The sequence below is a fragment of the Mucilaginibacter gracilis genome, assembly GCF_003633615.1.
Lineage (GTDB): Bacteria > Bacteroidota > Bacteroidia > Sphingobacteriales > Sphingobacteriaceae > Mucilaginibacter > Mucilaginibacter gracilis.
This window is the reverse complement of record NZ_RBKU01000001.1, coordinates 1,038,086-1,095,756: the sequence shown is the minus strand read 5'-3', so window position 1 is coordinate 1,095,756 and position 57,671 is coordinate 1,038,086. Positions and strand designations below refer to the sequence as shown.

At 42.9% G+C, this 57,671-nt stretch carries 39 protein-coding genes (2 of these 39 running past the window's edge); 25 read left to right on the top strand and 14 right to left on the bottom strand.

All coding sequences use genetic code 11. The annotated features are described in order from the left end of the window. Positions 1-146, top strand: partial view of an anti-sigma factor gene (locus BDD43_RS04625; RefSeq protein WP_121196640.1) — the final stretch only. Its footprint begins 352 nt before the window's first position; 146 of the gene's 498 nt are visible here — the last part of the coding sequence; the start codon falls outside the window, past its left edge; its stop codon occupies positions 144-146. A 492-nt stretch (positions 147-638) separates the two neighbouring features. After that, a complete protein-coding gene (locus BDD43_RS04620) occupies positions 639-2,414 on the top strand; it encodes an aminopeptidase P family protein (protein ID WP_121196639.1) in 1,776 nt (591 codons plus the stop codon). Between the two features lie 55 nt (positions 2,415-2,469). On the opposite strand, the gene BDD43_RS04615 is transcribed toward BDD43_RS04620, so the two are convergent. From BDD43_RS04615 to BDD43_RS04595, 5 genes are all read right to left on the bottom strand, one after another. Then, positions 2,470-3,363, bottom strand: coding sequence for an AraC family transcriptional regulator (locus BDD43_RS04615; RefSeq protein WP_121196638.1), 894 nt, complete (start codon positions 3,361-3,363; stop codon positions 2,470-2,472). Positions 3,364-3,650: 287 nt separating this feature from the next. Further along, a complete protein-coding gene (locus BDD43_RS04610; protein WP_121196637.1) occupies positions 3,651-4,898 on the bottom strand; it encodes an NAD(P)/FAD-dependent oxidoreductase in 1,248 nt (415 codons plus the stop codon). A 54-nt stretch (positions 4,899-4,952) separates the two neighbouring features. After that, positions 4,953-5,954 (bottom strand): 4-hydroxyproline epimerase, encoded by a 1,002-nt coding sequence (locus BDD43_RS04605; RefSeq protein WP_121196636.1) that lies wholly within the window; start codon positions 5,952-5,954, stop codon positions 4,953-4,955. 1 nt (position 5,955) lies between these two features. Further along, a complete protein-coding gene (locus BDD43_RS04600) occupies positions 5,956-7,539 on the bottom strand; it encodes an aldehyde dehydrogenase (NADP(+)) (RefSeq protein ID WP_121196635.1) in 1,584 nt (527 codons plus the stop codon). A gap of 8 nt (positions 7,540-7,547) precedes the next feature. Further along, the gene (locus BDD43_RS04595) at positions 7,548-8,486 is read right to left on the bottom strand and encodes a dihydrodipicolinate synthase family protein (RefSeq protein WP_121196634.1); all 939 of its coding nucleotides are present in this window, start codon (positions 8,484-8,486) and stop codon (positions 7,548-7,550) included. 282 nt (positions 8,487-8,768) lie between these two features. Here BDD43_RS04595 and BDD43_RS04590 point away from each other — a divergent pair, with 282 nt between their 5' ends. Both BDD43_RS04590 and BDD43_RS04585 read left to right on the top strand, forming a co-directional pair. Next, entirely contained in the window at positions 8,769-11,138 is a 2,370-nt protein-coding gene (locus BDD43_RS04590; protein ID WP_121196633.1) for a glycoside hydrolase family 127 protein, read from the top strand. A 44-nt stretch (positions 11,139-11,182) separates the two neighbouring features. After that, a complete protein-coding gene (locus BDD43_RS04585; RefSeq protein ID WP_121196632.1) occupies positions 11,183-13,588 on the top strand; it encodes a glycoside hydrolase family 127 protein in 2,406 nt (801 codons plus the stop codon). Positions 13,589-13,904: 316 nt separating this feature from the next. Here the strand turns inward: BDD43_RS04585 and BDD43_RS04580 are convergent, their stop codons facing one another. Together BDD43_RS04580 and BDD43_RS04575 are read right to left on the bottom strand one after the other, a co-directional pair. Further along, entirely contained in the window at positions 13,905-14,900 is a 996-nt protein-coding gene (locus BDD43_RS04580) for a LacI family DNA-binding transcriptional regulator (protein ID WP_121196631.1), read from the bottom strand. Positions 14,901-15,044: 144 nt separating this feature from the next. Then, entirely contained in the window at positions 15,045-15,926 is an 882-nt protein-coding gene (locus tag BDD43_RS04575) for an IS982 family transposase (RefSeq protein WP_121196630.1), read from the bottom strand. Between the two features lie 332 nt (positions 15,927-16,258). Here BDD43_RS04575 and BDD43_RS04570 point away from each other — a divergent pair, with 332 nt between their 5' ends. Next, on the top strand, positions 16,259-18,142 hold the full coding sequence (locus BDD43_RS04570) for a glycoside hydrolase 100 family protein (protein WP_121196629.1): 1,884 nt from the start codon (positions 16,259-16,261) through the stop codon (positions 18,140-18,142). A gap of 142 nt (positions 18,143-18,284) precedes the next feature. On the opposite strand, the gene BDD43_RS04565 is transcribed toward BDD43_RS04570, so the two are convergent. Then, positions 18,285-19,417, bottom strand: a protein-coding gene (locus BDD43_RS04565) for an IS630 family transposase (RefSeq protein ID WP_233276784.1) whose coding sequence is annotated in 2 segments (ribosomal slippage) — positions 18,285-18,988 and positions 18,988-19,417 — 1,134 coding nt in all. Because the reading frame shifts where the segments join, the coding sequence is not laid out codon by codon here. Positions 19,418-19,500: 83 nt separating this feature from the next. Between BDD43_RS04565 and BDD43_RS04560 the strand changes: the two genes are divergently transcribed. From BDD43_RS04560 to BDD43_RS04535, 6 genes are all read left to right on the top strand, one after another. After that, positions 19,501-20,718, top strand: coding sequence for an MFS transporter (locus BDD43_RS04560; RefSeq protein ID WP_121196628.1), 1,218 nt, complete (start codon positions 19,501-19,503; stop codon positions 20,716-20,718). Between the two features lie 61 nt (positions 20,719-20,779). After that, positions 20,780-23,437, top strand: a complete 2,658-nt coding sequence (locus BDD43_RS04555; RefSeq protein ID WP_162846982.1) for a SusC/RagA family TonB-linked outer membrane protein — start codon at positions 20,780-20,782, stop codon at positions 23,435-23,437. Positions 23,438-23,466: 29 nt separating this feature from the next. Beyond that, the gene (locus BDD43_RS04550; protein WP_121196626.1) at positions 23,467-23,754 is read left to right on the top strand and encodes a hypothetical protein; all 288 of its coding nucleotides are present in this window, start codon (positions 23,467-23,469) and stop codon (positions 23,752-23,754) included. Positions 23,755-23,773: 19 nt separating this feature from the next. Beyond that, positions 23,774-25,321 (top strand): RagB/SusD family nutrient uptake outer membrane protein, encoded by a 1,548-nt coding sequence (locus tag BDD43_RS04545; RefSeq protein ID WP_121196625.1) that lies wholly within the window; start codon positions 23,774-23,776, stop codon positions 25,319-25,321. Positions 25,322-25,399: 78 nt separating this feature from the next. Further along, positions 25,400-28,702 carry a VCBS repeat-containing protein gene (locus tag BDD43_RS04540; protein WP_147425573.1) on the top strand — a complete coding sequence of 1,101 codons (3,303 nt, stop codon included), beginning with the start codon at positions 25,400-25,402 and terminating at the stop codon, positions 28,700-28,702. 11 nt (positions 28,703-28,713) lie between these two features. Continuing rightward, a complete protein-coding gene (locus tag BDD43_RS04535) occupies positions 28,714-32,016 on the top strand; it encodes an FG-GAP repeat domain-containing protein (RefSeq protein ID WP_121196623.1) in 3,303 nt (1,100 codons plus the stop codon). Positions 32,017-32,018: 2 nt separating this feature from the next. On the opposite strand, the gene BDD43_RS04530 is transcribed toward BDD43_RS04535, so the two are convergent. Continuing rightward, a complete protein-coding gene (locus tag BDD43_RS04530) occupies positions 32,019-32,945 on the bottom strand; it encodes a hypothetical protein (RefSeq protein WP_121196622.1) in 927 nt (308 codons plus the stop codon). A 322-nt stretch (positions 32,946-33,267) separates the two neighbouring features. Between BDD43_RS04530 and BDD43_RS04520 the strand changes: the two genes are divergently transcribed. The 5 genes from BDD43_RS04520 to BDD43_RS04500 all read left to right on the top strand — a co-directional run bounded on the left by BDD43_RS04520 (position 33,268) and on the right by BDD43_RS04500 (position 40,905). Next, a complete protein-coding gene (locus BDD43_RS04520) occupies positions 33,268-35,307 on the top strand; it encodes a glycoside hydrolase family 65 protein (RefSeq protein WP_162846981.1) in 2,040 nt (679 codons plus the stop codon). A 1-nt stretch (position 35,308) separates the two neighbouring features. Further along, positions 35,309-35,857, top strand: a complete 549-nt coding sequence (locus BDD43_RS04515; protein ID WP_121196620.1) for a hypothetical protein — start codon at positions 35,309-35,311, stop codon at positions 35,855-35,857. A gap of 60 nt (positions 35,858-35,917) precedes the next feature. After that, positions 35,918-37,240, top strand: coding sequence for a vanadium-dependent haloperoxidase (locus BDD43_RS04510; protein WP_121196619.1), 1,323 nt, complete (start codon positions 35,918-35,920; stop codon positions 37,238-37,240). A 51-nt stretch (positions 37,241-37,291) separates the two neighbouring features. Next, the gene (locus BDD43_RS04505) at positions 37,292-38,380 is read left to right on the top strand and encodes a hypothetical protein (protein WP_121196618.1); all 1,089 of its coding nucleotides are present in this window, start codon (positions 37,292-37,294) and stop codon (positions 38,378-38,380) included. A 128-nt stretch (positions 38,381-38,508) separates the two neighbouring features. Next, entirely contained in the window at positions 38,509-40,905 is a 2,397-nt protein-coding gene (locus BDD43_RS04500; RefSeq protein ID WP_121196617.1) for a beta-glucosidase, read from the top strand. Positions 40,906-40,975: 70 nt separating this feature from the next. Here BDD43_RS04500 and treF read toward each other — a convergent pair whose 3' ends face one another. After that, positions 40,976-42,532, bottom strand: coding sequence for an alpha,alpha-trehalase TreF (gene treF / locus BDD43_RS04495; protein WP_121201874.1), 1,557 nt, complete (start codon positions 42,530-42,532; stop codon positions 40,976-40,978). Positions 42,533-42,908: 376 nt separating this feature from the next. Between treF and BDD43_RS04490 the strand changes: the two genes are divergently transcribed. From BDD43_RS04490 to BDD43_RS04475, 4 genes are all read left to right on the top strand, one after another. Continuing rightward, on the top strand, positions 42,909-44,720 hold the full coding sequence (locus tag BDD43_RS04490; RefSeq protein ID WP_211339653.1) for a glycoside hydrolase family 13 protein: 1,812 nt from the start codon (positions 42,909-42,911) through the stop codon (positions 44,718-44,720). Positions 44,721-44,746: 26 nt separating this feature from the next. Further along, complete coding sequence (locus BDD43_RS04485) at positions 44,747-46,498, top strand: glycoside hydrolase family 13 protein (RefSeq protein ID WP_246001457.1); 1,752 nt, start codon at positions 44,747-44,749, stop codon at positions 46,496-46,498. A 37-nt stretch (positions 46,499-46,535) separates the two neighbouring features. Further along, positions 46,536-48,707 carry a glycoside hydrolase family 3 C-terminal domain-containing protein gene (locus BDD43_RS04480; protein WP_121196614.1) on the top strand — a complete coding sequence of 724 codons (2,172 nt, stop codon included), beginning with the start codon at positions 46,536-46,538 and terminating at the stop codon, positions 48,705-48,707. A gap of 129 nt (positions 48,708-48,836) precedes the next feature. Continuing rightward, positions 48,837-49,985 (top strand): acyltransferase family protein, encoded by a 1,149-nt coding sequence (locus BDD43_RS04475; RefSeq protein WP_121196613.1) that lies wholly within the window; start codon positions 48,837-48,839, stop codon positions 49,983-49,985. A 112-nt stretch (positions 49,986-50,097) separates the two neighbouring features. On the opposite strand, the gene BDD43_RS04470 is transcribed toward BDD43_RS04475, so the two are convergent. Together BDD43_RS04470 and BDD43_RS04465 are read right to left on the bottom strand one after the other, a co-directional pair. Beyond that, positions 50,098-51,072, bottom strand: a complete 975-nt coding sequence (locus BDD43_RS04470) for a quinone oxidoreductase family protein (protein WP_121196612.1) — start codon at positions 51,070-51,072, stop codon at positions 50,098-50,100. A 73-nt stretch (positions 51,073-51,145) separates the two neighbouring features. After that, on the bottom strand, positions 51,146-51,730 hold the full coding sequence (locus BDD43_RS04465; protein ID WP_121196611.1) for a Crp/Fnr family transcriptional regulator: 585 nt from the start codon (positions 51,728-51,730) through the stop codon (positions 51,146-51,148). Between the two features lie 298 nt (positions 51,731-52,028). Here BDD43_RS04465 and BDD43_RS04460 point away from each other — a divergent pair, with 298 nt between their 5' ends. Genes BDD43_RS04460 through BDD43_RS04440 form a run of 5 tightly spaced genes read left to right on the top strand, consistent with a single transcriptional unit; the run spans position 52,029 to position 56,893 of the window. Then, positions 52,029-53,324, top strand: coding sequence for a TolC family protein (locus tag BDD43_RS04460; RefSeq protein WP_121196610.1), 1,296 nt, complete (start codon positions 52,029-52,031; stop codon positions 53,322-53,324). 15 nt (positions 53,325-53,339) lie between these two features. Next, positions 53,340-54,539 (top strand): efflux RND transporter periplasmic adaptor subunit, encoded by a 1,200-nt coding sequence (locus tag BDD43_RS04455; RefSeq protein ID WP_121196609.1) that lies wholly within the window; start codon positions 53,340-53,342, stop codon positions 54,537-54,539. Further along, a complete protein-coding gene (locus tag BDD43_RS04450) occupies positions 54,539-55,291 on the top strand; it encodes an ABC transporter ATP-binding protein (RefSeq protein WP_121196608.1) in 753 nt (250 codons plus the stop codon). The genes BDD43_RS04455 and BDD43_RS04450 overlap by 1 nt, the downstream gene beginning before the upstream one ends. After that, positions 55,288-56,508, top strand: coding sequence for an ABC transporter permease (locus BDD43_RS04445; protein ID WP_121196607.1), 1,221 nt, complete (start codon positions 55,288-55,290; stop codon positions 56,506-56,508). Before BDD43_RS04450 ends, BDD43_RS04445 begins: the two co-directional genes overlap by 4 nt. Beyond that, positions 56,501-56,893, top strand: coding sequence for a hypothetical protein (locus tag BDD43_RS04440; protein ID WP_121196606.1), 393 nt, complete (start codon positions 56,501-56,503; stop codon positions 56,891-56,893). Before BDD43_RS04445 ends, BDD43_RS04440 begins: the two co-directional genes overlap by 8 nt. A gap of 1 nt (position 56,894) precedes the next feature. Here the strand turns inward: BDD43_RS04440 and BDD43_RS04435 are convergent, their stop codons facing one another. Both BDD43_RS04435 and BDD43_RS04430 read right to left on the bottom strand, forming a co-directional pair. Continuing rightward, complete coding sequence (locus BDD43_RS04435; RefSeq protein WP_121196605.1) at positions 56,895-57,623, bottom strand: LytR/AlgR family response regulator transcription factor; 729 nt, start codon at positions 57,621-57,623, stop codon at positions 56,895-56,897. After that, on the bottom strand, positions 57,620-57,671 hold the end of the coding sequence (locus BDD43_RS04430) for a sensor histidine kinase (protein WP_147425572.1). Its footprint extends 1,016 nt past the window's final position; 52 of the gene's 1,068 nt are visible here — the last part of the coding sequence; the start codon falls outside the window, past its right edge — the gene reads right to left on this strand; its stop codon occupies positions 57,620-57,622. The genes BDD43_RS04435 and BDD43_RS04430 overlap by 4 nt, the downstream gene beginning before the upstream one ends.

Sequence of the window (57,671 nt, the reverse complement as noted above, 5' to 3'; positions counted from 1 at the left end):
TTAATTTACCCCAGTTTAAAATGCCGCCAATACAGCAATACATGAGCAATAATATAATGCGTGGCTTTTTATTGTTTGATATGGTATTGGGCCTGTATGTTTTGGATACATATTTGCGCAAAAAACTGAACAGTAAACAGCAGTAATAACAATAGAGTGTATAACAAAAAGAACAAAGTAAAACGGTGATGAAATAATTAAAAAGCCTTGTATTATTGATTAAACGTCATTTATGTTTACGCGGGGTATATTTTATATCATTAAGCCAACTTTGGTACAAAAATTGTTTAGGTATATATGAATCGGTAAAATTACCGGTTTAATTGTGATAAGGTTTAGGTTGAAAGTCTCCCGACGCAAGGTTGGGAGGCTTTTTATTTTTAAAGCAGTTTTACGCGAATCGTTCAACCTTAAACAGGCGAGTGTATATTTTGAAATTGGTATCGTTGTATAAGCGTTAGTAGTTATAACTGTCAAAGCCACTAAACACAAATAGCATAGCTAAAACTTGAGCGTTGATACCGGTAAGTTACTACGGCTAAATTATAGGCAAAACCAATTTATGGGAATAAGCGGATAAGATTTGGTATAACAACTACGCCTTCAAATTGTATTTTTGCATCATAACGCGCTATCTCATGACATACAAACAAAAACTCGCTGCCATACGCCAGCAAATGAAGGATAAAGGTATTTCTGCCTATATCATCCCCTCTGCCGATCCACATATCAGTGAATATTTGCCCGATTTTTATAAATGCCTCCATTTTGCTTCCGGGTTTACGGGCTCGGCAGGTACATTGGTTATCACGCTTGAATTTGCCGGCTTGTGGACGGATTTCAGATACTTTGTACAGGCTGGAGAACAGCTACAGGATACCGGTTATGAGCTGGTAAAGTTGAAGGTACAGCATGCGCCTGAGTACATAGCCTGGTTGGCCGAAGTACTGGATGACCAGGCCGTTGTTGCTTTTAATGATCGTTTATTATCTGTTTTATTAGGCGAATTGTTGGAGAAAGAATTGGCCGATAAACAGATTGTTTTTAAAAGCGACGATCTTTTAGACCCGATATGGGATCACCGGCCTGCCCTGCCTAAAGTACCTGCCTTTTGTATCGACGCGAAGTTTACCGGCGAAACTGTTGAAGATAAACTGGCGCGCCTGAGGGCTGCCATGAAGGCTGCAAAAACCAACCATCACCTAATCTCATCATTAGACGATATTGCCTGGCTGTTTAACATCCGCGGCGGCGATGTAAGCTATAACCCGGTGGTTTTAAGCTTTGCAATCATCAGCGATAGCAACGCAACGCTTTTTATTGATCTGGAAAAGGTAACAGAGGCAGATAAGGCATTGCTAAACCTGGCCGGAGTACAAATTTTGCCTTACGGGGATATTGACAACGCACTTACTGCCTTACCGGAAGGTTGCAATATACTGATTGACCCTAAACGCAATTGTTTTGGTTTATACAGGCTGATTCCGAAATCTGCGGTGGTTGTACAAGACATTAATCCAACTACGCATTTTAAAGCACTGAAAAACGAAACCGAGATTGAACAGGTGCGTTTAGCCATGATTAAGGATGGGGTAGCCATTACCCGCTTTTTGATCTGGATGGAACAAAATATCGGCAAAATTAAAATCACCGAACTTTCCGCCTCCGAAAAGCTACAGCAATTTAGGGAACAGCAGGATGGCCTTGCCGGGATAAGCTTTAACACCATTGGTGGCTACCAGGCTCACGGGGCTTTACCACATTATATGGCAACAGCCGAAAGTGATTCGGAAATTTTGGAGAAGGGCTTGTTCCTTGTTGATTCGGGAGGGCAGTACTTTTACGGAACTACCGATATTACCCGCATGATACCGCTTGGCGAACCTACCGAGGAAGAAAGAACAGATTATACCCTGGTTTTAAAAGCCATGATAGAAGGATCTAAAACCCTTTATCCGCAAGGTACCTGCGGTTACCAAATTGATGCCATTTGCCGGCGGCCTTTATGGGAACATGCCATTAATTACGGGCATGGCACCGGGCACGGCATAGGTTTTTATTTAAATGTACACGAAGGGCCGCAGGTGTTAAACCCTACCAACGTAGCCATACCGCTACAAATTGGCATGATAACTTCTATAGAGCCAGGAATATACCGCCCCGGAAAACATGGCGTGAGGATTGAAAATTTGGTGCTAACCGTTAGCCATACCGTTAATGAGTTTGCGCAATTTTACGCCTTTGAAACCTTAACGCTGGCACTTATAGATACCGCTTTAGTTAAAAAAGATTTACTGGAGAGCGGCAATGTGCACTGGCTTAATAACTATAACCAAATGGTTTATGATAAATTAAGCCCGCATTTAAGTGAAGAGGAACAATTATGGTTAAGCCAAAAAGCTAAAGCCATATAAAGCAAAAACACAGGGCCAATAGCATCTCAAAATATTGGCCCTGGTAATTAACTGGCTATTTTAGTTGCGTTATTACGTTATTAAGGTAATTGTCCAGGTACTCGCGCGGTGATGTACCTATTACACATTTAAAAACCCGGTTAAAGTTGGTGATGCTTTTAAAACCACATTTATAAGCCACTGTTGATATACTTTCAAATTTATGTGCCGTTAGTTTTTTACAGGCCTCGTTTATCCTTACCTCGTTTAAAAAGGATATAAATGTGTGGCCGGTATGCTTTTTAAAATACCGGCAAAATGATTCGGAAGTCATGCAGGCGCCTTTGGCTACATCTTCTAAGGTTATAGGCTCGCTGTAGTTCTGCATAATGTAATTGTAAATATTACCTATCCGGATGCCTTCGTTCTCGGTTATTGCAGGTATATCGCCGTATGATGATAGCGGCTCTAATTTAGTATTGATGGCTAACATGCCTTTAAGCAAATTTAAAAATTCCATTAGCTGGTCTGGTCCGGTTGTGTTTTTAACAGCATTCATAAACTGTGTTATGGGTTGATATTGCTGATCGGGGATTTTAAAACCTTGTTGATGCTGCTGCAAAAAAATCTTAAAAGCTTTCATCTCCGGTAAATTAAACAAAGGAGCCAAAGTGCCATCCGGATTAAAAAAAAGCGTGAGTGCCTTAATACCCCTCGTATCGTTGTGCTTAAAATATTCGGGGTTGCTTTTAAATAAATGCGGCAGGTTGGCCCCAATTAAAAAAATATCGCCAGCCTTGTAATCTTGCATATGGTTACCGGCAATTAAAGTGCCTTCTCCCTGCTGTATCCAGGTGATTTGCGCCTCTTTATGCCGGTGCAAATACGGATAATGATAAGGCAGTTCTACCTCATCAACTATTACGCTTTTGTCATGAGCTACAGGGATAGTAAATTGTAATACTTTCATGGCGGGCTAATTAATTGTTGTTGTAATTTACAGCAAATTAACCTTAAAATAAAAACATCAAGCAATTTAAGGTAAAATATGAGAAGAGGAGGGTAAAATGTACACTGATTGAGGCGTAAAAGCGAGAACTAAGCAACCATAAATTAAAATATGGTTACCGTTGATGGCATTTATTTTAAACAAAAAAGAAGGACAACTTTTATTAAGATGCCCTTCTTTTTTGTTTTATCGGCTTTAATAGATAAAGCATACTGGTATTTCATTTATCTAATTGCCGGCGGCAACTATTAAGCAAAACGATTGGCAGAGAATGCTTCGATACCAATACTGGTTTTAACACCACTAATAATTTGGCTTACCAATAAACCGGTAGCAGGGCCCAGGCTTAGGCCCATCATACCGTGGCCGGTCGCCATAATTAAATTAGTGTACTTATCGCTCCGGCCAATGTAGGGCAAACCATCGGGCGACGACGGCCTGAAACCGAACCAAATCTCTTTTTCGGCCTGAACTTCAGGTTTCAGATCCGGAAAGTACTCGGGTATCGATTGTACTATCCCTTTTACCCGGTTCATATTGATCCGGGTATTAATTTTGTCTAATTCCATAGTACCACCATATCTTAAACTACCGTTCATTGGGGTAATGGCAACCCTGGCTTCGGCAAGCAAGGCGGGTATCTGCATCCGCTGTTGTGGCTCGTTCACCATAAACGAATATCCCTTGCCCGGCATTAAAGGCACCTTTAAATTAACCAGTTTGGCAACAGCCGGCGAAAACGAGCCTCCGGCAATAATATACTGGTCGGCGGTCCATTCTTTATCTGCTGTAAAAACACGGGTAATTGCGTTTCCTGTTGTATCAATGCGCGTTACTTCGTGATTGCGAATAATTTTTACCCCATTTTCGGTGAGGTGTTGCAGTAAAATCGCTATTAGCTTATTGGGATACAAGTGAGCATCGCAACGGTAATGCACGGCGCCTAAAACGTTTAATTGAAGTTCGGGTTGCAAAGCAAGGCATTCCTCTACGTTAAGCACCTGCATATCCAAACCAAGTTCCCTTCCCTTATGTGCCAAATGCGCTTCTTCTTCGGCAGCCTTTTCGGTTTTATAAAACATCAGGATGCCTTTTTCCGAAAGGCCAAAATCAAAGCCGGGCTCTTTTGCAAGTTCCTGGTAAAGGCTCTTACTAAGCAGTGATAACTCGGTTAAAGGCCGGGCCGATGCCTCTACGTGTTTTGTGTTAGCATTTTTGAGGAATTTGATTCCCCAGGAAATCAAATCAGCGTTAAGCGAAGGGCGTACATAAAACGGACTTTTGCTGTTAAACATCCATCTTATTCCCTGGCTTATCATTCCCGGGGCGGCCAGGGGTACAAAGTGGCTTGGCACAATCATGCCTGCATTGCCAAATGAACAATTATCACTCAGATCGCTTTTTTCAAGAATCGTTACCTCGTGTCCCGCTTTTTGAAGATAATAAGCGGAACTAAGCCCCATAATACCCGCACCTATAATCAATACTTTAGCCATCACTATTCGGAATATACCTAAGCCAAAAAACCTAAGTCAATAAAAAATCAATTATCAAATTACCTGGAACCCATGCGCATATGGGTCATCATCATCTATTTTGATGGTGTTATAGCCATATACTTTTGCCCAGCCTTCAATACCTGGAATAATAGCATCCATATCGCCAACCTTTACCACATCCTCTACTGTGCCGGTAAATTTGCTGCCGATAATGCTTTCGTGGATAAACGAATCGCCTTTTTTTAATTTACCCTTGGCGTGCCACTGAGCCATCCTTGCAGATGTACCTGTGCCGCAGGGAGAACGGTCAATAGCTTTATCGCCATAAAAAACAGCATTACGCGCAGTAGCATCGGCAGATAGCGTAGCACCTGCCCACAAAATATGTGTACAGGTGTTAATGGTAGGGTTTTGCGGGTGCACAAAGGTATATAGTTCATTAATGCGCTGGCGCAAAATACGGCTCCAACCTATAAGCTGCCCTGCGGTATAGTTTTCCAAACCGGCAAAATTGGGTTGAGGGTCAACAATGGCGTAGTAATTACCACCGTAGGCTACATCAATGGTTAAGGTGCCCAGGTCGGGGCATTCTACCTGTAGGTTTTCTGCGGCCAAAAAAGAGGGCACGTTGGTTAATTTAACAGATGTAACCTTGCCCCCCTCTTGCTTGTAAGCAATGGTAACTAAACCCGCGGGAGCTTCCATGCGAATAACTCCGGGAACTTTGGGCTGGATGAGCCCTTCTTCAATAGCTATGGTTATGGTACCAATGGTACCATGGCCGCACATGGGTAAACAGCCGCTGGTTTCGATAAACAGCACGGCTACATCGTTTTCAGGATCATGAGGTGGGTACAAAATACTGCCCGACATCATGTCATGGCCGCGTGGCTCAAACATGAGCCCGGTGCGTATCCAGTCAAACTCTTTTAAAAAATGCTGACGCTTTTCACTCATGTTTGCTCCTTTGAGCGTAGGCCCGCCACCTGCAACCAGCCTAACAGGGTTACCGCAGGTATGCGCGTCGATACAAAAAAAAGTTTTACTGCTCATGTTATTCTTTAGTCCAGTTATTATTGATCTGCCGCCAGATATTTAGCGGGTTAGATACCTGCAATTCGGGCGGAAGCAAGCTATCTTCCCAATCCTGCCAGGCTACGGGCCTTACAAAGCGGTAAATGGCTCCGGTACCTACCGAGGTAAAACGGCTATCACTTGTAGCCGGAAACGGCCCACCATGTTGCATGGCGGCGCAAACCTCAACACCAGTAGGCACACCGTTTAGTATAACCCGGCCTGTTATGGCAGTTAAAGTATCCAGTAATGTGGCGTATTGCGGTAATTCTTCACGCTCGGCCATTACGGTAGCGGTAAGCTGCCCTTCCAGCGATTGTACAGCCTGCTCCAGTTGCGCCACATCATCGGCAACTACGATTAATGACCAGGGACCAAATATTTCTTCCCGTAATTTTTTATTGCTGATAAACTCCAGCGCAGATACTTTAGCTATTGCGGCTACTGATTGATTTACTTTTTCCGCATTAATTACATTGGATTTGGCTATCAGTTCCAACCCGTTTTCCGAAAGAATTTCTTGTGATAGGGTTTGATAGTTTTGCCAGATACCAGGCGTAAGCATGGCTGCCGATGGAGCGGCTTCGATAGCACGGCCTAAATCGGATATAAAGCGGTTTAAACTTTCTGATTGTACAGCTAATATCAAACCCGGATTGGTACAAAACTGCCCCGCACCTAAGGTAATAGAATCGGCAAATTTAACAGCCAGCCGTGCATAATCGGCATTTAATTTGGCAGGTAACAAAATAACAGGATTAATGCTGCCCATTTCGGTAAATACAGGGATAACGCTTTCGCGATCCTGCGCCAGTTTTAACAGAGCCATACCGCCCTTAAACGAGCCTGTGAAAGCTACCGCCTTGGTTTGCTCATGTTTTACCAGTTGAGCGCCTACGGTATAACCATTATCATACAGTAGCGAAAAAACACCTTTGGGCATACCTGTTGCCTCGGCGGCTTTGCTAATTGCCGAACCAACCAAGGCACTTGTACCGGGATGCGCCGGATGAACCTTAACAATAACCGGGCAGCCCGAAGCTAAAGCCGAAGCTGTATCGCCACCGGCTACAGAAAAAGCAAGCGGAAAGTTGCTGGCGCCAAATACCACAACAGGCCCTATAGGTACCAACATCCGGCGGATATCCGACCTTGGGATGGGTAAACGATTGGGCTGCGCTTCGTCAATTACGGCATCAACCCATGATCCCTCTTCAACCATATCGGCAAACATGCGGAGTTGCCCGGTGGTACGCCCCATTTCGCCGGTAATGCGTCCCACAGGTAAGCCACTCTCGGCAACGGCCCTGCTAATTAGTGTTTCGCCTATTAAATTAATTTCGCCGGTAATGGCGCGTAAAAAAGCAGCCTTGCGTTTAGCACCAATGGTACGGTAAATTTTAAACGCTTCGGTAGCTTGCTTTAAAGCCTGGTTAACCGCGGTGCTATCGGCTCCGGTGAAGCTGCCCTCCAGCAGTTCGCCTGTTGCGGGGTTAATGGCATTAAATTCGGTACCATTAACCGTGGTATAAGTACAGGCTATTATATTATTGCTGTTTATCATAAGCTTAATTAAGCAGTTACCTCGGCCAGTTTGCCCCAGCTACCTTCGGGCAATTCCGGGCGGGTGCTCAACGCTAAGTTAATAGTGTTTAAAACAGCCTCGCGTTCAAGGCCGCTCAAAGGCAAACGTGGAGCCCTTACATTTTCGGTGCCAATTTTTGTACCTACCTCGGCAAGCTTAATGTATTGCACCAATTTTGGATGAATATCCAGTTCTAAAACCGGCAAAAACCAACGGTGAATAGCAATGGCTTCTTGATAGCGCCCTGCTTTAACTAAACGATAAATAGCAACGGTTTCTTTAGGGAAAGCATCAACCAAACCGGCAACCCAGCCAATGGCACCCATAATCAGGCTTTCGGCAGCAAGCGGATCAACTCCTGTAAATATTTTGTACCTGTCGCCAAAACGGTTAATCAGTCTGGTAATATTAATCACATCGCGGGTTGATTCTTTAATAGCCTGGATGTTATCATATGCAGCCAGTTTTTCAAACATATCCAGCGTTATCTCAATTTTATAGTCAACCGGGTTGTTATAAATCATGATCGGAAGCGGCGTACTCTCTGCTATAGCGGCAAAATAAGCTAAGGTTTCGTCGTCATCGGCTTTATACCTCATCGGTGGCAACAGCATTAATCCATCGGCACCTAATTCAAAAGCTTTTTTGGCTATACTTACGGCACTGCGTGTTGTTTGCTCGGCAATATTTAATACAACCGGAACTTTTCCGGCAACCAACTCCAAGGTGTGCGTTAACAAAGTAAATTTTTCGTCCTCTGTTAATGAGCTAGCTTCACCTAACGATCCGCCTAAAATAATCCCATCAATACCGGCTTCCAATTGCGCGTGTATGTTGATATCAAAAGCATCAAGGTCAAGTTCGTCATTATCGGTAAACTTTGTAGTTACCGCCGGGAAAACCCCTTTCCATTCAAATTTAATCATTGTGTTATTATCTAGTTTATTATTAGCAAAGTTAGGCTGAAAACAATAGCACTATAAGTTGCAAATTAACCTATACTTATTTCATATTATCCTTATTGTGTTCGAGGCGGTTTAAATTGCCAATGAGTGTTTATTGTTGTATAATGTAAATTGCAAAGTACCGTTAAATATAAGTTAAAATCCGGGTAGGAGCGGCAAGTTTTCATACTTTATTAGTGCCCGCTCTTTAGTAATTTTATTTTTTTAAATACTATTATCCCAACATCCAAACAATTGTGTTAAATGATCAATAAAAGAACCTTAGTAATGGCTTTTTGTGTGGTTTATGGGGCTTTTAATACCTCTCGTACTACTGCCCAATCCTACGTGCCTGAGATTAAAGACAGCCGGATGAACATAAAGCCGAAGGTTGAATTAAAAGCCTACTCTTTTGACCTGCAGGATGTACAACTGCTCGAAAGCCCCTTTAAACAGGCCATGGAAAAAGATGCGGCTTACCTGCTAACGATAGACCCCGATCGTTTATTATCCGGCTTTCGCTCGCATTCCGGCTTAACACCTAAAGGTAAATTGTACGATGGCTGGGAATCATCGGGTTTGGCGGGCCACACGCTTGGCCACTACCTTTCGGCTATATCTATGCAGTATGCATCAACCCGTAACCCGCAATTTTTAGAGCGCGTAAATTATATTGTTAAAGAGCTTAAAGAATGCCAGTTGGCACGCAAAACAGGTTACGTAGGTGCTATACCTAAAGAAGATACCATTTGGGCCGAAGTTAAAAAAGGCGATATCCGGTCGCATGGGTTTGATTTGAACGGAGGTTGGTCGCCCTGGTATACTGTACACAAGGTAATGGCCGGCCTTTTAGATGCCTATTTGTATTGCAATAACGCCGAAGCACTTCACGTTTGTGAAGGAATGGGCAACTGGACCGGCGAATTGCTCAAAAACCTGACGGATGATCAAATACAATCCATGCTGCTTTGCGAATATGGTGGTATGGCCGAAACGCTGGTTAACCTGTACGCTATTACCGGTGATAAAGCATATTTGGCTACATCCTATAAATTTTATGATAAACGTATACTTGATCCGCTTTCTGAAAATAAAGACATCCTGCCGGGCAAGCACTCTAATACACAAATCCCTAAGATAATTGCCAGTGCCAGGCGATACGAGCTTACAGGCGACAAAAAAGACGAGCAGATCTCGGTTAACTTTTGGAATATCATTACCAAAAACCACTCATACGCCACAGGCGGCAACAGTAATTATGAATACCTGGGCGAGCCTGACAAATTAAACGACAAGCTGACCGAAAACACTACGGAGACTTGCAACACCTATAACATGCTCAAGCTTACCCGCCACCTTTTTTCGGTTAACCCGTCGGCAGGACTAATGGATTATTATGAAAAGGCTTTGTATAATCATATCCTGGCCTCGCAAAACCATGGTGATGGCATGGTGTGTTATTTTGTGCCTTTACGTATGGGTGGTAAAAAAGAGTACAGCACGCCATTTTCTACATTTACCTGCTGCGTTGGCTCGGGTATGGAAAACCATGTAAAATACAACGAGAGCATTTATTACCGCGGTAGCGATGGCAGCCTATACGTAAACCTATTCATCCCATCTGTACTTAACTGGAAAGAGAAAGGCATCACAATCACCCAACAAAATACGTTTCCGGCAACTGATGTTACAACTTTGGTAATCAATACCGTTAAGCCTGTTGCTTTTGCTTTGAGGTTGCGCAAGCCTAAATGGGCAGTTAGTTGCGTTGTTAAAATTAATGGAAAAGCCGGGGTAACTACAACTAACGAGCAAGGCTACGTAGTGCTAAACCGCTTATGGAAAAACTATGATAAAATAGAATTTGTAACTCCCGAAAGCCTTTACACAGAAGCAATACCCGATAATGTGAACCGTAAAGCTTTATTTTACGGCCCCGTTTTATTGGCAGGCGTATTAGGCGATACCGAGCCCGACCCGATGCACGGCGTTCCGGTATTTGTAACCAGCGAAACCGATCCGGCCAAATGGCTTAAAATGGTTGATGAAAAAAGCCTGGTGTTTACAACCGCTGCAAACTCGCAGCCAGCCGCTGTTAAGCTTATCCCTTTTAACCAAACTAAAAATGAATATTACTCGGTTTACTGGGATGTATTTACACCGGCAACCTGGGCCGTAGCGCAAAAGGCTTACGATGCCGAGAAAAAGAAACAGCAGGAATTGGAAATGCATACCACAGACATGGTTCGTTTAGGCGAGATGCAACCAGAAAGGGATCACAACTTTACCGGGCAACATGAATCGACAGGTGAGGAGCATCAAAAAAAGTGGCGAATGGCCGAAGATGGTGGTTACATCAGTTATGAAATGAAAACAGAGCCCAACGCGCATCATACACTCATTAATATCTATTGGGGAATGGATAATCGCGGACGGGTATTCGATATACTGGTTGATGGTGTTAAAATAGCCACCGAAGACTTAAATAAATACAAAGAGAGCCGTTTTTACACCGTAAATTATGATATACCGGTTGAGTTAACCAAAGGCAAAGCAAAGGTTACGGTTAAATTACAGGCCAGGCCCAATAACAGTGCAGGCCCGGTTTACGGCAGCCGGATGATAAAGGATTGACAAATTTCGCCAAACTACCTATCAGATAAAAAACATTAATAACTATGACAATCAGTTTTAAAAATACCTTCATTTTACTTTCCCTTGCAACTACGGCATTGTGCACAAACGTGTTGGCGCAGGTTATAGATTACCCAATTAAACCCGTGGCTTTTACCTCTGTACATGTGCACGACCATTTTTGGGAGCCTAAAATGAAGATAAACGCCGAAGTTACTATACCTTACATTTTAGAGCAATGTAAAAAGCATGGACGGATAGATAATTTTTTACGCGCCGCCAAATTAAAGGATGGCGACCAAATGACGGAATACCCCTTTGACGATACCGATTTGTACAAGGTTATTGAAGGTGCATCGTATGCCATGCAGGAGCAGGCAAACCCTAAACTGGATCGCTATCTTGATACCCTGATATCCATCATCGGCGCGGCGCAGGAAAAGGATGGGTACTTGTACACCTTCCGCACGGTAAACGCCCGTAAACCTCATCCCTGGATAGGCGAAAAACGCTGGCAAAACGAAGAGGTTTTGAGTCATGAATTGTATAACAGCGGCCACTTGTACGAAGCCGCCGTTGCCCACTATCAATCAACAGGTAAAAAAACACTTTTAAATATCGCCATTAAAAATGCCGACCTGCTGGTGAAGGTTTTTGGACCAGGCAAGATTGAAGAATACCCGGGCCACCAAATAGTAGAAATGGGCCTGGTGAAACTATACCGCGTAACAGGCAATAAACAATACCTTAATTTGGCTAAGTTTTTTTTAGATGTACGCGGGCCTAAGGGCGATGCTTATAACCAGGCCGATAAAAAAGTTACCGCCCAGGACGAAGCCGAAGGCCACGCAGTAAGGGCCGCCTATATGTATACCGGCATGGCCGATGTTGCGGCGCTTACCGGAGATGTTAAATATTTTGCCGCCATAGATAAGATATGGGATAATGTAGTTACTAAAAAATTGTACATAACCGGTGGTATTGGTGCAACCGGTGCCGGCGAAGCCTTCGGAAGCGACTATCAATTGCCTAACATGTCGGCTTACGCGGAAACCTGTGCTGCCATAGGTAATGTTTATTGGAACAACCGCATGTTTTTGCTGCACGGCGAGTCGAAATATATTGATGTATTGGAGCGAACTTTATACAATGGCTTGCTATCGGGTATATCATTAAGTGGCAACCGTTTTTTTTACCCTAATCCGCTGGCGTCCATTTTTCAAAACCAACGGGGTGCGTGGTTTAGTTGTGCCTGCTGCATTACCAACATGACACGCTTTTTACCATCGGTGCCCGGTTATGTGTATGCACAAAACCTCAACAACCTGTACGTTAACCTCTACATGAGCAATACCAGCGATATCAAGCTATCCGGTGGTAAGGTAAACCTCGTTCAAACAACAGATTATCCCTGGAATGGCAAGATAGACATTGCCGTGAACCCCGAAAAGGCATTTAACTTTACCCTGAGGGTACGCATACCAGGATGGGCGCAGGAGCAGCCTGTTCCGGGCGATCTGTATTCGTTTATGGAGAAGTTTAAAAATCCGGTAGTTATTTACATTAATAATAAGCCCCAATCATTTGTTACCGAAAAAGGATACGCCGTTTTAAAACGCCAATGGAAAAAAGGCGACCACGTTACCCTGCAATTACCCATGGAAACAGAAAAAGTAATTGCCAATACCAAAGTGAAGGATGATGTAAACCGCTTCGCATTTGAACGGGGGCCTATTGTTTATTGCCTTGAAGGGCCCGATAATAAAGATAGCCTGGTACAAAACATCATGGTAAACAAAGGGGCAATAGCATCTCCAAAATACGAGGCCGGTTTACTTAAAGGTGTGGAAGTAATTAACGTACAAGGTATAGGTGCTAAACGTCAGCTTAATTCGGAAACGTTAATTCAAACCGGCCAATCTGTGCGTGCAATTCCTTACTATGCATGGGCCAACAGGGGGCCAAGCGAAATGACTGTATGGATACCTTATGAAACTTCGGCAGCGACCCCTAAACCTGCCCCCACCATAGCCAGCCTGAGTAAAGTAAGCTCATCTTTAAAAAACACACGGATGTATAATGCTATTAAAGATCAGTACGAACCGGCCGACTCCAAAGATACCAATTATCCATACCTGCATTGGTGGCCCAAAAACAACAGCTTAGAATTTGTTCAATACGATTTTGATAAGGAATATACGGTATCAGAATCTAAGGTATACTGGTTTGACGACGGACCATGGGGTGGCTGTAGGATACCAGACAATTATAAATTATATTATAAAAAGGATGGAAATTGGGTGCCTGTAAAAAACACGGTTCCTTATAATGTTGAAAAAGATAAATACAATGTAGTTACTTTTGAACCCGTTACCACTACAGCACTTAAGCTGGAAATACAACTATCTAAAGAAAACTCAACCGGTATTCACGAATGGGCGGTGAAGTAACACCAATAGAGGTTTAACCTGACATTAATTTACAACATTTAATCCGTTTTACGTTGGCTGCTGCCCTTGTAAAACGGATTTTTTTTTGAAGGGTTTGGGTTAAAAAGGAGGCTTTTACTTTTTAACCCGTAATAAGGAAAACGCACTTTATAAAAGCCCGGAAGAATTTTACATCGATGATAGTACCCATTCGGGCATCTTGAAGGATGAATATGTAGATATTTCTGAAATTCAAATATTTAAATACAAATATTTGTCATTAACTTGAGTTAATAAATGTGCTTAAACGGTTAGTTTCGGCATTTATTAAAAACTCTTATAGAGATCCGCCGTCAACAACAATGGAGTCTATTTTTAGTTCCTGTACATATGAGCTGCCCGCTAAACATGCCAGCATTCTTGCAAAGGCCATTTTGGCAAGTTTAAAGCCGCTGGTTTCAACGTAAGTAATTTCGGGATAATACAACTGAGGTATAATGCCTTCGCTTATTGCTATAATCCCGATGTCTGTAGGTATACGTAAGCCCAGTTTCTGAACGGCCTTCATAGCACCTATCAGTATCTCATCGTTCATGCAAAAAATCGCATCTATTTGTTTGTTAAGCAATAGTTGCGTAGTGGTAATTTCGAGTGCTTCAAGAGACGAATGGGTGTTAAAAATCAATAAGTTTGAATCTGCCCCATACTTGATGAAAGCCTGCTTGAAGGACTCGAACCTACGCTGCGTTATTGATAGCTGCGCGTTTCCAAAAAGAGAAAGAATGTTTTTTTTTCGTTTTAAAACCAATGCTTCGGCAGCCATTGTAGCCGCCTTTGAATCGGCCACGCAAACTTTATTGCAAGCTTCAAAAGCCGGAACCTTATCAAAAAATATAACGGGGATATGTTGTTCGTCGAGTTTTAAAAAATTATGAATATCAACCGTTTTAGATGTGATGGATACAAATAAACCAGCCATCCGGTTTTGCTTGCATCGTTTAACGTTCTCAAGTTCAATTAGCGGGTCGTCTCCGGATTGCATAATAATCAGCGAGAATCCGTATTGCCGGGCATCTTCCTCTAGCGAACTAATAAATGCCTGATAAAAATCATTGGCAATGCCTGGCACAATTACCCCAAACTCTTTACTATGGTTAGTGCGCAGGTTAATTGCATAAGTATTTGGTTCATAATCTAATACGGCAGCCAGCTCTTTTACTTTTATTTTGGTATCGGTGGATATATCGGGGTGGTCCTTAAGGGCTCTGGAGACGGTAGATATACTTAGATTAAGCATATCAGCAAGCTTTTTTAGGGTTACTTCAGTAGACATAAAAAGGTCAGTTAATTGGGCCTTAAATGTAACGAATTTTATACAAACAGATGTCGGTAAAAAAAACGGAATGTTTTTTACTTATTCGTGAGCATAAAATGCTTGGTAGTATTACATATTATTTGTTATACCCGTAGTGCATTATCAGACTAAATTTATTTTAATGTGATTCATGTTCCTTTTAAAGATAAATTTGTTGAGGTATTGAATGGTGGTCAGGGCAGTTATTTTACTTAACGTCCTTGTCTTAAACCCCTCAAAAGTTTTGGCATAATTTCTTCTGATCATAAACTGATCGCACAGTTGCGAAAATAGCGTTTCAATCCTTTTCCTTGATTTTTTGAATAGGTATGGATACGGTTTGAATTTCTTTTGATTGTTTCTCATCGGGGTTTCCAATCTAATGTTTACAGATTCAAAAAGATTGACCTGTACCTCTGCGGACAAATAGCCTTTGTCTCCAAGTAGCACGCAATCAGTCATTTGTTGTTGTATATCTTTCAGGTAATGTATGTCATGTACGGAAGCAGGGCTTAGGTCAAAGTTCTCAAAAACACCATCTACTGAACAAACTGCATGCAGTTTGTATCCATAATACCTCGAACTTTGCGCAGCACAAAAACCATGGTTTGGAAAAGCGTATTCCTGTTCTTTGCAGATTTTACTTCTTGCTGCACGGGCATTTTTACATACCTCTAAAGGCATTGAATCGACAATGAAACAGTCCTGGACAGCGTTCAGTTTCTGAACAAGCTTTTTTCTCACCTCATTTATGTGCGGGAACAATTTTCTTTTTCTCTTATTGTAAACACTTCGTTCGATCAAGATATCAAGCGGGGTACCTTTCAGGTTTCTAAATAACTGATATTCAGAATCTATTCCACAATATTCAGCGGTCAAATTTAACGTAATTAACTCTAAATCAGACAGTCTTGGCCTTACTGGTTTGTAATAAAAGTCCTCTTTTATTGACAGTTTCCTAAACTCTTCTAAAATAAAAGTGTAATTTTGAATCAAGTTGTTCATATTTGTAATTGATTGTCAGTCAATACAATATACCATTTATTGGCGAAATGAACAACTTTCTTTATAATGCACTACGGGTTTGTTATCCTAAATTATATATCTCTATAAAAGGGCACTTATTTTTTTATCAACAGCAATCATTTTCGCAAAGCTTTGCGGAAAGCTTTGCGCCGCAACCGGGCCGTTTTTCGATAAAAACATGTGTTAGAACGAATACTTTTATCAAACCAATTATACCGCACCGGTACTTTTTTTTTACAAACAGTAAAACACTTGGCATTTTTTGATGCCTTGATGCAATATGTTACCAGGTATGGCTATTGGGTAGAATTATGACCCTAGCAGCAGAAGATTTAAACATTGAGCAAAGAGCAATAAAGGTGCTAAAGTGGGCCTCCTCAACTCACGGTATTAAAGCATCGTCAAATGGGACCGATAATTACGGCTATATATGGGCCCGTGATTCGGCTATTGCCGGTTTGGCCATTTTAAGTAACGAGTTAACCGATCTTTACCAACCTCTAAAAAGTTCTTTGGTTAGGCTGCAATCAGCCTCAACAAAGCACGGGCAAATACCATCTAATATATTGGTAACACAGCAAGGCGAAATACAAAAAGTAAGCTTTGGTGGCCCTGTTGGCCGGGTTGATGCCAGTTTTTGGTGGATCATCTCGTCGGTTTTATACCTGCAAAAATTAAACGATAATATATTTAAAGAAACCGTTTGCCGCCAGTGTGATGCTTTTTTTGAGCTGGCTAACTGCTGGGAATTTAACGGCAAAGGGTTAATGTATGTGCCCATGAGTAGTAATTGGGCCGATGAATATGTTACCAGCGGTTATGTATTATACGATCAGTTGCTGAGATACTGGGCGCTAACCCTTGCGGGCAACTTTTTTAATCGAGACGATTGGGAGCAAAAGGCACTCGAAATAAAAATACGTATTAAGCAGCATTACCTGCTTGAGGCCGAGTTGACCGATAGCTTATACACCCAGGCACAACAAGCTAAACTTAAAAGTTTTGAAATAGGTGAAAATTTTATTGCTTCTTTTTCGCCAGGCAGTATCATTGATCGTTTCGACGGATGGTCAATGGCATTACTTTTATTATTGGATATACCATCAAAACAAACCAAAGATAAGATAGATAAAGCGCTTAAAACTGTTTTAAATCAAACCAATAATAAGGGCATACCTGCATTTTGGCCACCAATAACCCCGGACGACGAACTTTATAAAGCCCTGCTTTTAAACTACGGGTACAACTTTAAAAACAAACCCGGCCACTTTCATAATGGGGGTATTTGGCCGGTAGTTAACGGTTTTTTAGTGACGGGTTTAACAATGTCGGGTTTTAAAAGCACGGCTAACTTGTTAACCGATGCATTAAACAACGAGATAACAAATTGTATAACAGAAAAGCCGTTTACCGAGTATTTTGATTTTTACACAGGTGAGGCCGGTGGTGTAACCAATTTATGTTTCAGTGCGGCGGGCTATCTGCTTTCGGCATTGGCACAAAAAGATGCTGCCCAACTTAAAAGCTTTCTTTTACCCGGTTATGCCGAAACCGGGAGCATTATTGCCAAAGTAAAGCCTAATGTGCAAAAAGTAGTGGGGCAGATTGCTTTTAGCGATAACAAGGTTGTAGCTATTAGCATAGCCGGCGAATCTGGCTCGGGGAAGACTACTCTGAGCAAAATAGTAAGAGATATACTTTTAGAAAAAGGCTTAAAGGTAATTGTTTTACACCAGGACGACTACTTTAAACTACCTCCCAAGCAAAATCACGAAGCCCGTTTAAAAGATTTTGACCATATAGGTCCCCACGAAGTAAGGCTGGCCTTGCTTGATGAGCATATTAAAAAAATTAAACAGCTCACCTCGGCAACGCTGGCAGTGCCCTATATGGATTGGGTAACTGATACCGAAGAAGTACACCATATTGATATTGAGGGTACAAAGGTAGTATTGGTGGACGGTACTTATACATCGCTGCTAAATGGGGTTGACCATCGTATTTATATTAATACAACCTACCAGCACACCCGCAAAAACCGGATAAACCGCAACCGCGAAACGGTAACATCATTTATAGAAAAAGTACTGGAGAAAGAGAGCAGTCTCATTATAGCGCAGCAAAGTGCAGTTGATATAGTAGTAGACGACAAATTTATGCCGCTAAATAACCCAAACAAATTAAAAACCAATTAGAGCTGGTACCATGCTAATAGAGCCTGTAATAGAAGCCGGAAACAAGATATACGCCGGAATAAAGGCCAGAAAGGCAAAACTTTCTTTTTGGCAGATACTGAATATGAATTTTGGCTTTTTTGGCTTGCAATCTAGTGTTATGTTAATCGTGTAATGACGGATAAAGTCTTTTCAGTTTTATTCGCGCATCTTTATTTTCGAACTGCCAGTTAATTTTGCTGTTCTTATTATTTCTGTTGTGTTGCCATGCCGCTACCTCTTCATTGATCTTCAGCATTGTTGAAATATGCCTGTTTAGGCATTGCCCATTCAATACATGCAATTCTATCTCGGCCATATTGAGCCAGCTTCCATGCTTGGGCGTATAAACAAACTCAAACCTATCCCATAGCCTTTTGGCTTCGGCTGGTTCAAATGTCTCGTAAAATGCAGAGGCCGAATGGGTTTTAAAATTGTCCATTACTAAAGTTATTTTTTTCGCTGTCGGGTACCATTCATCTGCTATTCTTTTTACGAATAAAGCCCAGTCCTTTTTGGTTTTAAACGCCGTAATTTCTACAAAGCGCTTGCCCCTCAAAGGCTCGTTGGCCATAAATATATTGACTACCCCATGCCTTATGTACTCGTAATCTACTCTTGCCTCCTGGCCAGGCTTCATGGCTTGAGAGGGCTGCCCTTCTTCTATCAATTGTTTTGGCGACTCATCCATACATACAACCGGAAATTCCTCATCATAAGGTTTTTTGTATACATCCAATACGCGTTCCATATTGGCTACAAATTCGCTGCTTTTTTCCGGTGGTATTACCCAGCCCTTTACTTTCCAAGGCTTAAGTTCGTTTTTTTAAGCACACTTCTTACTGTTACATGCGAAATACTTTCTACATATTCCAACTCTACCATTTTATCGGCGAGTAGCCTTAATGACCATTTAGCAAACCCCTCAGGCGGCTCGCTGCAACACAAGGCAACCAGCTTCGCTTCTACATCGCCATCTGATTTTGTTTCATAAACACGGCTGGTGGGGCGACGATCTAAAACACCTTCAAAACCCTCTTCAATAAACTTTTTCTTCACCCGGTCTATCGTTCGCATCCCTACTTTCAGGACTTTGCTGATCTGTTCATTTGTTATTTTCTCCGCATATTCCCCTTCATCACAATTCAATAGTATATAGGCTGTCCGGAATGTTTGAGAACTATGGGAGCCCTTGTTGATTATCGAGTATAACTCTCCAACCTCCTCTTTTGTAAGTTTTATCGTATAACGTACCATCTGTAATTTGTTTTACAAATATACGCTTTTATACGTCATATTATATTTAACTTAACAATAGTTTTGGTTTGCAGCAAGCCAACATGAGTCCCATTTACTCGTATTTGGGCGCTCAGGAGAGTAAGCTACCTTATTTGTGGCTGGCCGGGCCTATTACCGGTTTGCTTATACAGCCCATTGTGGGCGCATTTAGCGATAAAACTATCAGTAAATACGGCAGGCGTTCGCCCTATTTTTTGGTAGGAGCCATTATATGCAGTTTAGCACTTTTTGTAATGCCACACAGCAGCTCGGTGTGGATGGCCGCAAGTGTTTTGTGGATATTGGATGCAGCTAATAACATAACCCAGGAGCCCTATCGCGCTTTTGTTAGCGATAAGCTTGACGAGAGCCAGCACCCAATGGGGTTTTTAACTCAAAGTGCCTTTACCGGGCTTGGCCAAACGCTATCATACTTAACGCCAACCTTACTTATATTTTTTGGTGTGAGTAAAATGGCAACCAACCAAAACCACATTCCGGTAACTACTATTATAGCTTTTGTTATAGGCTCGGTAATGTCTATCAGCTCTATTTTATATAGCCTTAGCACCACCAAAGAAATACCGCTAACCGAAGCCGAGAAACAAAAGATACGTAGTGCAGCCAAAGGTTTTAAAGCAACCTTAATAGAAATTACTACGGCAATTACCCAAATGCCAGCCGTAATGAAGCAAATGATACCCATGATGCTTTTTAGCTGGTATGCCATGTTTATTTATTGGATATACATAGCCAAGTGCTTATCGTCATCAGTTTTTGGATCGGTTACGGGGGCTGTGTCCGGCTTTCGCGAGGCCGATCTGCTATCGGGGCAAATAGGAGCTTTTTACAATTTTATTGCTTTTGCATCGGCATTTGGCCTGGCTTGGCTGGCTAAAAAACATGGAGCAAAAATAGTTCATGCGGCATGTTTAACCTGCGCTGGTGCTGGCTTATTTGCTTTGCCATTTATACACAATCCGGTTTTGGTATTTATCCCTATGGTGGGCATGGGGCTATCATGGGCCAGTATGATGGGCAATCCATACATCATTATAGCCGGCAATATCCCTCCGGAAAGAACCGGTATTTACATGGGCATATTTAACATGTTTATTGTAATACCCATGTTAATACAAAATGTAACCATGCCTATGTACTATGCAAGCTGGCTGGGTAACAACCCGCAAAATGCCATAAAACTTGCCGGTGTATTGCTGTTGCTGGCAGCATTATCTGTGCTTTTTATAAAAACAAAACCAATACCTAGTAAAGCCTAATTATAAACTTTTATAAACCAATAACCAACAAAAAACCAATCAATTAACCAAAATCATGAACATGAAACACTTTTCCAAACTATGTTTCCTCCTTTTGTTCAGTTTTGCTACGCTCCAGGTAATGGCGCAATCCAAAACAATAAAAGGAAAAGTTACCGACAAAAAAGACGGTTCTCCTTTGATCGGGGCCTCAATTGTATCTGATGCCGGCGGTAACGGAACCGCGACAGATATTAATGGGCAATTTACCTTAGCAGTACCCAATGCTGCAAAAAGTTTAACCGTTAGCAACATTGGTTTTATCAAATTAACCGTTTTAATTAATGGCAAAACCACCGTTAACATTGCGTTAGAAGCTAACTCAAGCAACTTGAGCGAAGTTGTGGTGGTTGGTTACGGTACCCAGCGTATAAAAGATGCTACAGGTTCGGTAGCTTCTATCGGTACAAAAGATTTTAATAAGGGTATTATTTCTACACCAGAGCAATTGTTGCAGGGCCGCATTGCAGGTGTGCAGGTTACGCCTTCAAGCGGCGAGCCGGGTGGTGGTTCTACTATCAACATCCGTGGTTCATCGTCTATTCGCTCCGGTAACGATCCCTTGTACGTTATTGACGGCGTGCCAATTGATAACGGAGGTACTTCGGCCTCGGGTGCAACAACGGGTTCGTTAGGTTCATCAACAGCCCGCAATCCGCTGGAGTTTATCAACCCAAATGATATCGAAAACATTAGTGTTTTAAAAGATGCTTCGGCCGCTGCAATTTATGGCTCGCGTGGTGCCAACGGTGTAATTATTATCACCACAAAAAAAGGTGCTAAAGGGCAGGGCATCCAATTATCTTCAAACACAACAGTTGCCAACGTAGCCAAGCAGTATGATTTGCTTGATGCCAGTTCGTTTTTAACGGCAGTAAAAGCAACCGGTGCCGATCCGAGTGCTATTAACAAGGGTGCTAATACCAACTGGCAAAATCAAATTTTCCAGACTGGCGTATCACAAAATTATAACCTTGGTTTTGGCGGTGCTAATCAAGGATTTACTTACCGCGCTTCTGCAGGTTATGACGAAGAAAACGGTACCGTAAAAAAATCGGGCTTAAAAAGGTTAACAGGCCGTGTTAACGCTTCACAAAAAGTTTGGGGAGATCGTTTAAGATTTGATCTTACCTTTTTGGCATCTAATGTTAAAAATACTTATGCGCCCATTGCCGATAACTCTGGCTATCAGGGTAGCTTAATTGGTGCAACAATAAGTGCCAACCCTACCTATCCGGTTTATAATGCCGATGGTAGCTATTACTTTGATGGTAGTAACCGTAACCCGGTGGCTATGTTAAACTTAATTGACGATAGGGATAACATTAACCGTTACCTGGCTAATTTAGGTGCAACGTTAAAGCTTACCAAAAACTTATCATACAAGGCTACTTTTGGTAACGATTATTCAATGGGAGTACGGTCAACCTATTACGATCCATCATTAGCTGGTTATACTGATGCTGATAACGTACGCGGCCAATCTATATCGCAAATATCGGGCAACGGACGCGGCCAGGTGCAAAACATTGAAAAAACCTCGCAAATTACCGAGCATACTTTAACTTATGATGTAAAATTACATAATAACAGTGCCTTAACTGTTTTGGCCGGATACTCTTATCAGGTTTCAAAATATAACAACTGGAATGATGTAGGATGGAATACGCTGATACCAAATAATTTAGTTAAAGATATCAGCCAATTTAAAAACCACTTGCCACAATACGGCGATTCTACCAGATCACAGTTACAATCGTACTATGCCAGGGTAAACTATTCGTTTCAGGATAAATACCTTATCACGGCAACTGTACGTAGCGATGGTTCGTCAAAATTTGGTTCCAACAACCGGTACGCTACTTTCCCGGCTTTAGCTGCAAAGTGGAAAATAATGAACGAAAGCTTTGCGCCTAAAAAAGTGTTTGATGATTTGAGTCTGAGGTTAAATTACGGCCAAACCGGTAATCAGGAATTACCTCCATACTCATCATTAGCCATTAAACAGTATAATTTTGATGGTAGTACAAATAGCATTACCAATGCAAACGCTAATTTAAAGTGGGAAACTACTACACAATTTGGCGGCGGTATTGATTTTGCCATTTTGCATAACCGTTTAACCGGTACAATTGATTATTTTGATAAAAGCACCAAAGACCTGTTGTTTTTGCAAGATTATGCTCAACCCGCTGCAAATAGCCACCGTTGGGTAAATTTACCTGGCAACATTGTAAACAAAGGTGTTGAAATAGGCTTAAATTTTGTTGCAGTTGAGAAAAAGATATTTAGTTGGAACATTGCATACAACATGACATTCTTGAGCAACAAGGTTACTAATTTTGGTAACTCAAATGTTAACACCGGCGCAATTAACGGCCAGGGCTTATCTGGTGCTTATGGCCAGGTTATTACCAATAACTATCCCCTTTATACCTATAAAGTTCCGGTATTTGCTGGTTTTGATGCTAATGGTTTTGGCATCTATCCAAACGGAATTGATGTGTCTACTTTGCAGGGTAGTGCTATACCAACATTTACTGCCAGTTTAACCAATAATTTCACTTACAAAAAATTTAACGCAAGCTTTTTTATTAACGGAGCTACTGGTTTCCAGGTTTATAACAATACTGCCAATGCATACTTTTTCGTGGTAACCTGGTTACAGGCCACAACGTAACCCCTGCTGTTGCAGCAAGTAACGAAAACGTGCTTAACTCTGGTCAGTTATCAACCCGTTTCCTTGAAAGTGGTAACTTTATGCGCTTATCAAACGCCAGTATTGGTTATACTTTTGATTTGAAAGAAGATAAAGCATTTAAATCGTTACGCGTTAGCTTGGGTGGCCAAAACCTGATTTTGATAACAAACTATTCTGGCCTTGATCCCGAAATCAATACCAACAAGGCTCTAAACAATGTTCCTTCAAGGGGTATCGACTATGCTTCGTATCCTAAAGCAAGAACATTTACTTTGAGTATAAACGCAGGTTTTTAATTATTAAAAAATTTAGACAATGAAAAATATTAAAATAAATATATCAGTACTCTTTATAGCTGGTTCGGTACTGTTAAGTACCAGTTGTGCCAAGCTTGATGAGAAACTATACGGTTCCAAAGTTGTTGATAATTCAACCGGAGGGGCCGCTTCGGATTTGTTGGGCGTTTATAGCCAATTAAATGGTTTAGCTACACAATCAAACACTTACGCGTTACAGGAGCATTCTACAGACGAGATGATGGGCCCAACCCGCGGCACCGATTGGGGCGATTTTGGAACATGGCGTAAATTACACACCCATACCTGGGATGCATCGTACCAGCAAATAAGTGATACCTGGGACTTTTTAAACACTGGCGTTTACCGTGCCACCCAGGTTATAAAAACTACAACCAGTAACCAAACTAAAGCCGAAGCAAGCTTTTTAAGGGCTTACTTTATGTTTCAGATAGTTGATTTGTTTGGACAAGCACCAATGCGCGATCCGGCATCATCGCCAGACGCTAACCCAACGGTTTTGAGCCGTAGCGCCGCTACCGACTTTATTATTGCAGACTTGGTATTTGCCGACACTAATTTAGGAGCCGCTGCAACAGTTGGCGTGGCCAGCAAGGCTGCTGCCGAAGCTTTGTTAGCTAAAGTTTATTTAAATAAAGCGGTTTACAAAGCAACAAGCGTAGGCGGTCCGTTTACTTTTGATCCGGCCGATATGACAAAGGTTATCACCTACTGTAATACCGTTATAGCATCTAATACTTACCAGCTTACTGCTCCCGGTAAATATTTTGACAACTTTGCCTGGAACAATACCACTGTTAGTAAAGAAATTATTTTTGGTTTATTAAACAGTTCGTCAAACGCACCGGCAAACACTCACTTTATGTGGAGGATGGGTATGCACTACAACCAATCGCCAAGCAGTTGGAACGGTTTTACTACCCTGGCCGATTTTTACAATAGTTTTGATTCGAGAGATGAACGCAGAGGTGGCAGTTATGCAGGCATGACTAACCTTAACGGTTTGAATACCGGTTTCCTAATCGGTCAGCAATACGGTCCCGGTCACGTTGCTTTAACAACACGTGGCGGAGCGCCCCTTGTATTTACACCCAATGTTGATTTAAACTACTCTACCGAAGCACAAGGGATACGCGTAATTAAGTACCTGCCACAGCCCGCAGCCGATGGTAGTGTAAACGATGATAACGCAACCAACACCTTTATTTTGTTGCGTTACTCGGATGTATTGCTAATGAAAGCCGAAGCCATACTGCGTGGTGGAACCGACCCTAATGCGCAAACAGCTTTAAATATTGTTAACACAATAAGGGCGCAACGTAGCCTTGCCGCTTTAACCACTATTGATTTGCCAACTATGCTGGCAGAAAGAGGCCACGAATTGTATTACGAAGGCTGGAGAAGAAACGATCAAATCAGGTTTGGCACATTCAACAATCCGGTTGATCAGCGTCCTGCAAAATCCGATCCAAGCCGTACTGTTTACGCAATACCGCAACGGGCTATTGATACCAATCCTAACCTTACGCAAAACGCTGGTTATTAAATTGTTTTATTGATTGTTTACTTGTTTGATTTTTTTGAACGTAGCGAATTTATTTCGCTACGTTTGATTTTTACACGCATGGCAAAAAAAGTACTTATACCAATTATAATCCTCACGGTAATCAGTTTTTGGAGTTGCAATTCCAGGAGTGGTAAAACATTGTTCACGCTACAAAACAACAGCGATATAGGTGTGGATTTTGTAAACAACGTTACCGAAACCAATAAAACAAACGTATTTGCCTTCCGTAATTTTTATAATGGTGGCGGAGTAGCTATTGGCGATTTGAATAATGATGGCCTTAACGATGTTTTTTTAACATCAAACCAGGGCGGCAACCAGCTCTATATTAATAAAGGCAACTTTAAATTTGAAAACACAACCCAAAAGGCGGGAGTAAAAGGCACTAAATACTGGAGCACCGGAGCAACTTTTGTAGATATTAACGGCGATGGCTGGCTGGATATTTATGTTTGCCATAGCGGCAACGGCCCGGCAGCAACCCGTGGCAACGAACTGTTTATTAACCAGCACGATGGTACATTTAAAGAAGAAGCCAAAAAGTATGGCCTGGAGGATAATGGATTATCTACCCAGGCCATTTTTTTTGACTACGATAATGATGGCGACCTGGACTGCTTTGTTTTAAACAATTCCTTTCGTCCCATAGAAAGCTTTGATTTTAGTAAAAACCTGCGCGATATTTATGATAACCTGGGCGGCGCACGCCTGTACCGTAACGATAACGGGCATTTTACCAATGTAACCAAACAAGCCGGTATATACTCGAGCGATATTGGCTTTGGGCTGGGCGTTTCGGTAGTTGATATTAACCAGGATGGTTACCCAGATATTTATGTATCGAACGACTTTTTTGAACGCGATTACCTGTACATTAACCAAAAGAACGGCACTTTTAAGGAAGACATTCAAAACCGAACCGGCCATTTGAGCCTGGCATCAATGGGATCGGACATTGCTGATATCAACAACGATATGCAGTATGATATTTTTACCACCGAAATGCTGCCCGAAGGAGACAAACGTTTGAAAAAGATGACCTCTTTTGAATCATACGACGTAAATAAATTGAAACAGCGCGACGGCTATTTTAATCAGTACAGTCAAAATTGTTTGCAGTTAAACAATGGAGATAATACGTTTTCGGAAATAGCCTTTTATAGCGGCGTTGGTGCCACCGATTGGAGTTGGGGCGCCCTGATGTTTGATATGAATAACGATGGTTGGAAAGACATTTTTGTTTCAAACGGTATCTACAAAGACCTTACCGACCAGGATTATATTGAGTTTTTAGGTAACCGCGATAACATGGAAAAACTAACCCAGAAAGAAAAGTTTGACTATCGCGATTTTACGAAAAAGATGAAATCTACACCCATTTCAAACTATGGGTTTATCAACAACAAAAATTTCACTTTTAGTAATAAGGCCGAAGAACTGGGTTTATCAAAACCATCGTTTAGCAACGGCGCGGCTTATGCCGATTTAGACAATGATGGCGATAACGACCTGGTGGTAAATAACGTGAATATGCCGCCCTTTTTTTACAAAAACAACACCAACGCATCGCAAAACCATTTTATACAAATTAAATTACAAGGTGACGGCTTAAACAGGTTTGGGGTTGGCACAACCATTAAGGTGTTCAATAAAAACACATCGCAAATTTATTATAACCAGCCAACACGCGGGTTTCAAAGCTGTACATCGCCAAACCTCATCACTATTGGTATGGGTAAAAATCAACTGGCCGATTCGGTGCAGATTATTTGGCCGGGTGGCAAATATCAAACTGTAAAAAAGGTGGCGGCAAATAAGGTTTACACCTTTAAAAACGCGAATGCTGCCGGGCAATACAATTTTGAAAAGAAAGCTCCTAAACCTTTATTTAAAGAAATTGCAAAAAGCCTGTTTGACAGCATTCCACACCATGCCGAGGATGATTTTATTGATTTTGATAACGAAAAGTTGATGATACAAAAGTTATCAAACGAAAACCCTTATATGGCTTCGGGCGACCTGAACGATGACGGCCTTGCCGATTTTTACTTTGGTAGCTCGAAAGGCAACCCGGGAAGTATTTATATGCAGCAAAAAAGCGGTAAGTTTAAATTATACACACCCGATGAATTTAAGAACGAAACCTACCTTGAAAACGGGCCCGCTGTTTTTGGCAATTTTAGAAGCAATGGTCACCAGGATTTAATAGTAACCGTTGCCGGTAATGCCGACGAAGCCGGTACTCCGGTTTATTTTCCGCGTTTTTTCACCAACGATGGCAAAGGGCACCTCACCCGCGACCGAACAAAAACCATACATGCTGCCGTAAATGCATCGGTTATTACCGCCTGCGATTACGACAAAGATGGCAGTCTTGATATTTTTATAGGTGGCCGTAGTGTACCGGGCTTATACGGTTCTTCGCCGAGGTCGTATGTTTTCCATAACGACGGGAAAGGTAATTTTACCGATGTATCTGCAAAGGTTTTAGGTGCCAATACACGCCTGGGAATGATTACCGCAGCCAAATGGGTTGATTTGGATGGCAATGGCTATCCCGACCTGGTTGTAACCGGCAATTGGATGGGCATTAAAATATTTATGAACAACCACGGCAAATTTACCGAAGACAAACAACTGGAAGGGTACAAAGGCTGGTGGGGCAGCTTAGAAGTGGCCGACGTAGACGGCGACGGTAAGCCCGATATTATTGCCGGAAACCTGGGCCTTAACTCTAAATTTCAGGCATCGGCCACCGAGCCAATGAAAATTTATGTGAAGGATTTTGACCATAATGGCACCAAAGAATGCATTACATCAATGTATAAAAGCGACCATGTTGAGTATGCATTTAATATGCGGCCCGACTTGGTGAGCCAGATGCCGCTGTTTAAAAAGCGTTTTTTAAAATATGAGGATTATGCCGGTAAACCATTTGCCGAAATATTTACCCCGGATATATTGGATAGTGCCGAGGTACACGAGATTAACTTTTTGCAGTCGGCCATTTTTATTAATAACGGGAAAAATAAGTATGTGTGCAAACCCATGCCCACGCGCGCTCAACTGGCACCAATTAATACCATATTGTGCGATGATATTGATAACAGCGGCACTAAAACCATAATTATGGCTGGCAATAGCTTTGGCTTTAAGCCAGAAGTTGGCCGCCTTGATGCCAGTTACGGTTTGTGTTACAAATTTACCGGTGGTAACTACCAATACCTTGAGCCAGCAAAAAGCGGAATTAAGCTGGTGGGGCAGGTACGGTCGTCGCTGATTATTAAAAACTCAACGGGTGTTAAATACTACCTGTTTGGTATTAACGATGAGGCACTCAAAGTATTTGGTTTACAGTAAACATTACCATCATGAATAAAAGTTTACGTGTAATAGGGTTATTAGTTTTTATACTCAACCTGGCTTGTAACCGGCAAAAAAATGGCGATGCTATTTTTAAGCTGTTACCGGCTTCGCAAACTAATCTCAATTTTGTAAATAAAAACACGGCCACCAATTCGGTAAATATTTTAGACTACCTGTATTTTTATAATGGTGCCGGTGTAGCCACCGCCGATTTTAATAACGATGGCCTGCCCGACTTGTACTTTATATCAAACCAGGGGCCCAATAAACTTTACCTTAACAAAGGCAATCTCCGTTTTGAGGATATTACCGCCAATGCCGGGGTAGCGGGTACCGGCGATTGGAAAACAGGCGTTACCATTGTTGATATTAATGGCGACGGGCTTAAAGATATTTATGTAACCGTGGTATCTGGCTATAATGGGTTTAAGGGTAAAAATCAATTATACATTAATAACGGCGACCTTACCTTTACCGAAAGTGCTGCAAAATATGGTTTAGATTTTGAAGGTTTTTCTACCCAGGCTTGCTTTACCGATTATGATAAAGACGGAGACCTGGATATGTTTTTGCTTACTTCATCGGTGCATAGTAATGATACTTACGGCGATTCTACCCAGCGCTTTAAATACAGCCACAATGCCGGCGATCATCTGTTTCGCAACGATGGCGGGCATTTTACCGATGTAACTCAAAAATCGGGCATTTACGCTTCGCCGATAGGCTATGGTTTGGGTGTGAGTGTTGGCGACCTTAATAACGACGGCTGGGACGATGTTTATGTAAGCAACGATTTTTTTGAACAGGATTACTACTACATCAATCAGCACGATGGTACGTTTAAGGAACAGTTAAAATCGGCCTTTGGGCACACCAGCCTTTTCTCGATGGGCAATACTGTAAGCGATATTAATAAGGATGGGCAACTGGATGTTTTAACTACCGATATGTTGCCCGAGGACATGAAAGTGCTCAAATCGACAATAAACGATGAACCTTTGGATATTTATAACCAGGAAGTTAACAGCGGATTTTATTACCAGTATTCAAAAAACTGCCTACAAATAAATGTGGCCGACGGAAAAAAATTTATTGATGTATCGCTCTACTCTGGTGTTTCGGCTACTGATTGGACGTGGTCGCCCCTTGCTCAGGATTTTGATATGGACGGCCATAAAGACCTCTTTTTTTCTAACGGCATCAAGCACCGGCTTAACGATATGGACTACCTTAAATACCTTGGCGATCCATCGGTTATAAGCCAGTTCCGTTCGAGTAAACATTTTGATAAGGAAAAAATCAACATGATGCCCAACGGAGCCACTCATAATTTTTTGTACACCGGGCATAACGAATTGAAATTTAAGGATGTTTCGTTTGATAACGATATGCGCGACCCCGGTATATCGGCAGGGGCCATAGCCGTTGACCTGGATAACGATGGCGACCTGGAGATAGTGACTAATAACATGGACGAACCGGCATCGCTATACAAAAACATGACGATGGAAAGCCATTTGCAAAGTAAACCGTCATTTTTAAAATATGGGGTAAAATACAAGGCCGGCAACGTAGATGGAATAGGCGCAAAGCTGTACCTAAAATCAACCAAACAGTTAGACCATCAGGAAATACAAACCAGTAACGCATACGAGAGCGGCCAAAGCAGCGATTTGCTTTTTACCTTTTTACCCAACGATAAGGCAACCCAGCTATTGGTGGTATGGCCCGATAACTCATACCAGCTTATTAATAATTTCAATTACAATAAAAAAACCATCATCACCTATCAACCCAATGCGGTAAGCCAAACAGCGGATATTGCCGCCCTGGTACACGGCTTTTTGGAGGATAGAAAAAAATTTGACAGCAAGCAAATAGCATCCACAACCTTAGCCACCATAAAACCTTTTGATACTCCCGATTTTAACTATTATTACCTTTTGCCTCATTGCTATTTGCCCCATACTCCGGCAATAGCAATAGCCGATATAAATGGCGATGGGTTTGATGATATTTATGTTGGTGGCACAGCGGGAGAAGAAAAGTACCTGCTGCTTGCAAAAAAAGATGGTACATACACAAAAACAGAGGTTGCTGCCTTTAAACAGTTTATTAACACAGGCGACGAGGATGCCCGCTGGATAGATGTAAATAACGATGGCAAACCAGACCTGGTAGTTTTGAGCGCCAACCATCCGTTTTTAGATGCCGATAAACTTGCTCAACCGCGTGTATTTATTAATGAGGGTAATAACCAATTTACTTATCAGGCACTGCCGCAACTGCCGGGCCGGTATTCAAAAATATATACCTACGATTTTAATGGCGATGGATTGCCCGATATTTTGTTAACCGGCAGTGTTTCTTTCCGCAACTATACGGCAGCTACGCCATCTGTGGTTTTGATAAATAAGGGAAAGGGCGTGTTCTCTACAGCCCCAAAAGATGCTTACGCTGAATTAACCAATATTAAATACATAACCGGTGTAACGTTTGGCGATGTTGACGGTGATGACAAGCCCGACCTAGTAGTTACGGCCGAGTGGCAACCCGTGCAGATATTTTTAAACCATAACAATAAACTTATAAAATTTAGCTCGCCTTTGTTGGAGGGGATGAAAGGCTGGTGGCAATGCGCCGCCATTACCGACTTGGACAACGACGGTAAGGCCGACCTTGTACTGGGCAACTGGGGCCTCAATAACAAATACAACGTTACACCACAAACACCTTTGTTTGCTTATAACAATGATGTAGATAACGATGGCAAAAACGACCTGATATTATCTTACTGCTTTAAAGGCAGCTACTACCCTTTTAGGCCCAAAAATGATTTGGACCAGGAAATACCCTATATTAAAAAGGAGTGGCTTAGTTATCAAAAAATGGCCGATAAAACCACGCAGGAGATATTTAAAAACAAACTGACTGAAGATAATAAACTAACGGCCAACACTTTTGCAAGTATGTTTATAAGTGATGTTTTGCACGCCAAAACGGCTAAAAGTTTGCCTTACCAGTTTCAGCAGGCACCAATACGTAGTATTTTGGCCGATAAAAATGGCAAGCTTTTAGTAAACGGCAATTTTTGGGGTGTTGTACCCTACGAAGGTAAATATGATGCGCTGGGCCTTACCCAACTACAATATGATGCTAAAAAAGATGCCTTTGGGCTACCCGATTATTGGGTAAACCCCTTATTTAATTTTGAGGAAATAACCTGGTTGCAAAACATCAAAACCAATAAACCCAATAGCGTATTAATGGTGACTTATGATGGTAAATTGATGTTGGTGAACCGCTGATATCAATAAATTGGGTAATACAATTTGGTAATCCATTTAGAAGTATCGGGCTGCGAAAGGCGGTTTGTTACCAGTGTTTGATATGGAATAGCGGGCGATATTAAGCCATAATCTTTACGGTAATTTTCTAACGCAATGCGGGCCGCATTTACAGTATTGGGTCCGCCCTTCACTTCGGCTTCCAGTATATTGCCCAATACCATCTTGTTCATCAAAAAACCGGCTGATGCTTTAAATTCGGATGAAACAGGCATACCCACCATGGTTTCAAACGTGGTGCCGCTTTGGTGTACATTGAGCATAGGGGCACCTTGCACCTTAATGTTTTTTAGTTTCGCTTGTTGCTGCAACTTACCAACAAGCTCATAAACCTGCGTTGTTGTTGGGTATTTTGCAAAAACCTGGGTGGTAGCTAAAATTACCGAGTCTTTAACTTTGGCGAGTTTTACATCAATGCCATAAACGTTGCGGTCGTCTTCTAAAAAGGTTTTTAGCCCGGTCAAAATGTTTTTTATATCGCGGTTAAGCTGCTTTTCAACAAAATATTGCTGTAGCCGGGCTATTGGGTTTGGGCTTGCAACCTGTACGGTGTTCCAGGTAATTTTAACGCTTTCTTTGTTAGCTGCTATAAAAACAATTTGCGAGGGTACATTGTAATCATTGCGTTTTATATTTAGGGTAGCGCCGCTATTGGTAAACTTTTGTATATCATAAGTGCCGTTGTTAAAATTATAAATGCTATCGGCCACGCGCCTGCCGGGCCACCATTTGGCCCAATGCGTTTTGTTTGTTAAAAATTGAAAGGCGTGTATCTCCGATGTTTTGATAATAACCACCTGTGATTGGGAAAGCGATACCGGTATCAAAAAATAAATAGAAAGTATTAATGCAACCAAAACAACTGCCGCTAATCTCCAAAAAAAACTCATTTAGTTTAAGTATAATAATAGGTTATTGGTATAATATAAACGGCAGGCTTATTGGGTTTAATTACCACTTGCTGCAACAGCCGTTATTAATGCCAAAGCTATTAAGCAAGCAAATATTATTTAAGTATCATGCTTTTTTATTTATACACAACAAACCTTTGCGAAAAGGTTTGCGAGAAGGTTTGTTGTAAACCAGGGCCGTTTACTGCAAAATGGAAGATGCCGCTTATCTATATTAGCGGTACCAATTATAAACTTAAAGTCGGTCTGTTAGCAGTTGTTGAGCTTTTCAATACCCGGCAGATGATATTGATTACAACGCATGAGAAGAAAGTTTACCCAACTTATTGTATTGGCATATGCTATAACAAGCTGTTGCTTTGCCCAATCGGTTAATCCCTGGGTAATAAAGGCCGACCGCATAGACCCGGCAAACTACTATGGCGTTACGGTTGCCAATGGTATGTTGGGTATTATATCGGCCCCCGAGCCTTTTAAAGTGAAAAATGTAGTGCTTGCCGGTACTTATGATTTGTATGGCCGGGGCAGGGTAAGTAACTTTTTAAACAGCTTTAACCTGCTTAACATGTATCTCGAAATAAACGGGGTGCGTATTAGCGCGCAAAATATTTCAAACTTTAAGCAGGAGCTTAACATGCAGCAGGCCTGTTTTACCACTACTTTTGATTACAAAGACGAAGCCTCAATAAGCTACACCTATTATGCCCTAAGGCAATTGCCGTTTACCGCGCTGCAAAATATAAGCATCGCCGCAAAAAAGGATATATCTATAACGGCTGCCAGTGTAATGGAAGCCCCCGATGCATTAAAAGACGTTCAAAATTACTATAACGCCATTGATAGGCCGCATACTACTATACAACTGCTCACATCAAGTGCTAAAAGCCCTACCGGTAAAGTGCAGCTTTGTGCATCAACTACCTTTTTGTTTACCGAAGCCCATACCGAAGAACCTCCCGTTATTCACGAAATGTGGGATAATAATATGCACCTGGCCAAATTTGCCAAAGCCATAAAAGCAGGCAGCACCTATAGTTATGCTGTGGCCGGTACATCCATATCTTCGGCACAGCACCCCGATCCGCTAAATGAGGCCGAGCGTTTAACTATTTTTGCAAAGTTAGAAGGTACCAATCGCTTAATTAAGTTTCATCAAAATGCCTGGGCCGATCTTTGGAAGAGTGATATAACTATCCAGGGCGATGCGCAATCGCAACAGGATGTGCACAGTATGCTATATCACTTATATTCTTTTTCGCGCAGCGGAACCGGGTTGTCGTTATCACCTATGGGGCTTTCGGGCCTGGGTTATAACGGCCATGTGTTTTGGGATGCCGACCTGTGGATGTTTCCGGCACTGTTGGTTTTGCATCCCGAAATAGCTTCGTCGATGATAGACTATCGCTTTAACCGGCTGGCCGAGGCCCGGCGCAATGCTTTTTCGCACGGGTACCGCGGTGCCATGTTTCCGTGGGAAAGCGCCGATGCCGGAGTAGAAGAAACACCGGTTTGGGCTCTTAGTGGTCCGTTTGAACATCACATAACGGCTTGCGTTGCTTTGGCCGCCTGGAATTATTACTGCGTAACGCAAGATAAGCAATGGCTAAAGGATAAAGGCTGGCCCATCCTATCGGCAACGGCCGATTTTTGGGCAAGCAGGGTAGAACGTAATGGCCCCGGGCATTATGATATTAAAAATGTGGTAGGCGCAGATGAATGGGCCGAAAATGTAGACAATGACGCTTTTACAAATGCAGCAGCCCAGGCAAACCTGCAATATGCTATACAGGCCGCCAAAATTTTAGGCCTGATCCCCGATGCCGACTGGCAAGCTGTAGCTACTAACATACCGGTGCTACGGTTTGCCGATGGCGTTACCCGCGAACATGCCACCTATACTGGCGAAGGTATTAAACAGGGCGATGTTAACTTGCTGGCCTACCCACTTAAAACTATTACTGATAACGCGCAGATAAAAAAAGACCTTGCTTACTACGAAAAGCGCGTACCCAACGAAGGCACCCCCGCCATGACGCAAGCTATTTTTGCATTACAGTATGCCCGTTTGGGTGATGCGCCAAAAGCCTGGCATTTTTTTAAAGATGCTTACGAACCTAATTTGCTTGCGCCATTTAGGGTAATTGCCGAAACTAAAGGTGGCACAAACCCCTATTTTGCTACGGGCGCCGGCGGTGTATTGCAAAGTGTATTAATGGGTTTTGCTGGGCTTGATATTACCGCCGCTGGCATTGTGCAAAACAAAGGATTGCTGCCTGCGGGCTGGCAAGCGTTAACCATAACAGGTGTAGGAGTTAACAAACAAACTTATAGCGTAAAATAGTTTGAAAAAATACCTTGCCATATTGTCCCTCGTGGTTTTCCTGTTTAATACAATAGGTTATAAAGCCGTATTTTATGCGATGGAGCAACAGGCAGCTACCCATCTGGAAGCAGAAATGGACCAGATGGCGGAAACAGGCAAAACTTTACTTACAGTAAAAATACCAATTAACCTGCCTTATCAAACCAATTGGAAAGACTATGAGCGCGTTGATGGCGAAATGACCTATAAGGGAATTACCTATAAATACTTTAAACGGAAAATATACAATGATTCGTTGATTTTGGTTTGTGTTGCTTTTAATGAGAAAAACACCATTAGGCGCAAAAGCGACGACTATTATAAAAAGGTAAACGATTTAACTACCGAATCGAACAAAAAGCAAAGCATCAAGCAGTTAAAACAGGACGATTATTATACCGTAGTAGTCAACTCCCCGCAAGCCTGCATCCATATCAACAGGCTCCAGGTAAATTATATAGCCAATCCGGATTGTAATGCTGGATACCCTGATACCATACTAATGCCGCCCCGGCAAACTTTTATATGACGATTGTGCTGCTTTACTGCAAAGCAGTAATTAGTTAAACTTTTACAATGAATCATATAAATGAAACGCATTTTTGGAATAATGTGTGCAACTATTTTATTGGCTGCATGCAAACAACACGACTATCAACAAATACTGCATAGCCCCAATTTATACTGTAAAACCGTACACGAATTAAACCAGGTGGTAATGGGTAACAACTTTACACCCGTGGTGGCATCGCGCAATTACGCTTATGCAAATATTGCCGGTTACGAAGCTATAGCGGCTGGCTATCCGCAAAAATTTACTTCGTTAGCCGGGCAGCTTAACCAGTTTAAAATTGTGGCAAAGCCACTGCCAGCCGAAAAGATAGATTTTGAATACGCCTCCTTACTGGCTTTTTGCAAAGTTGGCCAGGCAGTAACCTTCCCCGAAGGGAGCATGAAGTATTATATAGATAGTTTGCACACGCTGGCTATTGAACATGGTATGCCTGCCGATGTGATAACAGGCACAGAAAATTATGCCGGCCGCCTGGCAGCATCGGTAATTAAATGGAGCAAAGGCGATAATTATTTAAAAACCCGCAGTGCATCTAAGTTTTCGGTAAAAAACATACCGGGCCGCTGGGTGCCTACGCCACCGTCATACGCGGCCGCAGTTGAGCCGCATTGGAGCGAAATACGGCCTATGGTGATGGATAGTGCCGCCCAGTTTAAGGTGCCGCCGCCCCCGGTATTTAATATTGCTGATAAAAGCAGTGCTTACTACCACGAGGTAAACTATATAATTACCGCCACAGCAAACCTAACGCCCGACCAGCAACACATAGCCGACTTTTGGGACGATAACCCGGGCAAACTTAATGTAATGGGGCATGTGCAATTTATCACTAAAAAGTTTTCGCCGCCGGGCCATTGGATGAGTATTACCGGCATTGCAGCGCAACAGGCAAAAGCAAATTTTGGCACCACCGTATGCGCTTTTGCAAAAACTGCTATTGCATTGTTTGACGGTTTTATACAGTGCTGGAATGCCAAATACAGCTACAACACAGCCCGGCCCGAAACTGTGATAAATAAATACTTTAATGCCGATTGGCGCCCCCGTTTGCAAACACCTCCCTTTCCGGAATATACTTGCGGGCACTCCACTATTTCATCGGCTGCAGCCGAAGCCTTAACCAGCGTTTTTGGCGATAAGCTGGCTTTTAAAGACACCAGCGAACTGGAGTTTGGCATCAAAAGCCGCTCATTCGCATCGTTCCGTAAAGCCGCCGAAGAAAATAACTGGGCCCGTTTTTACGGAGGCCTACATTTTCATAATTCGTGCATTGTAGCTAATCAATCGGGCAAACAAGTTGGCAGCCTTATTGCAAATAAATTACAAATGCAAAAATAACCGCGTACAAAAGTAAGCGGCAGTTCAATTTCACTCAAAAATAAACCTAACATGAAATCACCTCTATATATTACCATTATACTTTTAATACTAAGTTCAAAAATATTTGCTCAAGGCTGCGTGGCCATTCGCAGTACGGGCGGCGTGTGTACCATGCTCGATCATCCTGATAGTACCGATGCTCATGGCGGTTGGGTGTTTAATTCCAATAATCGTTATTTTAAATCGTACAAACACTTTATCGGCAGAGACGAGCAAACCCAGCGCATTGCTTTGGGTACCAATGTTATTAATCATGCCTACACGCAGGATCTGGCTTTAACCAGGGTATTCAACAGCCGGTGGTCGGTAGCTATTGATGTGCCTGTAATTTCTAATTCGCGCTCATCATTGTATGAGCACGGGGGCAAAGAGCGCCACAGCACCTACTCGTTCGGTTTGGGCGATATTAGGTTTGCAACTTATGCCTGGCTGCTTAATCCGGCCAAAACAAAACGATTTAATGTGCAGGTGGGTTTGGGCTTAAAGCTGGCTACCGGAGTAGACAATTACCAGGACTACTTTTATAACACCGGCCCAAATGGCACTAAATTATTGGGCCCTGTCGATCAGTCGATACAGTTGGGAGATGGCGGAACAGGTATCACATTGGAGGTTAACACGTTTTACCACTTAACGCCTCACACAAATTTATATGGCAATTTTTACTATCTGGCCAACCCGCGCAATGTTAATGGAGTGTCAACAGCAAGAGGTGGTACACCGAGTGCAACAGCGGTAGCCAATGGCAGTGATGTAATGAGTGTTCCAGATCAGTTTATGATACGTGGCGGTGCCAGCATTATGCTAAAACAATGGACATTTTCGGCAGGCTTACGCGACGAATGTTTGCCTGTATACGATTTGATAGGAGGCAGCGATGGCTTTAGAAGGCCGGGTTACATTATCTCTGCCGAGCCCGGCATTACCTACGCCTTCCATAAAATTACCATTTATGCTTTTATGCCCTGGGCACTGATAAGAAACCGGACACAAAGTGTAGCCGATAAAATTACAACCGACCTGACCGGTGTTTATGCACACGGTGATGCCGCCTTTGCCGACTATGTAATTAACACCGGCATTAGTGTAAAATTTTAAAGTTAACGGCCCCGAATAGCCGAATGGCCAATTCTTTGCATAGCGTTTTAAACTCATATCAATTATAAAGTAAATTGTAAACCCAAAACCACCGCTGCCTGTAAGGGCGGCGGTATTAAACTTTTAAAATGAAAAATTTAAAATCGTGCAGTGCAATTGGCCGGTATGCCGGCGGCTTTTATTTAATAGCTCAGGTGTTTTTAACAACAGGAGGTGCCTTTGCACAAACCGGCAAGCCCTTGCCGCAATTAGGCAAAAGCCCTATAAAAGAAGTATTGGCGGCCCTTACGCTCCAGGAGAAAGCCAAACTTGTGGTTGGCATGGGCTTTAAAATGCCTGGCACAACGGCACCGCCGCCCAGTACCGGTGCAACGCTTGATATTGGCGGCTTTAAAATGCCGCCGTCTGATCCGGATGCTTACCGCATTCCCGAAAAGGTATCCGGTGCTGCTGGTCGTTTGCATGGTGTACCACGATTGGGCATCCCGTCTATCACGGTTTGCGACGGGCCCGCGGGTGTGCGTATAGATCCTATACGCAATAACGATAATTCTAAAACTTACTACGCAACAGCTTTCCCGGTGGCTACGCTGCTGGCATCAAGCTGGGATACCGAGCTGGTAAAAAATGTAGGAGTAGCCTTTGGCAGCGAAGTGCGCGATTATGGTGTTGATATTTTACTTGCGCCTGCGCTAAATATTCACCGCAACCCCTTGGGAGGCCGTAATTTTGAATACTACTCGGAAGACCCTTTGCTTGCAGGTAAAATAACTGCCGCTATGGTTAAAGGCATCCAGAGTAACGGCGTGGGTACATCAATTAAACATTACGCTGCCAATAACCAGGAAAGTAACCGCACAGGTGTAGATGTGGTGGTGAGCGAACGCGCCATGCGCGAAATTTATTTGAAGGGTTTTGAAATTGCTGTTAAAGAAGCTAAACCATGGACGGTGATGTCATCTTACAATAAATTGAATGGTACCTATACTTCACAGCGCGCCGACCTGATAACCAATATCCTGCGTAATGAATGGGGTTATAAAGGTTTTGTGATGACGGATTGGTTTGGCGGCGAAGACCCGGTTGCCCAAATGGCCGCCGGTAACGATTTGATTATGCCCGGCAGCCCCACCCAATCCGACTTGATTATTGCGGCGGTTAAAAGTGGTAAGTTAAGCCTTGCCCAGCTCAACAAAAATGTAAGCCATATTTTGAATGTTATTTTACAATCGCCAAGCTTTCGTAAATATCCATACAACAATGCACCAAATTTAAAACACGATGCACAGGTATCCAGGCTTGCAGCCGAACAAGGTATGATACTCCTCAAAAATGAGGATAAGGCCTTACCTATTAGCGGTGCAAAACGTGTTGCGCTTTTTGGCAATACATCATACGATATTATTGCCGGCGGCACAGGTAGCGGCGATGTTAATAAAGCTTATACTATATCGCTTTTGCAAGGTTTAACAAACGCAGGCTATACCGCAGATGCCGGCCTGATAAGCAGCTATACCGATCATATTAAAGCCGGAAAAGTTAACAGGCCCAAACCTGCAAACATTTTTGCGCTACCTGCACCAATACCCGAGATGGCCGTAGCCGATAAACTGGAGGCCGCAACCAACAATAACGATGTTGCTATAATTACCATTGGCCGCAATGCCGGTGAGGGTAACGACCGTGGCCTGGAAAATGATTATTACCTGTCGCAAAGCGAAAAGGATATGATAAGTGGGGTTGCAACAAGTTTTCATGCCCGGCATAAAAAAGTAATTGTAGTGCTTAACATTGGCGGCGTTATTGAGATAGCCAGTTGGCGCAACCATGTTGATGGTATTTTATTGGCCTGGCAACCCGGCCTTGAAGCGGGTAATGCTATTGCCGATATATTATCGGGCAAGGTAAATCCGTCGGGCAAATTGGCTACAACCTTCCCGGTTGATTACCGGGACGTGCCATCGGCCAAAAACTTCCCGGGTACACCGGCACAAAAGCCAACTACCGTTAGCTATGAAGAGGGCATTTATGTTGGCTACCGTTACTACGATACATTTGGTGTAAAACCAGCTTATGCATTTGGCTACGGCTTATCGTACACCGGGTTTACCTACAGTAAGTTAAAACTGAGCACTCAGCAGTTTGCAGGCAAACTTACAGCCTCGGTAACTATAACCAACTCTGGTAAAATAGCGGGCAGGGAGGTTGTTGAACTGTACCTTGCCGCACCCGGTAAAACAATGGATAAGCCAGTGAAAGAATTAAAAGCATTTGCTAAAACAAGCTTACTACAACCAGGCCAATCACAAACATTAAGTTTTGATATTACAACAGCTCAACTGGCATCTTACGATACAGCAAAAAGCAGTTGGGTAGCCGAGACCGGAACCTATAAGTTGATGCTTGCATCTTCGTCCGACGATGTAAAGCAGAGTGCTACATTCAAGCTTGCCAAACAATTGATAGCCGAAAAAGACGGCAAAGCGCTTAGTCCGGTTGCAGCCCTTAACGAGCTCAAAAAATAAAACTTGTATTTTCATAAAAAAAGCGCCCCGAATACTATTTGGAGCGCTTTTTTTATGAAGTTTTGTAGGGTTAATTTACGTGGTAGCGGTTCATTAAGGTTAATAGTACACCGTTTGTCCAACCAAAGCCATCCTGAAGGGGGTATTCGCCTCCGCCGGCTTTTATATGCAGGTCTTCCACGTTGTATTTCTCCATCAGTTTACCGGTTTGTTTAAATACGTCCTTATTGAGGTTTATCCATCGCAAGGCAATATCTTTTGCAAGGCCGTTAAATTTGTATTTTTCTAAACCATCAATAGCAATATATTGCAGGGGTGCCCAGCCATTTGGTGCGTCCCACTGCTGGCCGGTATGGTTAAGTGTGGTTACCAGCCCGCCGGGTTTTAAAAAGTCGGCTTTTAATCCGGCAGCAATTTTTTTAGCCTGATAAGGGCTTGCTATGCCAAACTCAAGCGGATAGGCAGCAGCCAGCGTGCGTATGGCTGCGTGTTGGTTAAGTTGCCAGTAATAATCATTAAACCAGGCACTTTTCTCGTCCCAGCAATATTTTAAAATAGCGGCTTTGCGCCGGTTTGCCTTTTGTTTAAATAAGGCAGCCTGGGCGGTATTTCCTTTTATGTTATACGCTTGCGCAATGGTTAGCTCAAGGTGATACATTAAACAATTCAAATCTACCGGAACAATGTTGGTAGTTTGGATAGATGCAAGTTGCTGATCTGGGCCAAACCATCGGCTGCTAAAATCCCAACCCGATGCTGCTGCCGACCGCACGTTTTTATAAAAAGCAAGTAAATCCTGGTGGGCTAACGCCCCCGAAGTTACATCCTGAATGTACGACTCTTCTCTCGGCTCGTTACCGGCATCCCAATAGCGGTTAAGCACCTCGCCGCCCGCCATGCGTACAACCATACGGCTTGCATGCCCTTTTTTAAGCCCTTTTTCGCCACCCATCCAAAATTGATATTCTTTTAGTAACTGAGGTTGATACTTACTTAAAACTGCCGGGCCATTTTGTTTACTCAGTAACTTTACCATTAACGAAAAGAAGGGCGGCTGCGAGCGTGTTAAATAATAACTGCGGTTACCGTTTGGTATAAAACCATAAGTATCTATCAAAAATGCAAAATTACTTATCATGTTATCAATCACCCTGGTTTGGTGGCTTTGCTGCAGGCCCAGCATGGTAAAGTACGAATCCCAGTAATAAACTTCTCTAAAACGTCCGCCGGGCACAATGTACGGGTGTGGCAATGGCAACAACGAGGTGTTAATTGAGGTGTCGGGCTCTCGTTGCAGCACTTTCCAAAGGGTATCAATATGTTTGCGCACGCCGGCGTTAATATCGCTAACAAAGCCCTTGTTATTTGTAGCGGGTAACTTAAAATTTGCTGCTACAAAAGCCTTTAAATTAAAATCGGGCCCGGCTTTTTGTTCGCGGTATTTCTGCATAATTATCTCGGGGGTGTACCTGGGCGTAACATCTACAAAGGTTTTATTATCCGGAAAAACGTTGGATGATTGTATAGCCTCAAACAAGCCGGGGTACAGTTGTCGCGGGGTGGGCGTTTGGGCCTGGCAAATTAATATAAACCAAAAAAATAAAAATGATAAAACAGATTTCTTCATAAAATGGTATTTATACAAGCTATAGTTAGCCTGCTTATAGTTTAATAAATAGTTAAAAAAAAATTGGGACTTAGGTTTGCGGTACTTTAAATTATGGCAGCAATTTAACCACAAAAAGTAATTTAATAATTTGAATTGCGCTAATAAGATATAAACAACAAAGCTTTCCGCAAAGCTTTTCGCAAACGGTTGAGGCTAATTTGCAGGCTTGCAGTAGCAAAATATGCATCCTAACTATTACCTTGTACACCAAATTATAACACCAGATCGGTTACCGGTCCAATTTTTTGCAAGTAAAAATATCATCGGTTAGGCGTAGCTGTGTTTTGCATCCTGTTAAGCCAAACTGCTCTATAAACCAATAGTGATAACCATAATGAAAAATCTCAATCAAAACTTTTGCAAGGCTTTTATGGGCCTGGCTCTGCTGCTATGCGGTACAAGTGTTTTAGCTCAAACTAAAAATACTGCAAACACGGTTATACCGGGCCGCCGATGGTGGAAAGAAGCCGTAGTTTACCAAATATATCCGCGCAGTTTTAAAGATAGCAATGGCGATGGTGTGGGCGATTTAAAGGGTATTATATCTAAACTGGATTACATCAAAAGTTTAGGAATTGATGTGATTTGGCTTAACCCCGTTTTTGCCTCGCCAAATGCAGACAATGGTTACGATATAAGTGATTACCGGAAAATTATGAAGGAGTTTGGTACCATGGCTGATTTTGACGCGCTGCTTAAAGGAATGCACAAGCGTAAACTAAAGCTGGTGTTAGACCTTGTGGTGAACCACAGCAGCGACGAGCACCAATGGTTTAAACAATCGCGCAGTTCGCGCAACAACCCATACCGCAATTATTACCATTGGTGGCCTGCCGAAAAGGGTAAACCACCGTTTCGCCCCGGCGCTTTTGAAGTTGATGGCAGCGGCTGGCGTTATGATGCCCTTACCAATGCTTACTACCTGCACTATTTTAGCTTTAAACAGCCCGACCTTAATTGGGAAAACCCCAAACTAAGGAACGAGATATTTAGTATGATGAATTTTTGGTTTGATAAAGGTGTTGATGGTTTTAGAATGGATGTAATACCTTTTATTGCCAAAGACACTACCTTCCCGGTTATTACCCCAAAAATGCTACAACAAAAGTATCATGGCGATTGGAGCCAGTATTTAGCCAGCGGGCCAAAATTGCATAGTTATTTAAAAGAAATGTATGCAAAAACTTTAAGCAAGCACAACGTTATGAGTGTTGCCGAAGGTGCCGGTGTTACCGCCGAAACAGCTCATGGTTTTGTAGATGAAGATCGTAAAGAGCTTAATATGCTGTATCATTTTGAAGGCGTAAGTTACGGTTACGAACCTAACAAGTTTAAAACACCCATACCCGGAGGTTATAAACTGCCCGGCTTTAAAGCAATTTACAGTAAGTGGGACAGCATATTTGCCCTTAAAGGGTGGGGCACCATTTACCTGGGCAATCACGATCAGCCACGGATGCTTACCCGTTGGGGTAACGATTTGCCCCAGTTTAGAGAGGCATCATCTAAAATGCTAACTACTTTTATTTTATCTATGCGGGCTACGCCTTACTATTTCTCGGGAGACGAGCTGGGTATGAGTAATATAAAGTTTGATAAAATTGAGGATTACCGCGACATCGAATCTATCAACATGTACAAACAAATAAAAGAAAGAGGCGGTAACCTTAAAGAGTTTTTAGAAGCACAAAAAATTTCGGCGCGCGACAATGGCCGCACACCCTTTCAATGGAACGGTAGTGCCAACGCAGGTTTTACAAGCGGCCAGCCCTGGTTAAAAGTAAACCCAAACTATACCACAGTTAATGCCGCTGCCGAAGAAAAAGATCAAAAATCGGTTTTAAATTATTTCCGTAAAATGATTGCCCTACGCAAAGCCCTGCCCGAATTGGTGTACGGAAAATATACACTCATTGATCGTGGTAACGAAAAGGTATACGCTTACACACGTGTATTGGGCGATAAAAAACTGTTGGTTTTACTTAATTTCTCGGCCACCCAGGCCGGCATTGCATTGCCTTTGGCAGCGGGACACCCGGGTGCCGTGCTTATTAACAATTTGAGCGATTTAAAAATTGACGCCAACAAAACCCAAAACAATTATAGCCTTAAGCCTTACCAGGCCGCAATTGTGAGATTAAACTAATTAATTTTTTAACGCAACAAAGTACCATGATATCGCTAAAATCAACATTGCTCATCAAGGTCTATAACCTTCTTTTTTTCTGCATGATACTGCTTCCTGTACTTTCTTCGGCCCAAACCAATAACAGCCGCCAGTGGTGGAAAGAGGCCATTATTTATCAAATATACCCGCGTAGTTTTAAAGATAGCAACGGCGATGGCGTGGGCGATTTAAAGGGCATCATCTCTAAACTGGATTATATTCAAAGTTTAGGAGTTACCGCTATATGGTTAAACCCAATATATAGCTCGCCAAATGATGATAACGGCTATGATATTAGCGACTATCGCAATATTATGAAGGATTTTGGCACCATGCAGGATTTTGACCTGATGCTGAAAGAAATGCACAAGCGCAACATCAAACTTATTATGGACCTTGTAGTTAACCATAGCAGCGACGAGCATGAATGGTTTAAACAGTCGCGCTCATCGCGCAATAACCCATACCGCGATTACTATCACTGGTGGCCAGCCGAAAATGGCAAACCAACGCCGCGTTGGAGTTTTTTTGATGTTAACAGCGATGCCTGGATGTATGATGCTACAACTAATGCTTATTACCTGCACTACTTTTCGCGCAAGCAGCCCGACCTGAACTGGGAAAACCCAAAGGTGCGCCAGGAGGTTTATGATATTATGAAGTTTTGGATAAATAAAGGCATCGACGGTTTTAGGATGGATGCCTTTCAGTTTGTATCTAAAGATATTACATGGCCGGCCTTCCCGAAAGGATACGAAAAAAATATAGTTAAATACTACGGCATGGGGCCGCAACTGCACACCTATTTAAAGGAAATGAACCGCGAGGTAATGAGCAAATATAAGGTGATGACCGTTGCCGAAGGAGCGGGCAGCACTTTAAAAGATGCACACGACCTGGTTGACCATGACCGCCACGAACTGAATATGGCCTTCCATTTTGAGGTTATGGACCTTAATAATAATGGCAAAGGTTACAGTTTACTAAAAATGAAGAAAATATTTACCAAATGGGATAGTGCTTTTGCCCGTAAAGGCTGGGTATCAATATTTTTAGCTAACCATGATAACCCACGTATGGTTAGCAAGTTTGGTAATGATAGCCCGCAGTTTAGGGCCGTATCTTCAAAAATGCTCACCACACTCATCATGACAATGCGCGGTACACCTTACTATTATAATGGCGATGAACTGGGCATGGCAAATATTAAATTTGATAAGATAGAAGACTACCGCGACCTGGCAACTTTAAACGCCTACAAAAATTTAGTAAACAAACATGGCGATTTGGCTGGTTATTTAAAGGGACAAGCGGCCACATCGCGCGATAACGGACGTACACCTTTTCAATGGAATGGTAGTGCTAACGCAGGCTTCAGCACCGCTACGCCATGGCTAAAGGTTAACCCCGATTACAAAACCATTAATGCCGAGGCCGAACTGAAGGACCCTAATTCGATATTAAATTATTTTAAACAGGTAGTTGCCTTACGTAAAAGTACTCTTGCATTAGTATACGGCCGGTATAAACTGCTGGATGCTGCAAACCCCGATGTTTTTAGCTATACCCGCGAGTTTAATGGCGAGAAATACCTTATTTTGCTTAATTTTAAAACAACAAACGCTGTTGCAGCACCGGGGTTAAGTTTAACCCACAACCAATTGATGATTAACAATTATACCGCCCCGCCAAAAATGGGTAATAACAATAATACTATTGTTTTACAACCTTACCAGGCGGTGGTTTACAAACTATAATTATAAGCTATAAAAACTACCAAAATCCAGTTAAAATATGAAAAAAAATAAATGTGTGTTGCTATCCGCCCTTTGCTTAGGCACTTTGTTGTATAGCAAAACTAATGCACAAAGCCTGGTTAACCCGGCAACCGAAGCAAAAATAACTACGCTCATCAAAAAAATGACGTTGCAGGAAAAGGTTAACATGATACATGCTAATTCTTCGTTCACTTCGGCGGGTGTTGCCCGTTTGGGAATACCGGAGTTAACCACGTCCGACGGGCCGCACGGCGTGCGTGTTGAGCATGGCCGGGGCTGGGATGTTGTGCCTAATGTAAACGATGCCGGAACTTACCTGCCTACCGGTAATTGCCTGGCCGCTACCTGGAACCCCGCGCTGGGTTATGCCTTTGGTTCGGTATTAGGTAGCGAAGCCAAATACCGCGGTAAAGATGTGATATTAGGCCCCGGCATAAATATTATACGTTCGCCTTTAAACGGGCGAAACTTTGAATACCAGAGCGAAGACCCTTTCCTGGTATCAAAAATGGTAGTTGGATATATTAAGGGAGTGCAAGATCAAGGCATATCGGCCTGTGTAAAGCATTTTGCGGCTAACAACGAGGAGGTTGACCGTTTTACCGTAAATGTTGAAATGAGCGAGCGTGCCCTGCGCGAAATTTACCTGCCGGGCTTTAAAGCTGCCGTAACACTGGGTGGTGCAAACACGGTAATGGGTGCCTATAATAAATTTAGGGGCCAATATGCTACTGAAAATAAATACCTGGTGAATAAGGTGTTAAAAGGCGAATGGGGTTTTAAAGGCGTATTAATTAGCGACTGGGGAGCGGTACACAACACCATGGAGGCACTACAAAATGGAACCGACCTTGAAATGGGCTCGGATATAGGTACGCCGCCATTAAAATATAATAAATTTTATATGGGTGATACTGTTGTTACATTGGTGAATAGCGGCAAGGTACCTGTAGCACTTATTGATGATAAGGTGCGCCGCATTTTGCGTGTGATGTTTAAAACCCATATGATAAATGGCGGGCGTACACCCGGTGCCTACAATACCCAAGCACATCAAAACACTGCTTTAAAAGTAGCCGAAGAAGGTATTGTGCTGTTAAAAAACGAAGGTAAATTGCTTCCTCTGCAAAAAAATAATATTAAAAGCATTGCCGTTATTGGCCAAAATGCCGAGAGGCCAAATGCATACGGTGGTGGTAGTTCGCAAATAAAAGCCAAATACGAGATAACTCCCTTACAAGGGTTAAAAAACCTTTTGGGCAGTAATGTAAAAATTAGCTACGCCCAAGGTTATAAAATTGCGAGGGGCCAGCAGGCCGACGCGCAAATGATACAGGAAGCTGTTGACGCCGCATCAAAAGCCGATGTTGCTATTGTGTATTGCGGGTGGACACATGGTTATGACTACAATGTTTGGGATGATAATGCTTACGATGCCGAAGGCGCAGACAAGCCCGATATGCATATGCCCTTTGGGCAAGACGAACTATTAAAGGCCGTACTTAAAGCCAACCCTAAAACAGTTGTGGTTTTAATGGGTGGCGGCCCTATTGATATTAGCCAATGGGTAAATGATAGTAAAGCCATTTTAGAAGGCTGGTACGCCGGTATGGAAGGCGGCAATGCTTTGGCTAAAATAGTATTTGGTGAAGTAAATCCTTCGGGAAAATTGCCAATGACTTTCCCTAAAAAGCTTGACGACTCGCCGGCCCATAAGTTAGGCCAGTTTCCGGGTGTTAACGGCACTGTGCATTATAATGAGGGTATTTTTGTTGGCTACCGGTATTTTGATACTTACCATGTAGAACCTCAGTTTGCTTTTGGGCATGGTTTATCATACACAACATTTGGCTATAAAGGTTTACAGGTACAAAAAACGGGTTCCCGGCAAGCATCAGTAAAAGTAACCATAACCAATACTGGTAACACCGCAGGTGCCGAAGTGGTGCAGCTTTATGTAAGGCAGCAGAAGCCTTCGGTAGAGCGGCCTGATAAGGAGTTAAAAGCCTTTGATAAAGTTTTTTTAAAGGCGGGCGAAAGTAAAGTAATAACACTTAAACTAAATAGTGATGCTTTTGCTTACTATGATGATAAAAAACATAGCTGGGTGGCCGATAGTGGCAAGTATGATGTGTTATTGGGCAGTTCATCGCGCGATATCCGCGGGCAAAAATCCCTGGTGCTATAATTATTGCTCTTAATGTAATATAAATGCAGGGTGTACCTGGGCTGGCGTAACCTCCAGGCCCTGTAGGTTATAATGATTAATGCTAAAAAGAATACTTAAAGGGGTTTAAATAACCGGATAATTAATACAATGAATAAAAACAACGCGGTTATAGAACCCAAAAGTCATTACCAAATTTTAGATGGCCTGCGTGGCGTAGCCGCGTTGTTTGTGGTAGCTTTTCATATTATGGAAGCCTTTGCCGATGGTAACCGTTTTAAGCAGATTATAAACCACGGCTATCTGGCAGTAGATTTCTTTTTTCTGCTCTCGGGCTTTGTGGTTGCTTATGCGTATGATGACAGATGGGCCAAAATGACTCAGTGGGGTTTTTATAAACGGCGCATCATTCGCTTACAGCCCATGCTTATCATCGGCACTATTATTGGAGCCATACTGTTTTATTTTCAAGGCTGTGCAATGTTTGGCTTAATTTCGCAAACACCGGTATGGCAAATGTTACTTGTAATGCTGGTTGGCTTTACGTTGATACCCCTGCCTGTATCAATGGATATACGTGGCTGGCAGGAAATGCACCCGTTGAACGGGCCCGCGTGGTCGCTTTTTTTTGAGTATATAGCCAATATACTTTACGCCGTGGTTGTACGCAGGTTTTCAAAAAAAGTATTAGGGGTGTTTGTGTTTCTTGCCGCTTGTTTGTTGGTACATTACACTGTAATGGGCCCGCGGGGCGATGTAATTGGAGGTTGGTCGTTAGATGATGTACAACTCAATATAGGCTTTACACGCATGCTTTATCCATTTTTTGCAGGTGTATTATTATCGCGTATGGGCAAGCTAATAACAATAAGAGGTGCATTTGGAATTTGTAGCCTTATGATTGCCGTTACCTTGTGTATGCCGCGTATAGGCGATGAGCATCATTTATGGATGAATGGGCTTTATGAATCGTTGGTTATTATTATTGTTTTCCCTGTTATTATCGCTATTGGTGCAGGCGGCAGCATAATGGGTGCTAAAGCAACTAAGGCGTGTGGTTTCTTAGGCGATATTTCTTACCCAATTTACATCACTCACTATCCTTTAATTTACCTGTATACCGCCTGGGTGGTTACCAACAAAGTGCCAATGGGTCGCGGGCTTGCCGTTGGCTTTTTGCTATGGATAGGTGCCATAGCTATAGCCTATATTTGCTTAAAATGGTATGACGAGCCGGTACGCAATTGGCTAAAAAAGAAATGGTTAAAGCAACCTGTTTCCGTAGATGCACGGCAATGATAAAAATCAAATGTGGAGGGTGCTTTAACCGAGGAAAGGTTGATTTTTTTTCGTATTGCAGGTTATAATACCTTTTATCGGTAAAATACAGATATGTATTTTGCCGGACACCTTATAGCATAGTTACCACCAGGCGCTGACCATCCGGAACGTCAAGGTCCCAGAGTTCGGCAATATTTTCAAGTTCCACGCCTATCGTTTCTATCTTAAGTTTTCCATCGGCAGCTAACCGGAACATTTCAGGAAGGATATCGGTAAACAATTGGCCAACCTGCTGTTTGGACCAGGCGCCAAGGCCCGATCCGCTAAGTTGCAAATTTACACTTCTGAGTGTCGCTGCGGATAATTGGATCAGGTCACCAGTCATGCTGCCGACAGATACATACCTGCTTTTGTGGCTGAATGAACCGTCTCCTTTCAAGCAATCTAAAATCATTTCCGCGCTATGTCCCCAAAGATAGTCGATGATAACGTCCAATGGTGTTTCTGCGTGTACCGCTTTGAGTTGCGCTTTAAAATACCCATCGTCCTGAACCAGTGAAATGGTCTCATCGGCACCGAGGGCCAACAGGTTTTGCAGCGATTGCGCGTTGCGGCCAGTAACAATCACTTTCTTTGCACCATAATATTTGGCAATTTGCACCGCCACCCGCCCGGTAAAACCGGTAGCTCCATTAATCAGCACAACATCGCCCGGTTGTATATCGGCTTTGAACCGCAGGCCCATGGCAGAGCCGATGACAGCGTTGGGCAAGGCAGCGGCAGTAGCATTATCTAACCCTTCCGGAATTTTCACTATGCGGTTGCTATCGATAGTTGCCCGCTCAGCCAGCATGCCGCTTACGCCCATGCCATAAACCCTGGTACCATCGGCCAAAAGGCAAACGCCGTCGCCGCCCACTACTTTGCCGCCTTCTCTGGGTGCATTGCTGGAGTAGTGTTTGCCGGTTGCACGCCCTTTATCAAAGTGTTTAATGGCAACTGCCTTTACGGTTACCACAAGTTCACCATCGTTTTGAGCTATCGGTTCCGGGAAATCTGTATATTGAGGTAACTCTCCTTTTTCGTACATTACTGCTGCTTTCATTTTCTTTCTTTTTTTGATTAGGTCAAAATTAAACAGGGAGCAGCCCCCTGAACGATAACATATGTTATCAAGTTCAGAAATGCGATTTGCCTTTAGCCAACTTGCTTTTAATGCGGCTTAAATGCACCTGGCTTACACCCAGGTAAGAAGCTATGTAGTGCTGTGGCACGCGTTGTACAATATGCGGCCTTTCTTTCAGTAATTTTTGATATCGTTCTTCGGGCTTATCCCGGATAAAGGAAACAAATTCATTAATGTAATGAACTTGCCTTTGCGAAGATACCTGTAGCAACAGTTGCAAAAAACCGGGTTCATGGCTTAACTCGTCCATCAATTGGAGAACATATTTTTTAGGAAGTAAATAAACCACCGAAGGTTCCAGTGTTTCGATGGTGAACAGGCTCGGGGTGTTGTTCATGAAACTTTCGAACGAGGTGAGCCCTTCATTTTCAAAAAAGAATTGCACCGTTTTATCGTCGCCGTTATTGTTAAATAATGCGCGCACACAACCTTGCTCAATAAAGATGTATTGACCGGATACTTTTCCTTCTTCCAGCAAAATAGTTTTAGCCGGTATTTCCATCCGCTGCTGGTATGCTAAATATTTATCCCAAAACGAATTTAATTGTGGAAATATATTTTTAAAGTGGAAAAGCATGGCTTATTTAGGTAACGAGAAAACACGCTATTACTAATTAATAAATTACTGCCCAAAGGTATGAAATTAAATATTTTTGTTGCTGGCCAACAAAATAGCCCATGGCTAACCAATTTTAAGCTTAAAATTTAAGTTAACCTGCAACTCCTTTTATAAAAAGCAAAACGCTCTTAAACAGGTTTAACGTAGATTGTGTGTTGAACCTGGAAAGTATCGATACAAATCGTGTTAGTATCGACACTCGGTTTTTTTACGGGTTTAATATTATTCCTTTGCCCTTAAAGAAGCATCATAGCACATGACCAAAAGGGTATTTTCTTTATTTTTTAGCTGCCTGATAAGCGCGATGACAGCGTTTGCCCAGGACAGCCTGAACGTTGTTAAATGGGACCTGCAAACCTGCCTGGACTACGCCAAAAAAAACAATATTCAGGTAGGCAGTGCCCGGCTCAGCCAGCAAACCAGCCAGCAGGAACTGATACTGTCCAAAGGTTCCGCTTTACCAAATTTATATGGTTCAGCTACCCAATATCTGTCCAACTCGAAGCCCACGGGCGTTTATGGTTCGGGGTCTTATGGCCTTAACTCATCATGGACCCTTTACCAGGGTGGTTATATCAAAAGCGATATCCAGCAAAAAAACGTGGAGGTTGAACGGGCCAACCTGAGCACCATGCAGCAGGTTAATGACCTTACCCTGCAGATTACGCAATATTACCTGAATGTTTTACTGGATAAAGAAACCATTATTTACCAGCAAAATGTGGTAACTACTTCAAAAGCACAGGTAGAGCAGGCAAAAAAACGCCTTGACGCCGGTAGCATTGCACAAAAAGATGTTGCTCAGCTTTTTGCCCAGCTTGCTAACGACAAATATACATTGGTTACCGCTGAGAACGCCCAACGGCAGGATTTGATTAGCCTGAAACAACTCCTTCAGTTGCCTGCAACCACGTTTGACGTGATCACGCCGGATACCATCATTTCAAAAAAAGCGGTGGATAACCTTTTAAATGTGCAACAAACTGCGTTGAAAGACCGGCCAGAAGTGAAAAATGGCGAATTGTATGTTCGGTCGGCCGAATTTGGGCTGCAAAAGGCCAATTCGGGCTACCTGCCAACTCTTAGCGCTTCGGGCTTTGCGGGCACCAGCTACCAGGGCGCGGGGAGTGGTTATTTTAACCAGTTGAACAATGGCTTCAACCAGCAGGTTGGCCTTACCCTGTCTGTTCCCATTTTTACCCGCAAGGTTAACCAGGTGAACCGGGCTGAAGCTAAGATCAACATCGACCAGGCTAAACTTTCATTAAAAGATACCAAAACCACCCTTTCTCTCAATATTGAAAAAGCATACATCAATGTGCTCAATTCTCAAAACCAGTACGACGCGGCTGCCGAGGCCTTTAAATACAACCAGGAAACTTACCGGGTGGCTAATGAGCAATTAAAGGTTGGTATTGTAAACATGGTTGACTTTCTGCAGCAAAAAAGCCTTTACACGCAAGCACTGCAGCAATATATCCAGGCGAAATACAATGCCGCCCTCACCATAGAGATCTACGAATTCTATAAAGGCACTCCTGTTAAACTTTAACCGCGCACAATCATTATGAAAAAAAATACAAAAAGAACGCTCGTTATCGCAGCCATTGTTATAGTGGTTGGCGGTATTTGGTTCGTTACTACTAAAAAGAAAGAAAAACCTGTGGTGCTGCCTACCGAAGTGCCAACCTATGGTTATATAGCCCAAACAGTTACGGCAACGGGTACCATTCAACCTGTGGATACCGTAGCGGTAGGTACCCAGGTATCGGGAATCGTTAAAGTGATTAACGCCGACTTTAATTCCAAAGTAAAAAAAGGCCAGCTATTGGCGCAGTTGGATAAATCGCTTTTGCAGGCAACGGTCGATCAGGCCAGTGCTACCTTGCGCACACAGCAAAGCCAACTGGTTTACAACCAGAATTTTTATAACCGGCAAAAGTTGTTGTACAGCAGCGGCTCAATTAGTAAGCAAGATTATGAGTCGGCTTTAAACAATTTTAATTCATCAAAAGCGGCGGTGGATAATGCTGCCGCTGCATTGCGCTCGGCTGAAAAAAACCTGTCGTATACCGATATTTATTCGCCCGTAGACGGTGTGGTGCTTTCGCGAAGTGTAAGCCTCGGCCAAACGGTTGCAGCGGCATTTAGTACGCCCACGCTTTTTGTGATTGCTAAAGATATTTCAAAAATGCAGGTACAGGCAGATGTGGACGAGGCCGATATAGGCAATGTAAAAAAGGGCAACCGCGTTAGTTTTACAGTGGATGCTTATATAGATGACGTATTTAAAGGGACGGTGTCTGACATTCGCCTGCACCCGAAAAGTACATCAAATGTGGTGACCTATACAACCGTCATCTATGCCCCTAATGACAGCCTGATGCTTAAGCCAGGGATGACGGCCAACATCAACGTTTATACCAAGGAGACGAATAACGCCTTGTTGGTAAGTTCTAAGTCGCTGAATTTTGCTCCGGATTCGTCGCTAAAGAAACAATTTACATTAAAACCAATGCCGCAGGCTAATAGCAGTAATGCTGTTAAAGGGCCTGGGAAACCAGGAAGCGTGTGGCTAAAAAAAGGAAAAGAACTCATACAAACGCCGGTGCGCTACGGCCTTGATGACAATACACACGCCGAAATCCTGTCGGGATTGACTTTAAAAGACACTGTAGTATCCTCGCTGCCTGTTCCTGTACAGGCTGAAACAGGTACATCTATTTTACCAAGCCCGGGCGGTGCCGATAAAAACAAAAAGCCGTAATGAAAAAGATCTTAGAATTGCATGACATTAAACGGGAGTTTCAGATGGGATCGGAAATTGTGCGGGCACTTAAAGGGGTAACATTTGATGTATTTGCCGGCGAATTTGTAACCATTATGGGTAGTAGCGGATCGGGCAAAACCACCTTGCTGAATACCCTGGGCTGCCTGGATAAACCCAGTAGCGGAAGTTACTTCCTTGACGGAGTATCTGTGCGCGAACAAAACCGAGACCAACTCGCCAAACTTCGTAATGAGAAGATCGGCTTTGTATTTCAGTCCTACAACCTGCTGCCAAGGACCACGGCTTTAGAGAATGTGGAACTGCCGCTGTTTTATAATCCAAAAGTAACGGCTGCCGAACGCCGGGAACGGGCAACAATAGCCCTGCAAGCTGTAAAACTTGCCGACCGGATGAATCACCTGCCCAATGAAATGTCGGGCGGGCAACAGCAGCGTGTAGCCATTGCCCGTGCCCTGGTGAACGAGCCGGTGATGATACTGGCCGACGAAGCAACCGGTAACCTGGATACCCGTACATCATACGAGATCATGGCTTTGATGCAGGACCTGAACCAAAGCCAGGGCAAAACCATTGTTTTTGTGACGCACGAACCAGACATTGCCGCATTTAGCAGCCGTACTATTGTGCTGAAGGATGGGCGTGTGGTAAAAGACCAGGCTAATCAGCAGGTCCGTTCAGCTAAAGACATGCTGGCCGCGTTGCCCATAACCGAAGATTATCACTTATGAAAATTTTGAATTTGATCAGGCTGGCGCTACTGGCCCTGCAACGCAATAAGTTAAGGGCTGTGCTAACCATGTTGGGTATTATTATTGGGGTGGCCGCCGTTATTACTATCGGCGCTATTGGCGCGGGCTCAACCGCGAGCATACATAATTCGCTGTCAAGCATGGGGTCTAACCTCGTTATGGTGATGCCCAATAGCAATGCACCGGGCGGCGCGCGTTTGCAGGGGGCTAATGTAGAAACGCTGACCGAAAAGGATTTTGTTGCCTTACAAAAGGAATCCACTTATATAAGTGCCATATCGCCTTCATCACAATCTAAAGGGCAGGCTATAAACGGTTCGCTCAACTGGCCCACCACCATTGAGGGCGTTAGCGGGGATTACCTCGCCATCAAAAACATATCGCTCAAAGACGGTAAAATGTTTGCCGACCGTGATGTACACACTTATGCTAAAGTTTGCCTGCTGGGGCAAACTGTGGTAGATAATTTATTTGCAAAAGGTGTAGATCCGATTGGCAAGGTCATCCGCTTTAACAAGATTCCTTTCCAGGTTATCGGCATACTGAACAAAAAGGGGCAGAATACTTTCGGACAGGACCAGGACGATATTATCCTGGCACCTTATACTACCGTTCAGAAAAGAATTATTGCATCTATCTATTTCGGCAGCTTTAATGCGTCTGCAAAGGCCGAAAATCTTTCGCAGGCTGCAGCCGATGAAATGGCGAAGATACTCCGAAAAACACATCGCCTGCGTGCAACCGAAGACAATGATTTTACGGTACGTACCCAAGCCGAGCTGATACAAACCCTAAGCTCAATAACTACGTTGCTAACTGCGTTATTAACCGCTATAGCAGCTATATCGCTAATTATTGGTGGCATAGGTATTATGAATATCATGTATGTTTCGGTAACCGAACGTACAAAAGAGATTGGCTTGCGCATGGCGGTAGGCGCGCGTGGCAGGGATATCCTTAATCAGTTTTTAACCGAGGCCATCATCATTAGCGTTACCGGCGGTCTTATCGGTATTTTGATTGGCGAAACCCTGGCCTTTGTTATTTCTAACGCATTGCACTGGGAACCGATCATCGACAAGGGCTCGATTATTGAAGCATTTGGCTTTTGTACGGTAATAGGCGTTTTCTTTGGTTATTATCCGGCACTAAAAGCTTCGAGGCTCGACCCTATAGAGGCTTTGCGATATGAATAAATTTAATATCACCAATAAATCCTTAAAAGCTATGAAAATTAAAAAACTAATTCCCACACTGATGGCGATGGCCATTGTAACTTTTGTTTGTGCGGCCACTGATATAGGCGGCCATTGGAAAGGTTCTATCAATGATCAAATTGAGGTTGCCTACGATTTTAAAGTAGATGGGCAAAAGCTAAGCGGCAGCACTAAAGGCCCCGACGGCAACACCGTTCAATTAACTGATGGCTGGTTTAAGGACGACAGCCTGGCGTTTACTTTACCCATTATGGACCAGCAGTTTAAAATGACCGGGAAGGTAAAAAGCCCTGAAGAGATTGTGCTATACATGAAGGGCGGACCGATGGGTGATATGAGTTATGTGATCAAAAAAACAAAATAATTTAGGAACCGGGCTGACGCCAGCTCTTCATGAAATTGCCGAATGCCTGCCGGTAAGGATCTGATACCGGTATGGCAGCCCGGCCAACCTGTACTGATGTTTTGGTTACGGCGGTAACTTTATCTATGGCTACGATGAAGGAACGGTGCAGGCGCACAAAATGGCTGCCCGGCAGTTTCTGCTCCACTACTTTTAAGGTCATCAGCGTCTTTACCGGGTTGGGTTGGTCTTGCAAAAAGATTCTGATATAGTCAGCCATGCTTTCCACGTAGAGAATCTGCGCTATATCTATCCGTACCAGTTGATAATTGGCATATACATGAAGGTATTGCGGCTCGTTATCCTGCTCCAGTAAGTTAAAATATTCGAGGGCCCTATTGGCCGCACGCGTAAAATCAGCAAAACTGAAGGGTTTTAGCAAATAATCCAGCGCGGCAAGCTTGTGCCCGTCCAGCGCGTACTGGTCAAAAGCGGTTGTAAAAACAATGCGCACCGATCGCCGGTTATCCCCCTGGTCAACTATACCGGCAAACTCCAGGCCGTTCAGGTCGGCCATCCTGATGTCTAAAAAAACGAGCCGTACTTCCGGATGCTCTTTTAAAACGGTCAGGGCTGTTACGGCGCTTGCGCATTTATCAACCAGTTTCAGGAAGGGGGTCTTAGTTACATAGGCGGCAATCATCTCTAGGGCCACCGGCTCATCATCAACGGCTATACAGTGAATGGTCATGTCAAAGTTATTTGAAGTTCTATCCTGAATTCCTCAAGCTCATGGTCT

Excerpts from the sequence above, each read along its gene's own strand:
- BDD43_RS04555 (WP_162846982.1), top strand. The coding sequence starts at position 20,780 with ATGAAACACTTTTCCAAACTATGTTTCCTCCTTTTGTTCAGTTTTGCT.
- BDD43_RS04535 (WP_121196623.1), top strand. The coding sequence starts at position 28,714 with ATGAATAAAAGTTTACGTGTAATAGGGTTATTAGTTTTTATACTCAAC.
- BDD43_RS04440 (WP_121196606.1), top strand. The coding sequence starts at position 56,501 with ATGAATAAATTTAATATCACCAATAAATCCTTAAAAGCTATGAAAATT.
- BDD43_RS04510 (WP_121196619.1), top strand. The coding sequence starts at position 35,918 with ATGAAACGCATTTTTGGAATAATGTGTGCAACTATTTTATTGGCTGCA.
- BDD43_RS04560 (WP_121196628.1), top strand. The coding sequence starts at position 19,501 with ATGAGTCCCATTTACTCGTATTTGGGCGCTCAGGAGAGTAAGCTACCT.
- BDD43_RS04605 (WP_121196636.1), bottom strand. The coding sequence starts at position 5,954 with ATGAGCAGTAAAACTTTTTTTTGTATCGACGCGCATACCTGCGGTAAC.
- BDD43_RS04485 (WP_246001457.1), top strand. The coding sequence starts at position 44,747 with ATGATATCGCTAAAATCAACATTGCTCATCAAGGTCTATAACCTTCTT.
- BDD43_RS04450 (WP_121196608.1), top strand. The coding sequence starts at position 54,539 with ATGAAAAAGATCTTAGAATTGCATGACATTAAACGGGAGTTTCAGATG.
- BDD43_RS04445 (WP_121196607.1), top strand. The coding sequence starts at position 55,288 with ATGAAAATTTTGAATTTGATCAGGCTGGCGCTACTGGCCCTGCAACGC.
- BDD43_RS04595 (WP_121196634.1), bottom strand. The coding sequence starts at position 8,486 with ATGATTAAATTTGAATGGAAAGGGGTTTTCCCGGCGGTAACTACAAAG.
- BDD43_RS04500 (WP_121196617.1), top strand. The coding sequence starts at position 38,509 with ATGAAAAATTTAAAATCGTGCAGTGCAATTGGCCGGTATGCCGGCGGC.
- BDD43_RS04570 (WP_121196629.1), top strand. The coding sequence starts at position 16,259 with ATGACCCTAGCAGCAGAAGATTTAAACATTGAGCAAAGAGCAATAAAG.
- BDD43_RS04435 (WP_121196605.1), bottom strand. The coding sequence starts at position 57,623 with ATGACCATTCACTGTATAGCCGTTGATGATGAGCCGGTGGCCCTAGAG.
- BDD43_RS04540 (WP_147425573.1), top strand. The coding sequence starts at position 25,400 with ATGGCAAAAAAAGTACTTATACCAATTATAATCCTCACGGTAATCAGT.
- BDD43_RS04455 (WP_121196609.1), top strand. The coding sequence starts at position 53,340 with ATGAAAAAAAATACAAAAAGAACGCTCGTTATCGCAGCCATTGTTATA.
- BDD43_RS04475 (WP_121196613.1), top strand. The coding sequence starts at position 48,837 with ATGAATAAAAACAACGCGGTTATAGAACCCAAAAGTCATTACCAAATT.
- BDD43_RS04490 (WP_211339653.1), top strand. The coding sequence starts at position 42,909 with ATGAAAAATCTCAATCAAAACTTTTGCAAGGCTTTTATGGGCCTGGCT.
- BDD43_RS04465 (WP_121196611.1), bottom strand. The coding sequence starts at position 51,730 with ATGCTTTTCCACTTTAAAAATATATTTCCACAATTAAATTCGTTTTGG.
- BDD43_RS04505 (WP_121196618.1), top strand. The coding sequence starts at position 37,292 with ATGAAATCACCTCTATATATTACCATTATACTTTTAATACTAAGTTCA.
- BDD43_RS04530 (WP_121196622.1), bottom strand. The coding sequence starts at position 32,945 with ATGAGTTTTTTTTGGAGATTAGCGGCAGTTGTTTTGGTTGCATTAATA.
- BDD43_RS04585 (WP_121196632.1), top strand. The coding sequence starts at position 11,183 with ATGACAATCAGTTTTAAAAATACCTTCATTTTACTTTCCCTTGCAACT.
- BDD43_RS04615 (WP_121196638.1), bottom strand. The coding sequence starts at position 3,363 with ATGAAAGTATTACAATTTACTATCCCTGTAGCTCATGACAAAAGCGTA.
- BDD43_RS04545 (WP_121196625.1), top strand. The coding sequence starts at position 23,774 with ATGAAAAATATTAAAATAAATATATCAGTACTCTTTATAGCTGGTTCG.
- BDD43_RS04575 (WP_121196630.1), bottom strand. The coding sequence starts at position 15,926 with ATGAACAACTTGATTCAAAATTACACTTTTATTTTAGAAGAGTTTAGG.
- BDD43_RS04610 (WP_121196637.1), bottom strand. The coding sequence starts at position 4,898 with ATGGCTAAAGTATTGATTATAGGTGCGGGTATTATGGGGCTTAGTTCC.
- BDD43_RS04590 (WP_121196633.1), top strand. The coding sequence starts at position 8,769 with ATGATCAATAAAAGAACCTTAGTAATGGCTTTTTGTGTGGTTTATGGG.
- BDD43_RS04460 (WP_121196610.1), top strand. The coding sequence starts at position 52,029 with ATGACCAAAAGGGTATTTTCTTTATTTTTTAGCTGCCTGATAAGCGCG.
- treF (WP_121201874.1), bottom strand. The coding sequence starts at position 42,532 with ATGAAGAAATCTGTTTTATCATTTTTATTTTTTTGGTTTATATTAATT.
- BDD43_RS04580 (WP_121196631.1), bottom strand. The coding sequence starts at position 14,900 with ATGTCTACTGAAGTAACCCTAAAAAAGCTTGCTGATATGCTTAATCTA.
- BDD43_RS04470 (WP_121196612.1), bottom strand. The coding sequence starts at position 51,072 with ATGAAAGCAGCAGTAATGTACGAAAAAGGAGAGTTACCTCAATATACA.
- BDD43_RS04480 (WP_121196614.1), top strand. The coding sequence starts at position 46,536 with ATGAAAAAAAATAAATGTGTGTTGCTATCCGCCCTTTGCTTAGGCACT.
- BDD43_RS04600 (WP_121196635.1), bottom strand. The coding sequence starts at position 7,539 with ATGATAAACAGCAATAATATAATAGCCTGTACTTATACCACGGTTAAT.
- BDD43_RS04620 (WP_121196639.1), top strand. The coding sequence starts at position 639 with ATGACATACAAACAAAAACTCGCTGCCATACGCCAGCAAATGAAGGAT.
- BDD43_RS04520 (WP_162846981.1), top strand. The coding sequence starts at position 33,268 with ATGAGAAGAAAGTTTACCCAACTTATTGTATTGGCATATGCTATAACA.